We start from the raw sequence: 57,671 nt of genomic DNA on the forward strand, positions 1-57,671 counted from the left end.
TTCTCAGTAACTGAAACTGAATGAATTGGTTTAACCTTTAAAATATCTAAAAAGAAGGTAAAAATTGGGATGCCCACGATTAAGCCCCAAACCCCAAATAAACGTTCACTGATCAGTAAGATAACAAAGGTATAAAAAATCGGTAAATCTGTTTTACTAGACATAAATTTTGGGTTTAATACATAAGATTCAAACAAATGCACGACAATGATCACCACTAAGATATAAATCACATCATTAATGCCGCCTTCAGAATACGCAATAAAGCTTAATGGAATACAGGAAATGATCACACCCGCAACTGGTATCAAGCTTAAAATAAAAATCATGATCGCTAAGCTTGGTAGCTGATGGAACCCGATTAAAGCTAAGCAAATCGTTGTGATACCAGTATTAACGACTGCGATAAAAAATTGTGCTTCCATAACAACACCAAATGTATTGACAAATTTATCTGCAAAGAAGTAAATATCTTGGAAAAACCAGTCAAAATCACTTTTTAAAAATAACTTAGAAAAATCTGCCATTTGTTTTTTCTCGATCATAAAAAAGAAACTTAGGATGAACGAAAGGACAAATGAAAGGCCAATCGATCCAATATCTTGAACATAACGCAAAAGAATACTAGCCCCATTTTGAATTTGAGACATTAAGTTTGATTTCTCTAGATAATTATCAATGACGACTAAAAGTTGATTATGATCATCTGTCGGAGTTTGATAAAAATGAATCACAGAATTATACATTTGAACTGATTGATGAATCAGAACCGGCACATATTTTGTAATGGCTAGATAGACTAAAAAAACAATCAAAGAATAGGTCGCCAAAACAAGAATGAGGGAGGGGATTTTTAAATAGCGCTGAACAAATTTCACGAAATGGAGCGCTAAAAACGTAAAAATAAACGTTAATAAAATCATCGTGATCATACTTCTAGCTAAAAATAAAATAAAAATAACAATCGCTAAAACAAAAAATCGTCTTAAACGATCGTTTTGAATAAATTTTTCATAAACCGACACAGACTTCACTCCTTATAAAGTTTTACTTTATTTCATATTAAGATAACTATAATGCTTTTTCACATTTTAAGATAGCAGTTTTATCGATAAACCTAAAAAAATAACTAGATATTAAAAAGTTTTTTTTTAGAAGCGGTTTTGTATATGTGTCTAAGTGTTATTTTTATTCTGTTTAATTTGTATTAAACGTAGTATTTTTATATTTTTCGGGAATTTATTATTATCTTATTTTGTTATTCTATTGATATTAGCTCTTCTTTTTGTTAAGTTTAAAATACAATAAGGGGGTTAAAAAGTGAAAAGGATAAAAAAAATAACTTTATGCATTGTTTTTGCATCATTATTATTCTTTACGGGATGTAGTAGTAAAGCAAATGAAGGAGATCTAGATAAAAAAATCTATGATCTAGAAACAAGTTTCAAAGAAACATATCAATTGTGGGTAGATATGAAGAATATGGGAGAAATCAAGAATAAAGAATATCCCAAAGATCTAAGAAAAGTAGCGACTGAGTTTAAAATTATTGGGGATAAAGCAAAATTAAGTAGCTATCAAAAACTTCTTAGTGAAGAAGATAAAATGATTTATGAAACCTATCGACAATTATCATCAGAAATCAAGGAATTGGCAAAAACAATTGAAAAATCGAAATTTGAACAAGCAAATACACAATATGAACTAATTTTAGAAAAAGAAGAAGGCGTGAAGGAGTAGGGGAATGAGTAGAAAAGGGTGGAAAAGAAAAAGCCTGACATTGTTTGTGACAGGTATACAACTATTAGGGTTATTTCCTTGGGGAGCACTTCAAAGTTTTGCACAAGAAAATGAACAAGCAGAAACGGTTGGTTCAAGTGAAGCAATCGCTCCACAAGAAAAAGTGAAAAAAGAAGATCTCGATCAGCAGACACAACAAAAACTTAAAAAAGCGGATGCGAGTACTGAGAAAGAAAACGAAACAACTGAAAAAACAGAGGATAAAACGGAAACAACGTTAGACGTTGCACCACAATTAAAATCAGCGTTTGAAGCAGACGAAAACAGTATGCTAACGTCAGTTAAAGACGATATGGCGAAAAAAGGGCTGACAGAACTGGTAGCCGATCGTTCAGAAACAACAAAAACGTTTATTCATCCTGAAACGGGTGAAGGGGAAACCGTTGTTTTTACAGAACCAATACATTTTGAAAAAGAGAAAGACAATTGGCAAGAATTTGAAGGTACGTTTCAAGCAGAAAAAGATACGTTTATTGCAAAAGAGCAGATTGAAGTTCAAGTACCAAAAGAAGTGACTGAAAAAGAAGTACCGACAGTCAAGGTTGGTGATGCAACAGTCGGAATCGGGTTATCAGACGATAAATATGAAGTGCAGTCAGTTAAAGACGACAAAGTTTTATTAGCTGCTGAAAATAATTTAGAGCCTGTAGAAATTTCATATCAGCCAACTGGAGTGAAAGTCAGTCAATATATTTCAGAAGAAACGGATCTGACCACCGTTAAATTTACGTTAAAGCTACCTGATACCCTGCAAGCAAAAGATGAAAAAGAGCAGGGGATTATTGGTCTTTATGATGGTGAAAAGCTTGTGAGTGCTGTTCCTACACCAACGATTGAAACAATAGCTGGCGATTTTATTTCAACTGCAGAGGCTGATTTTGACAGTAAAACGAATACCTTGACACTAAAAGCCCTTGACACAGAAAAACGTCAAAACATAAAAGCAGCACGTGTCAATGTCCAATTTGTCCAAGCGAAAATCGAGCAAGGGATTGAAGCAACTAGTATTCGTCAGTATGATGACAAAATGAATTATTGGTTCCAAGATTATATGTATATTGGCTATGATGATGGCTATAACGGAACATTAGGCGCAGCACATTTTGTTACCTATGGGTTAATCAAGATCCCTGATGCAGAATTGAAAAAAATTGGTAAAGGTAGAGAAATCGAATCAGCAAATCTTTCATTATTTAGAACAGGAGCACCAGGTTTTTGGGGAGATCGTGCAAAAGATGGCAGCGGAAAAGTAGTCAACCGTCATTTTGAAGTTCATGGCTTGACTAAAGATATCGGAGCCTTTTCTAAAGCTACGTATAAAGGGTTTAGTGATGCAAAATTCCCTTATGGACCACCTGCTAATGAATCTGGCAAAGAAACCATGATTGGTGGTATCGATCCAAATAACCGTAGAGTTAATTTTGACATCACTAATTTGGCCAACGACTGGATCAATGGCGGCAGTAATTTCGGGATGATCGTTAAAACCAATAAAGTAACGTCACATGAATTACCTTATTCCACTGCCGAAGTTTTTGCTGCACCTAAAGGTGGCGTAACGACGACATCTCCTTATTTGGTGATTAAGCATCGTGAACGTCCGCCAATCGATAAAAATATGCCGCTCAAAGATACCTCCTTGAAACTAAGACCCTTTGTCAGCTCCGATAATGATGGTTTAGTTCAGTTTCAAGCATTAGGGATGGATGGCATCGGTCGACCAGATGCTAAGATAAATTATCGTGTGATTGATACAAGTGATAAAAATAAAGTAACCTTTTCAGGAACAGATCCATCGATTGGGAGAGATTATATTTTTCCTAATTACCCAAAACTATTTGAACATGCGAATCGTTACTTAGAACTTTCCAGCAATTGGCAAACCAATACATTACTGACCAGTTCTTTGAAGGAAAATCATCTTTATAAAGTAGAAGCCACGATCACGCATGGGAAGGAAGAATCAAAACAAACCTACGATCAGTTCCAACTCTATAAGGTCACGAGCCAAGATACATTACCACGTCTCTTAAAATTTTATGGATTAGAAAAACAGCGGGCTACATTTATGCGGGATAATAACATGAAAGATGAGTTATTGACCCAAGGAAATACTGTTTTTATCCGAAATCCCAAAAAAAATCAAGGAAAAGCGTATCAATCACAGACACTTTCTAAAGCGGATAAAATTCGTTTAGATGCCTTGTCTGTTGGCCGAGGGAAACATTGTAAATACGGGTTTGAACCAATCAACATTGGTAGCGGGAATCTAATTTACGAAATGACAGATAGTGTTTGGTACGATTTTGAAGAAGAGCAACTTTTTGCCAGAACCTATAATTCTAAAGGCGGCGGTATGGATAGCCCAGTCGGCAGAAACTGGACACTAAATCAATACTTGACCCTAAACCAATTAGAAGACAAATCAATGATGCTCACAAAAGAAGATGGTGGTAAAATCTTTTTTGACCGTGGGAAAGATGGGCGTTATCAAGTATCAGACGATTCGCCTTATACATTGATGAAAAAAATCAAAGATGAAAAACGCAGCTTCGAATTAACGAATACAGAACAAAAGTTGACCTATCTATTTGATGCAACAGGGCAAATAAGAAAAATCACGAATGCCTACGGTCAAACTAAAGAATACAGCTACGAAGAAGAAACTGGATTTTTAAAAGCAATCAAACAATTTAACGGCGGCAAAGTTTTATTTGATTGGGATGGTAATGGGCACATAAAAAAAGCCACTTTCCCAGATCAGACAACGAACACCTTCGAATACGATGCAAAAGGAAACTTAACAAAAGTGACCGATGCGTTAGGGAAAAAAATAGCGTATACGTACAATGATAATCACTTTATGACCTCGTATTCTGATGACGAAGGAACATTACTTTATCAAAATAAATTTGATAAAGAAGGCCGTGTTATCGAACAAACGGATGCCAAAGACAATACTGTTACGATCACATATGATAAAAATAAAACGACGACGATCGATGGCAACGGAAATCAAGAAATCACCACCTATAATGACCATTTCCAACCAACAAAGATTGAGTACGCTGATGGTAAAAGTGAAACCAAGCGCTATAATGATCGCTACCAACTGATTGAGGAAATCGATCGAGCAGGGAATAAAACAACCTATGAAAACGATGCAAACGGGAATGTGACAAAAACAATCTTTCCAGATGGAAGTACAGAAGTCAGTTTGTATAATGCTCATAACCAATTGACAGAGCAAACCGATCGTTTAGGAAAGAAAACTAGTTATCACTATAACGAACAAGGGAAGTTATTACAAACCACACGTCCAGATGGAAAAACAATCACCTATTCTTATGATGGACAAGGAAAAGTGACGAGTAAGACCGATGCAAATGGAGCCGCTGAAAATTATACGTATCAGGCGGGGAATTTAACGTCGATTAGTGATGCTTATGGAGCAAAAACAGGGTATGAATATGATGCAAAAGGCTTAATCACCAAAGAATTTGATGCAGCTGGAAATGCTAAAACATTTAAACGAAATAAGCGTGGTGAACTGATTGAAGAAACTGATTTCAATGGGCATAAAAAGACCTATTCTTATAGTCCAGAAGGATACTTGCTTTCAGAAACAGATTTCAACGGAAATCAGACAAGTTTCACCTATGATAAATTAGGCAGAAAAACGGCTGAGACCAACCCCGCTGGTGGGAAAAAAACGTTTGAATATGATGCAAATGGAAATATAACAAAGGAAACAGATTATCTGGGGAATGCGAAAACATTTACTTATAATGAAGTAAACCAAGTAATCGAAGAAAAAACGGCTACAGGCTCCATTACGCGTTATACCTTAAATGCCCTGGGGAATCCTCTAACTGAAACAGTTGATGACAAGAAAAAAACAACCTATGCTTACGATAAAAATCAAAATCTAATCAAAAAAGTTGATGCCTTAAAACAAGAAACAACCTATGAATATGACCAAAAAAATCAACGGATCAAAGAAACCTATCCAGATCAAACGACGATTCTTTATGAATATGATGAGTTGGGCAATGTGACAGCTAAAACGGATCGTAATGGACTGAAAACTACCTATTCTTACAATGAAAAAAGTCAATTATTAAAGGAACTGTCAGGTGATCGTGAAACCAATTATGCCTATGATATACGAGGCAACAAGACATCTGAAACTGATCCTGAAACTAATCAGCGTTCTTTTGGATTCAATCCGCTAGGTTATCTTTCAGAGCAAACGGATGCTGCAGGGAATAAAACAGTCTATGAAACTGACAATCAAGGAAATGTGACGAAAATTACAGATCCAGATAATAACGTGTTAACCTACACGTATGATGGAGAAAGAAACGTCTTGTCACAAACCGATGCACTAGGAAATAAAAAATTATTTACCTATAATTCATTGAATCAGCTAGCTACAACCGTTGAAGCAACGGGGGATATTACCCAATATCATTATGATGCCAACAGTAATTTAGTTGAAAAAATCGATGCATTAGGGAATAAGACAACCTATAGTTATACAAAAGAGAATCAGCTACAAGCAGCAACAGATCCATTGGGACAACTAAAGCAGCTCTCTTATGATCTTAGTGGGAATTTAGTTTCATTTGAAGATGCCATCGGCCGAAAAACAACGTATTCTTATGATTTGCTAAATCAATTAACAAAAGAAGTAACGCCAGGAAAAGTCACAATCAAGTATAGCTATGATGTTCTTGGTCAGCGTATTAAGCAATCTGACAGTAATGGTAAAAGTGAAAGCTACACCTATGATAAAAATGGTCAGATGCTTACAGCAACAGATGAACAAAAACGAAAAATTTCCTATGAATACAATCTTTTTGGTGAAAAAATTGCCGAAACGGATGCTGCAGGAAATAAAACAAGCTATGCATACAATAAGTTAGGGCAGCAAACGACAATCACTCATCCACAGGAAACAAATCAAACGCTAACCTACGATCAATTAGGACATGTTTTGGAAGAAGTGATGCCAAACGGCGGGAAATATGCCTACAGCTATGATAAACGTGGAAATTTGATCAAAGAAACGAATCCACTAGGCGAAATACAAAGCTATGCCTATAACAAAAACGGTCAGCTGATTCAATCAGCAACGGCTAAAAATGAGGTCACAACTTATAGCTATGACAAAAATAATCGCTTGGTTGAAACCAAAGATCCTTTAGGCAATAGTCAAAAAATCAAGTATGATGCTAATGGGAATGTTATAACGGAAATAGACGCTGAAGGAAATCAAACAGCCTATGCCTATGATGGCAATAATCAGCTGATTCAAACCATCAATGCTAAAAAATTCGAACAAACAGTTAGTTATGATCCAGTTGGACGAAAAATTGCTGAAACAGATTTCAATGGCAATAAAACAAGTTACGAGTATAATGTCAATGACCAACTATTGAAAAAAACAGAACCAAATAAACGCATCACAACCTATGAATATGATGCACATGGAAATCTTTCAAAAATCACGGATCCTAAAAAAGCTGTGACTGAAATGACCTATACTGCCGATGGTCAATTGGCATCTGAAACGAATGCTAAAGGCTATAAACGATCATATGAGTACGATTCGTATCGCAATTTACTTGCAGTAAAAGACAACGTCAGAAAAGAACCACTTGAACAATATAGCTACAATAATTACCAGCAACGCGTATCAGAAACGAATGCAGCAGGTAAACAAACGACTTACGACTACAATAAATTTGGACAACTAACGAAACTAACCTATCCAAATCAAACCAATGTCTCATATAGTTATGACCTACTAGATCGAGTATCTGAACTAACGGATATACGCGGCAACAAAACCAAGACAGAATATGATGCCAACGGACAAGTGACCCGCTTTATCGCACCTGGTGAACAAGTTTCAACCTATGAATATGACAGTAATGGAAATGTAACCAAAGAACAGGATCCAATGGCGTTTACTTCTAGTTACACGTACGATAAATTAAATCAAGTAGCAGAAGAAACCGATGAACTTGGACACAAAACAACGTATGCTTATGATCCATTACAACAAGTCGAAAAAATCACAGATCCTAGAAACCATCAACAGACAATGGAATATGATGGAAACGGAAATTTAGTGAAAGAAACAGATGCAAAAGGCCAAGAAAAACACTTTGGCTATGATGCAAATGATCAACTGACTAGCGTGAAAAATCGATTAGGAAAAACAACCAATTATACCTACGATCTTCAAAGTAATTTGACTAGTGTCAAAGATGCACTTGGCAATCAGACTACGTTCAACTATTCGCCAACGGGTGAGTTGGATAGTGTTCTTTCAGCGAATGGCAAAAAAGAAAGCTATGAGTACACATTAGATGGACAACTAGCGCAAACAACGACACCAAAAGAAGAGACGATTCAATACAAGTACGATGAAATGAATCAGCTTGTCGAAAAAGTCACCAAAAATGCTAACTTCACGTATACTTATACGGATGAAGAAAAAATGGCAAGTGCAGCCTATGAAACAACGGAGCCAACTGTAGAAATCGGCAATGAAGCTCTGAAACAAGCTGTCCCAACTAAAGGCGAAGTTGCATTTGAATACAATCAATATGGAGATGTAACAAAAGCAACGGATGAATTAGGTGAAAACTTAACATACGGCTATGATGCTTTAGGACGCAAGACTAGCGTAACCTACCCAAGTGAACGAAAAATCACGTATGAATATGACAAGAAAAACCAACTAACCGTTGTAGCAGATGGTGATCAAAAAACGGTATACGAACACGACGGAGCAGGTCAAATCAAAAAAATCAGTTACCCAAATGGTACAATCACACACTATGACTATTTAGCCACAGGCGAAATCAGCTCAGCTGAAACCTTAGAAGCAAATGGAAAATCATTGGCAAAAATGACCTACGCGTACGATGAAAATGACAATCTCCAAAAAGAAACGATTCATTACCCGAAATTAACCCTTGAAAAAAACTATGAGTATGATGCCGAAGATCAATTGACGAAAGTCACTGAAATCGAGGGCAAGAAAAAGACCGAAATCGAATACTATTACGATGATGCTGGTAATCGAATCACTTATTCAGAAAAGGTCAATGACAAAGAGAAAACCTTCTATGAGTATAAAGTCAATAACATGAATCAAGTGACTGAAATTACGAGTGAAAAAGGCGCTAAATTTGAGTATGATGCCAATGGCAATGTCGCCAAAAAAATCGCCATGACCGGTGAAGTAACGACCTATCTTTATGATGTAGAAGATCGTTTGATCCAAGAAACAAGTAGTTATGGTGTTTATACCCTTTACGGCTACGATGCACTAGGTAATCGTGTGATCAAAGGTACGGCAACCGAACATGGGCGTCGAATTAAAACCGATCTAAAAGCTTGGATGAAACAAACCGATTGTACCGCCCAATTAGCTTTAAATAACCAAGATGTCACCTTACATGAAATCTTAACAGCTGTAGCAAAACAACCAATCATGGCGGATCGCTTACGCTGTTTACCAAAAGATCGTCCGTGGCGCAAAGACCATGATAAACCAAGAAAAACCGTTGAAACGGAGAAGCTGAAAAAAGAACTGGATAAAAACCATTCAATCAAAATCGTTACGTCATTGAATGAATACAATCAAGAACACACGAGTCCAGCAAAACTAACCCAAGAAACCTATGATAAAAGAATTAAAACCACCCAAAGACAAGAATTTACCTTTGGGGAAGAAACGGATATTTTAGGAGACCAAGAAGATCAATACCATCGTGATGGTTATAGCAGTATCGGGACGATCACGAATCGACAAAGCGGTGAATTAATCACCAATACCTTGTATAATGAATATGGGGAAGCCGCCTTGCGTTTAGAAAACGAATACGGATACCGCAGTGAATACCATGATCAGTCGAATCGGATCCATTTACGTGCAAGAGAATACAGCACCACAATAGGACGTTTCTTACAAGAAGATAGTTGGTATGGAAAAATGGAACAACCCCAGAGTCAAAATCGCTATATTTACGTAGAAAACAATCCACAAAAATACCGTGACCGTAGTGGAAATGCCGGTTGGTGGTCTAAAGCATGGAATAATGTGAAGAAAACGGTCAGAAATGTTTGGAATGGCGTGAAGAGAGTCGTCAACACTGTATGGAATGCGATTGTCCCACCTGCTTATCGTTCACCAAGTTCTTGGAGTGGGGTTGCCTCAGGGATTAACTATATAGGAAACTATGTGGCAAGATCGTATACTCCACGGCGCAATTACGTAGGTGTCAATTATATCCGGGGAAGAAATGGTCAACCTGTAGGGTATCAGACGTACAATCAAGCGTTGTATTATCAAAGTGCGGCGTATCGCTATCAAGTACAAGTTCAACGAGCGAAAGCAACGCGTATGATGGCAACTGTTCGAATCAAGAAAGCTTGTGATACGGCAGATAAAAAATGGACGGGTGCGAAAAATTCTACCAAGAGCTCAGGAATATGGGCATGGACTGGACTACCTACTTTAGCAAGTGGTGGAAGTGCATTGACAGGAAAAGCTGTTGCTAGTGTGGCAGGGAAATCTGCTCTAGCTTTAGGAAGCGGAGCATTAGGTGGTTTATTTGTAGGGTTAGTTGGAATAGGACTTAACACACGAGCGAAGGATTTACAGACCGATGACGGAATAGATGCTAGAAACTATGGGGTGAACAGACTACCTAAAGGCTGGACATCGAATGATTATAATGTAAGTGGTCAACGAGGATCATTGGTTGTTGATAATTTAGGTCGTAGAAGGATTAGCGTTGATCGGACCAGTGGAAAAACGACTTATTATAGTGCGACTGGGGAAACTTTAGGTGAAAACGAGAGTGATGGTTTAGGAACTTTGTCAGATGGAAAGGCTATTCCTAAACCAAAAGAAAATCATAATGTAAAAACTAATGGCAGAGTTGGTGATTTACCAGTTAATGGTGAGCCTAATTCAAGTTCTGATTTGTATGATAAATCAGGAGATCTTTTACAAAGGAGATTTTATGACAAAAATGGTCAGGCTGAACTAGATATAGATTTTAAACATAGTGATGGACATAATAACCACACATTCCCGCATGAGCATAATTGGGATTGGAGTGGTAAAAAGCCAAGTAGAAAGTAGGTCAGATAATTTATGGATTACAAATTGATTAATAATGAGGATGATATACGAACATTTATGGAAAGTTTTTATTATTTCCATGATAGTTGTCTTAAAGAACTAAAATATGTAAGTGGCGGATATTTGAATCCTGATGGAAGTATGCATCCCATAAACTCAGTTAGAAGCACGAATATGATTTTTCAAAGTCAAAGAGCAGAGTATTCCACAATTGAGATTCAGTTTAATTATATTAATAAACTAAATCTAGAACCAAGAGATGAAACTTACGATAGTATTATTTATGATGCTTCTTTAAAGAAAATAGAAGATTTGTTTTATTGGAGTGACTGGGGAGGTTTTTCTTTACAAGACGTAAAAAAAATGAACGGAACGTGGATATCGGCTAAGGAAGTAAAGTGGCGTCCAATTGACCATAAACTTGGAGAGAGTATGTATTATTCATAAGCCACAAGTTGGATAATAGCTAATAAAGTGGACAGAAAATAAGGACTTCGCAACGCAATTACGTTGGGGTCAATTATACCCGAGGAAGAAATGGACAACCTGTAGGCTATCAGACATACAATCAAGCGTTATACTATCAAAGTGCGGCTTATCGCTATCAAGTACAAGTTCAACGTGCGCAAGCAACGCGTGCCATGGCAACTGTTCGAATCAAGAAAGCTTGTGATACGGCAGATAAGAAATGGGCGGGTGCGAAAAATTCTACCAAGAGCTCAGGAATATGGGCATGGACTGGACTACCTATTTTAGCAAGTGGCGGAAGTGCATTGACAGGAAAAGCTGCTGCTAGTGTAGCAGGGAAATCTGCACTAGCTTTAGGAACTGGAGCATTAGCTGGTTTATTTGTAGGGTTAGTTGGAATAGGACTTAATACACGAGCGAAGGATTTACAGACCGATGATGGAATAGATGCTAGAAATTATGGGGTGAATAGACTACCAAAAGGTTGGTCATCAAATGATTATAATGTAAGTGGTCAACGAGGTTCATTAGTTGTTGATAATTTAGGTCGTAGACGGATTAGTATTGATCGAACCAATGGAAAAACAACTTATTATAGTGCGAATGGGGAAACTTTAGATAGTAATTCAGATAATGTACCAGACAAAGTACGAGATGTGTTAGATCACATCAAAAAAAATAAAGGAACGCCTCCAGATGGCTATAAAGGCGGTAGGGAATATAAGAACAACCCTCAACCTGGAAAACAAAAATTACCAGATGGAAAATATAAAGAGTATGATGTTGATCCTAAAGTAAAAGGGCAAGATAGAAATGCAGAAAGACTTGTAGTTGATGAAGAGGGGAATGCTTGGTATACAGATGATCATTATGACACATTTAAGAAAGTAAAATAAAAAGTATAAATCTGAAGGGACAGACAATGAAATGGAAAAATGGTCAGAATTAATATCTGCTTTGAAATCAAAAGGAGTTGATTTTGAAATAGGAATGGATAATAAAGAGATTGAAAAAATAGAAAAGATATATAAGATTAGATTTCCTCTTGACTTAAAGAAATTTTATGGCTATGGATTACCAGTTTCATACAGTTTTGTTAATTGGAGAGATTTATCGAAAGAAAATATAGAGAAAAATAAACTCAGAATACAAGCGCCTATAAAAGGAATAAAAGAAAGTTTAAATGATGTTGATTGGGATGAAGTATACTGGGGGAAGGAACCAAAGGATGAAAAGGAAAGAAATAAAAAAATTTTGGACCATCTTAATCAGGCTCCGCGGTTAATCCCTATCTATTCTCATAGGTATATTTCAGAGTTAGAACTAACACCTAATCCAGTTATTTCTATAGTTGGATCTGATATTATTTACTATGGAGAAACATTATTTTCTTATCTACAGTATGAGTTCAAGTTGAAAGAAAAAAATATAGAGTACTATAAGAAAAAAAAGAATTTTATTCCTTTTTGGAGTGAAATTATGTAAAAAAAGTTCTTTTTTAAGAATTAAATTATTTAGCTGGGAAAATAATTAGCTAACATAAGTGTACACGGCTTATGTTAGCTATATACATATAGTAATCAAAAGAAATACCGTGACCGCAGCGGAAATGCTAGTTGGTGGTCTAAAGCATGGAACAATTTGAAGAAAACGGTCAGAAATGTTTGGAATGGTGTAAAGAGAGTCGTCAACACTTTCTGGAATGCGATTGTTCCACCAGCTTATCGTTCGCCAAGTTCTTGGAGTGGGGTTGCCTCAGGGATTAACTATATAGGAAGTTATGTGGCAAGATCGTATACTCCACGGCGCAATTACGTAGGTGTCAATTATATCCTGGGAAGAAATGGTCAACCTGTAGGGTATCAGACGTACAATCAAGCGTTGTATTATCAAAGTGCGGCGTATCGTTATCAAGTACAAGTTCAACGTGCGAAAGCAACGCGTATGATGGCAACTGTTCGAATCAAGAAAGCTTGTGATACGGCAGATAAGAGATGGACGGGTCAGAATAAAGGTCTGGTAGTAGGTATGGCATTTGTGATTCCAATACCAAGAGTACGTCCAGTCCCACCTATAACAATGATCCCTAAACCAGGCCTAGATATTGGAAACTTCTCATTTCCATCATTACCAAAAATCCCAAGTGCAAGAGACCTTGCGAATGGGATAGTAGGATGGTTTATTGGGAATTATATTCAGAAAATAGCGAAAGATGCTAATAAAAATACCTCAATAAAACCAGAAGCAAAATACAAAGGTAGTAAAAAGCATGGTGTGAACTGGAAAGAAGGACCTGCTACAGCTAAAAGCGAAGGAACACCTCAGGGACAGTGGAGTAATAAAGATTTGGATTATGCTTCTGAAATAGCAAAAAAATTAGGAGCAAGAGAGAGTGGGTACTTCGATTTACCGCCGGGTTCATCTTCAGTTGTTTATAAACCGGATGGGAGTACAGTTCCAGCTAAAAGGATATGGATAAGAAATAATGGAACAGGCACATTTCATGGATATCCATCAGAATAAGAAAGGAAAATTTTGTAATGTTTAGAATACAAGCAAGTAACCCAAAAATAAATAGTAATGGAGCAATGGAAATAGAAGATATTTCAGATTTGTCTGATTTAATAGAAAGTGCTTATATTTTGCATACTGAAGATATGATAATGTTTTGGAATTATATTCCAATAGTTGTTTCGTATAAATATAATTTAAGTGAACTGATAGATGATGTTTTAGAAATGCTATTTCAGCTTCGAACGAAAGAAGAAGGAACTCTGACTATTGAATGGCCTTCAAGTTCATTTCATGGTGTTTGGAATATGTCTTGGCAAAGTAATGATTGCTTAACAATTGATTCAGAGTGGACATCAGTTGTGGGAGGAACGAAAAAACTGTTAAATGATGATTCTAGAATAGAATTATCAAAAAAGGGTTTTGTCGCAGAATGGAAAAAAGTGTTGGAAAATATTATTAATGGTTTACGGGAGATAAATAAAAATAATCTTTTGAATTCTGCTATTCAAAAGATTGAAATAGAATATAAAAAAATTGAAAAGTATGGTGAATTATACCAAACTTAATCTAGTAATAAGTGCTATTTCTTATTGATTGTGAATTGAAAATAGAATTTAAAAATCCAGAGTAGCTTTATATTTTAGTTGCTCTGGATATATACATAGAGGTAGCCCCCCTGTAACAACGATACCTAAACAAGATCTAGATACTGGAAACTTCTCATTCCCATCATTACCAAAAGTTCTAAGTGCACAAGACCTTGCGAATGGGATAGTAGGCTGGTTTATTGGGGATTATATTCAGAAAGTGCAAGAAAAAAATATTGATGATATTGCTAGAGCGAATGATTGGGGTAGTCCTAAGACATTAGAGAGACATTTTGATGACCATGGTGTAGAAACAAATTCAAAAAATTTAGAAGATTATGCAAAAAAAGCGCGAGACTTATATAATAAAAGAGGTTCTATTAACAGTAAGACTGATAGTGATGGAATAACAAGAGTTTATGATGATACGACAGGTCTTTTTGGTGCATATAATAGAGATGGTAGTAGTAGAGCAATATTTAAACCAACAAAAGAAAAAGACTACTGGAATAGGCAACCAGGCAAATAACTTGAAAAGGAGTAGAGGTAGAAAATGTTTAAATGTTTAATTTGTGGCTTTAATAAACTGGAAATGGAACCATATGGAAAAGAATATCCTTCAGGTGAAGTTTGTTCTTGCTGTGGCTTTCAATTTGGTGAAGATGACGATAAAGGAATTTCTCATGAGGGGTGGAGAGAATCTTGGATAAAAAAAGGCTGTCCGTTTTGGTATATGCCTGATTTTCTAGAAAATTGGAATTTAGAAGAACAACTCAGAGGGATTGGAATTACACTCGAAAAGAACAATGAGATAAAAAATATATGTCCTGTTTGCGAGTTTGATGGATTAGATGAGCCAGCTTATAATATGCTGGGATATGGCTCATATGATATCTGCTCTTGTTGTGGCTTTCAGTTTGGATTAAATGATGATCCACAAAAAATAAAAGGGATAAAAAAATGGCGTGAGAATTGGATAATGGATGGTTTTGAATGGCACTATAAGCCAAATAAACCAGAGGATTGGTCACCATTTGAGCAGTTAAGCGCTTTAGTGAATCAGCAATACGAGAATCATCAGTAGAAAAGGTAATCAAAGTTGGAGTAAGCTAAGTATTTTTACAGCTTACTCCGACTATATACATAATTTATTCAGCATATTCTTAAATAGAGAATTAGGAACTGAATTAATGTTTGGAAGGGTACTATGCTATCTTCACCTCGTTCTTTAATTTCTTGAAGAGGAATTCAGTCAGGCGTTTACTACGTGAGAAATTATGGACTTAAGACCTATTATTTACAGTATCAATTATATCTGAGGTAGAAATGGACAACCCATAGGCTATCAGACCTACAGTCAGGCATTGTATTATCAAAGTGCGGCTTATCGCTACCAAGTACAAGTTCAACGTACACAAGCCACACATATACCAAGGTTTCTGTAGAATAGGAGACAATAGAAAAAATGGATGCAAAGAAGATTCAGCAAATTATAGATAGTAATCATTATCAGGATTCACGTATCTTAAAGCTAAATGCTAATTACATGTTTGATGAAGTGGAATTAGTTCACGAAGATACAAAAGAAGAGTCTGTCTTACTTTATTTTTCAGGCTGTTATAAAGTTCATTTTGATCATGATAATAATTATGATAAGTTAAAAAGCATGAAAGAAATGTCTACTTCTCAACATTTATATTTTATTCAAAATATAAAAATAGGGGAAATAATTGTAAACGGAAATCCATTTTATACATGTAAAATAGAAAGTTGGCCGTTAGACTTTGAGATTTGGTTCAAGGACATTTCAATATCTAAAATTAAAGCATCGGATTTAGTATAGCTGATTATTGCTTTAGAATTGGAGGGAAATACTTTGGATGTAAAAGAAATTCAGCAAACTATTGATAAGAGTGAGTACAAGGAGTCATATATTGTAAAATTAAATGGTAACTATATGTTTGATGAAGTTGAGCTAGCTTATCAAATTTCAAAAGAAGAGGCAATTTTGATTCATTTTTCAGGCTGTTATAAAGTTCATTTTAATCATGATTTTGATCAGAATAAGAGAAGTAATGTAAAAAACATGATTTCATCTCGAAAATATTTGTATGTTCTTAAATGGATAACACTGGGGGACATAATAGTGAATAAAAACTATTTTTATACTTGTCAAGTCGTGGGGAATTTATTGAATTTTGAAGTACAATTTAAAGAAATAAAAATTTCTAAAGTTAAAATAAGCGCTTTGTGATAGAAAATGATTTGTATTTACTGAAAGTAATCAAGACAGAATGAAATAATTTCGGAGTTGGGACAAGTTGTATTTATTTAACTTATCCCAACTAACTACATATTTTACAGAAATTAGCACATAAATAAGATGATTTATAACTAAATTATTACTTTGAACGAAAATGGATTAAAATTCTACATAGCTAGAATTTTATTTTATAAGATTAGTAGTAAGTCGAAATGAACAAATATAGGTCGGATAATATTTAATAAAGTAAATGGATAATGCGGTTGCTTGAGAATAAAGAGTAAAAAAACATCATAAGAAATATTAGTCCGGCGAAACTAACCCAAGAAACCTATGATAAGAAAGTCAAAACCACCCAAAGACAGGAATTTACTTTTGGGGAAGAAACGGATATCTTAGGAGACCAAGAAGATCAATACCATCGTGATGGTTATAGCAGTATTGGTACGATGACGAATCGACAAAGCGGTGAATTAATCACCAATACCTTGTATAATGAATATGGGGAAGCCGCCTTGCGTTTAGAAAACGAATACGGATACCGCAGTGAATACCATGATCAGTCGAATCGGATTCATTTACGTGCAAGAGAATACAGCACCACAACAGGACGTTTCCTACAAGAAGATACCTGGTATGGAAAAATGGAACAACCCCAGAGTCAAAATCGCTATATTTACGTAGAAAACAATCCGCAAAAATACCGTGACCGTAGTGGAAATGCTAGTTGGTGGTCTAAAGCATGGAATAATGTGAAGAAAACGGTCAGAAATGTTTGGAATGGCGTAAAGAGAGTTGTCAACACTGTCTGGAATGCGATTGTTCCACCAGCTTATCGTTCGCCAAGTTCTTGGAGTGGGGTAGCCTCAGGGATTAACTATATAGGGAACTATGTGGCAAGATCGTATACTCCACGGCGCAATTACGTAGGTGTTAATTATATCCGGGGAAGAAATGGTCAACCTGTAGGGTATCAGACGTACAATCAAGCGTTGTATTATCAAAGTGCGGCGTATCGTTATCAAGTACAAGTTCAACGTGCGAAAGCAACACGTGCCATGGCAACTGTTCGAATTAAGAAAGCTTGTGATACGGCAGATAAGAAGTGGGTGGGTAAGAATAAAGGGTTGGTTGTAGGAGCTGCATTTGTGATTCCGATACCAAGAGTACCAGTAATCCCACCTGTAACGATGATTCCTAAACCAGGTTTAGATATAGATAGTGGAAACTTCTCATTTCCGTCATTACCGAAAATCCCAAGTGCAAGAGACATTGCGAATGGGATAGTAGGATGGTTTATTGGGGATTATATTCAGAAAATAGAAAAAGATGAAAGTGATTTTAAAACCGAGAAACAATTAAAAGAACACTATAAGAAACATGTTGAAAAGCAAGGCGAGTTTGGTGATATTTCTCAAGATGAATACTTAGAAGGAGCAAGAGATCTAATTAAATCTAAAGGAAATAAAAAAGTTCACTCTAAAGTAAGGAAAAAGAATGGGGATACGCTTATTTATGATGAAACAACTAATGAGTTAGTCATAGTTGATAAAAATGGAAATATTAAAACTTATTTTAAACCAGAGAGAGGATTAGATTATTATAATGAACAATGAAAAATATATATGCCCAGTATGTGGATTTGAAGGACTAGAATTAGAAGCATATAATGATTTTGATGAACCATCATATGAAATATGCCCTTGTTGTGGCTTTCAATTTGGATTTGATGATGATAATGCAGAGCATGATAAAAATATAGAAATAGATCGATGGAGAAATAGGTGGATATCCGAAGGTTGTAATTGGTATTCTGAAGTATTTGAAAAACCAAAAGATTGGAATCCAAAAAAACAATTGGAAAAGTTAAAATTAGAAAAATAAAATTTGCCTTCTTGGTGTCCAGCAGAATTATTTGAAGTAGTAGATTATCAGGTTTATTTAGAGTGGTACTATTCTTATGAACCAAGCTCAGTTATCAGTGCGTTATGGAGATATAAAGAAATGGTGTTAACAGAGAATCATCATGATGATTTAATTGAAAGAACAGATGGCGCAATAGAAGTATTTTTTAAAAGGAAGAAGTAAATCGCAGATAAGAAGTGGGTAGATAAGAATAAAGGGTTGGTTGTAGGAGCTGCATTTGTGATTCCGATACCAAGAGTACCAGTAATCCCACCTGTAACGATGATTCCTAAACCAGGTTTAGATATAGATAGTGGAAACTTCTCATTTCCGTCATTACCGAAAATCCCAAGTGCACAAGACCTTGCGAATGGGATAGTAGGCTGGTTTATTGGGGATTATATTCAGAAGATAGCGGAAAATAGAGATTTAGATACTGGAAAATGGGCTAAAGGTTCATATAAAACTGAAAAAGATTCTTTACAAGATCATTTTGATAGACATGGGAAAGAAGTTGGGGCAGAGACTGTTGAAGAATATCTGAGAAAAGCAGAAGAATTTGCAAGAACAGCTAAGAAAGGTGTTCAAGGGAAAATAGTTAAAGGGGATACTCCAGGAGTTAAAAGGTATAGAAAAAATGGTAAGTATATAGATTTGGCACCAGATGGTTCCGTTATTTCTTTTGGAAAATAACGCTATATATTATTTGAGGGGTGACGTGCTATGAATGAAGAAACAAAAAAATATAGATTAACTGAAGAATATATACAGTATAAAGGGCGCATTTTATATAGAATCCAAGCAATTAAAAATTTTTCTGACGTAAACTGTGGGGAGTATGGTGGATTCGTAGAGTCCGAAGAAAATTTGAATCAATATGATAATAGTTGGGTATATGACGAAGCAAAAGTGTATGGTGATGCTAGGGTTGAGCATGCAGCGAATGTGAAAGAATCTGCAGTCGTTTTTGAGAATGCTATTATTTTCCAATATGCTGTAGTTAAAGGTAATGCAAAAATTTACGGCAATGCTTGGATACGTGAATCCGCACACATTTCTGGTCAGGCAAGAATTTGTGACGAAGCAAGAGTTGCTGGAACAGTTAAGGGGAACAGTGTTATAAGTGGGGACGTGACTATATATGGTAATGCATATATTAGAAGCAAAGGGAAAATCCACACGTCTAATGACTACGTTATAGTAGAGAATATGAATTTAGACAATCAAATACTGACTATCTATAAAGCTCGAAACAATGAAATTTATGTAACAAATCAAGAAGGTTATGAACAGAGTCTGGAAGCGTTCATGACAAATGAGAAGGATTGTGGTGTGGTTATTTATGAAGCGTTATTAATAAATGGATTTAATCTAAAATAAAAGTGAAGGATAGTTATCTAATGGAGAAAAAATATCAACTGACAAAAGAATTTATAGAAATTGATGGGCATAAATTGTATAGAATCCAAGCGGTCAGAGAGTTTAGTGTAGTAGAAAAAGGGGAGTACGGTGGGTTTATAGAATCAGAAAAAAATCTGAATCAATACGATGATAGTTGGATCAGTAGAGATGCAAAAGTCTATGAGCAGGCATATGTAAAAGATTATGGTGAGGTAAACCATGAAGCTGTGGTCAAAGGGCATGGAATTATAGAGAAATTTGGAAAAGTTTTCAATAATGCTGTAGTAGGTGAATTTGCGTGTATAACAGGAAATGCTCAAGTTATCCAAAATGCTTCAATAACTGGACGTGCAGTTATAACCGATGCTGCAGTTATAAGTGGTGACACACAAATTTTTGGTGATGTAAAAGTTACAGGCGTAATGCATATTGGTGGTACTGCTGTAATATCAAGTTTGAATGATTATTTTTCTATCTCCTCAATGGATGAAAGTATATTGATAATAGCTAAAGGAAGGGGAGAAGAAATATGGGCGTATAGAACAGGTCTATCAACTGTTCCTTTCAAAGAATATAAGAAGCAGGTTTCTTCTCAAGAGTTTGAATTGGTTCTAAAAATTCTTAGCTTAAAAGGATGGATTTGAATGATGTAATAAAGATCTTAAATTTTAGAGATGGTAGTAGTAAAACAATTTTTAAATCCAAAAAAGGAAAAGCTTATTGGGATAAGCAACCAGGAAAATAATTTGAAATAGGAGAATGATAAGTAATGTATATATGTATTATTTGCGGTTATAAGGGTTTGGAAATGGAATCATATGGAAAAGAGTATCCATCAGGAGAAGTATGTTCTTGTTGCGGCTTTCAATTTGGTGAAGATGATGATAAAGGGATTTCTCATGATAGGTGGAGAGAATCTTGGACAAAAAAAGATTGTCCTTTCTGGTATAGTCCTGATTATCCAGAAAATTGGGATATAGAAGAACAATTAAAAGGGATTGGAATCACATACAAAAAGAGTAATGTGATAAGAAATAGTTGTCCAGTTTGTGCATTTGATGGATTATTTGAATCAGCCTATGATGAAGAATATGGCTACCCTTCTGATGAAATTTGTCCATGTTGTGGTTTTCAATTTGGCTTGGATGATTATCCAAACAAAAATAAAGGAATACAAAAATGGCGAGAAAATTGGATAAGAAAAGGCTCCCTTTGGTATTCAAAAAGTCGTATTCAGCCGAATTGGACCGTAACAGAACAGCTAATTCTTTTGGCTAAAATTAGATAATACCTAATAAAATGGATAAGAAATATGTATAGGATGGTTTCCAAGGTTCTATCTCAATAGAATAAGGTTTTACGGTATAGGCCAAAATACGAACAATAGAAACATACTAAGATTAGAGGGTAAAATCATCGCCGAATGAGTTTACCCTCTATTTTTAGGTCTATAGTAAGGAGTGAAAGAAAGAGCGACCATGTGCTCATTGTCTGATTTTAAAAGTATGAAAGGTGGCAAATTTGAGTATGATGCCAATGGCAATGTCGCTAAAAAAATCGCTATGACTGGTGAAGTGACGACGTATCTTTATGATGTAGAAGACCGGTTGATCCAAGAAACGAGCAGTCACGGTGTTTATACCCTTTACGGCTACGATGCACTAGGTAATCGTGTGAACAAAGGTACGGCAACCGAACATGGGCGTCGAATTAAAACCGATCTAAAAGCTTGGATGAAACAAACCGATCGTACCGCCAATTAGCTTTAAATAACCAAGATGTCACCTTACATGAAATCTTAACAGCTGTAGCAAAACAACCAATCATGGCGGATCGCTTACGCTGTTTACCAAAAGATCGTCCGTGGCGCAAAGACCATGATAAACCAAGAAAAACCGTTGAAACGGAGAAACTAAAAAAAGAACTGGATAAAAACCATTCGATCAAAATCGTTACGTCATTGAATGAATATAATCAAGAACACACGAGTCCAGCGAAGCTCACACAAGAAACCTATGATAAGAAAGTCAAAACCACCCAAAGACAGGAATTTACTTTTGGGGAAGAAACGGATATCTTAGGAGACCAAGAAGATCAATACCATCGTGATGGTTATAGCAGTATTGGTACGATGACGAATCGACAAAGCGGTGAATTAATCACCAATACCTTGTATAATGAATATGGGGAAGCCGCCTTGCGTTTAGAAAACGAATACGGATACCGCAGTGAATACCATGATCAGTCGAATCGGATTCATTTACGTGCAAGAGAATACAGCACCACAACAGGACGTTTCCTACAAGAAGATACCTGGTATGGAAAAATGGAACAACCCCAGAGTCAGAATCGCTATATCTACGTAGAAAACAATCCGCAGAAATACCGCGACCGCAGCGGAAAAGCTGGTTGGTGGGCTAAAGCGTGGAATAATGTGAAGAAAACGGTCAGAAATGTTTGGAATGGCGTGAAGAGAGTCGTCAACACTGTGTGGAATGCGATTGTTCCACCAGCTTATCGTTCGCCAAGTTCTTGGAGCGGGGTTGCCTCAGGGATTAACTATATAGGAAACTATGTGGCAAGATCGTATACTCCACGGCGCAATTACGTAGGTGTCAATTATATCCGGGGAAGAAATGGTCAACCTGTAGGGTATCAGACGTACAATCAAGCGTTGTATTATCAAAGTGCGGCGTATCGTTATCAAGTACAAGTTCAACGTGCGAAAGCAACACGTGCCATGGCAACTGTTCGAATTAAGAAAGCTTGTGATACGGCAGATAAGAAGTGGGTGGGTAAGAATAAAGGGTTGGTTGTAGGAGCTGCATTTGTGATTCCGATACCAAGAGTACCAGTAATCCCACCTGTAACGATGATTCCTAAACCAGGTTTAGATATAGATAGTGGAAACTTCTCATTTCCGTCATTACCGAAAATCCCAAGTGCAAGAGACATTGCGAATGGGATAGTTGGCTGGTTTATTGGGGATTATATTCAGAAAGTGCAAGAAAAAAATATTGATGATATTTCTAGAGCGAATGATTGGGGGAATTCTAAGACATTAGAGAGACATTTTGATGATCACGGTGTAGAAACAAATTCAAAAAATATAGAAGATTATGCGAAGAAAGCACGTGATTTATATAATAGAAGAGGTAGTATCAATAGTAAAACGGACGATAAGGGAGTAACAAGGGTTTATGATGAAACGACAGGTCTTTTTGGCTCGTATAATAGAGATGGTAGTAGTAGAACTATATTTAAACCTGGAAAAGGAAAAGCCTATTGGGATAAGCAACCAGGAAAATAAATTGAAATAGGAGGATGATAAGTAATGTATACATGTGCTATTTGTGGTTATAAGGGTTTGGAAATGGAATCATATGGAAAAGACTATCCATCAGGAGAAGTTTGTTCTTGCTGTGGCTTTCAATTTGGTGAAGATGATGATAAAGGAATTTCCCATGATGGGTGGAGAGAATCTTGGATAAAAAAAGATTGTCCTTTTTGGTATAGTCCTGATTGTCCAGAAAATTGGGATGTAGAAAAACAATTAAAAGAGATTGGAGTCGTTTATAAAAAGAGTGTTGTGATAAAAAATAGTTGTCCAGTCTGTGAGTTTGATGGATTATTTGAACCAGCTTATGATGAAGAATATGGATACCCTTCAGATGATATTTGTCCATGTTGTGGTTTTCAATTTGGTCTGCATGATTATCCAGAAAAAATTAAAGGTATAAAAAAATGGCGTGAAAATTGGATATTAGGAGGTTGTCAATGGCACTTTAAACCAGACAAACCTGCAGAGTGGTCACCTCGACCACAGTTGACGAATTTGGTGAATCAGCAATACGAGAATCATCAGTAGAAAAGGTAATCAAAGTTGGAGTAAGCTAAGTATTTTTACAGCTTACTCCGACTATATACATAATTTATTCAGCATATTCTTAAATAGAGAATTAGGAACTGAATTAATGTTTGGAAGGGCATTATGCTATCTTCACCTCGTTCTTCAATTTCTTGGGGCGTAATACCATCAGGCGTTCGTTACGTGGGGAATTATGGTAGAAGAACGTATTACCACAACGAAATTACGTCGGTGTCAATTATATCCGAGGAAGAAATGGACAGCCTGTAGGTTATCAGGCCTACAGTCAGGCATTGTATTACCAAAGTGCAGCCTATCTCTACTAAGTACAGGTTCAACGTGCGCAAGCAACGCGTACTATGGCAACTGTTCGAATTAAGAAAATCTGTGATACGGCAGATAAGAAATGGGGAGGAAGTAATAAAGGGTTGGTTGTAGGAGCCGCATTTGTGATTCCAATACCAATAGTCCCAGTAGTCCCACCTGTAACAACGATACCTAAACCAGATCTAGATACTGGAAACTTCTCATTCCCATCTTTACCGAAAGTCCCAAGTGCACAAGACCTTGCTAATGGGATAGTGGGCTGGTTTATTGGGGATTATATTCAAAAAATAACTGAGAAAAATGAAGCTGTTTTTAATCCTAAAAATGGGACGACAATAAGAAAAGGTAATAGTAAAGCAAAAAAAGATACTGGATATTTACAAAAAGATGGTTCAGTTTGGTCACAAGATGATGGAGCCAGTCATGGAGGAAGTTCTTGGAAAAAATACAAAAATAAAAGAGATTTTGAAAAAGGAAAGCGAGAGGGAACTTACGATGAAAAAGGAAACAAACTTAGAGATTAGAACTGAAGATGGTATCATTCCTCAAATACAGCCAATTAATAGTAGCATGGTGAATAATGATAGTGAGTTATGGGAGCTATATATTCAAGCTGATGATTATGATGAATTACTTATTGAGTCTGAAAAAAAATACGAAAAGGTTGCATTAGATGTTTTTAATAAACCGATGGCTAAAGAAGATCCTCGATTAGATTTGCTTTCAAACAACTATTTTAAATTAAGTCAAGAAGCTAAATTTCTTTACTTTGTAAAAAAAGTTTTTGAATTAAATAGAGAAAAATGTTATATCGATCTTGGAACTTTTGAAAATAATCAAGATTTAATCGAGTTTCTGATTAGTCAAGAGAAGTACGTTGATCAAATAGATAAATATATCATATTAAATCAGATTGAAATTCTAAAAAATAGTAAAGAACCAATTTATTTAATAGATGACATTAATGTATTGAACATGTTTTTTAAATGTTTTTTACGAGAAAGTTTATGGAGTAGCTTGTACTTCAATACAGTACCTTTAATTATAAAAACGAATTATGATATCAGTATACCTTTGATTTTTCAAAATGAAGAAGACAAAAAAGTATATGAAAAAATTGCAAATGAAAGTGAATTGTTTTTTTTATAATTTTTTATTTGGATAATACCTAATAAATAAGTTAGATTTGGAATGAGCAAGTCATTGAAGGTTAGAGTAGCTATATAGTTATAGTCTACTCTAACTATATACATAAGATATCTATAAAGAATATCAACTAATAAAGTTAAATATACAAGAGTAAAAGAATAATATATTATGACCACAACACAATGATGTTGGTGTCAATTATATCCGAGGAAGAAATGGACAGCCCGTAGGCTATCAGACCTGCAGTCAGGCATTGTATTACCAAAGTGCAGCCTATCTCTACTAAGTACAGGTTCAACGTGCGCAAGCAACGCGTACTATGGCAACTGTTCGAATTAAGAAAATCTGTGATACGGTAGATAAGAAATGGGGAGGAAGTAATAAAGGGTTGGTTGTAGGAGCCGCATTTGTGATTCCAATACCAAGAGTCCCAGTAGTCCCACCTGTAACGACGATACCTAAACCAGATCCAGATACTGGAAACTTCTCATCCCCATCTTTACCGAAAGTCCCAAGTGCACAAGACCTTGCTAATGGGGTAGTTGGTTGGTTTATTGGGGATTATATTCAGAAAATAGCAAAGGAAACCATTTAGAAGTATATGATAAACATGGCAAACATATAGGTGAAGCTGATCCAAAAACAGGTGAGTTAAAACCAGGAACTGCAGATTTAAATAAAAAGCTACCCAAATAGGAGGAGAACATGTTGGGAGAAATAACAGTACCAATAATTAATAATGATATTTATGTACTTGCTGTGACTCAAAAATTTGTGATTGTAAATAATTCCTATGAAGGAATTTTAATTTTCAATAAAAATTTGGAAAAAATAGATGTGTATGAGATATGTTCAGATTTGATGATTTATCAAGTTTATTCAGGTTATAATACTGATACAATCGTAATACACGATGCAGAAAGTGGAACGATGTATATTATCTGCTTACGAGATAAAAAACAAATAGTGATAAAAGACCAGTTTTTACCATATACAGAGTTTTGTTATTTTGAAGAAAATAGTTTTTTATTAAGACGTTTGGTTTATATGTATAAATTTTCTTTATTGACAGGGGAGGTAATTGAAAAAAAGTTTCAAAAGGAAAAGATTATTGGATAAATATCAATAAAGTAGACACAAAAAGAGCAGATACTTAGTGAGAATCAAAGTATTTATCTTCCATTTCATTTGGTGTAAGCATACCTAAAGTTCCATGAGGGCGCTGCGAGTTGTAGAATCCCTTGATATACTCAAAGCAAGCAAGTTGGACTTCTTGAAGAGAAGAAAAGGTTCTCCTGTTGAGTTCTTCTTTCTTCATATATTTGAAGAAAGCTTCTGTTACGGCGTTGTTCCAGGGATATCCAGGTTTCGATAGGGATTGAATAATAGAATGATTTTCTAAAAACTTTTGAATTCAACTGAAGTATACTGGGAACCTTGATCTGTGTGAAAAAGAACGGAAGCCGTAGGCTTTCTGACTTTAATTGCTTTTTTTAGTGTTGTAATAGCTAAAGTAGTGTTAATATTTTTGCTGACAGTCCAAGCAATGACTTTTCTAGAAAATAAATCTAAAATCACACAAAGATAAACAAATGATTTTTTTCCAACAGGAATATAAGAAAAATCACTAGTCCATACTTGATTTGGTACAGGAGGGTTAAACGCTTGCTTCAAATGATTAGGGCGTTTCAAAGAAACCTGACCTGCGGTCGGTTTAAAGACAGGTTTTACAGTAGACATTTTAGTTACGTTCATAGTGTTCATTAGGCGATAAAGGCTCCTATACTAGAAATATGGACAATTGGTTTCTTATAATTTATCAATAGAATTTTTTATTATGTAGAAAAAATATAACTACAAGATATTCAAAAGGATTTAGAAAATCTATGATTTAATTAAACTAGACTCGTGGGTCTGCGAGCTCACTGTCTAAAAAGTATAATATGAGTGTATCGATGATTTATTATCCGATGGACAACCAAAGAATTTTTATATGAATGACAATACAAGGAGTGAATAGAATGAGTGAAAAAGAAATTTATGAAGTTAGATTGTTTCCTGGCGAAGAGGATAGGTATGAAGATTGTATTAAAAATAATATAATAGTTATTGGTTGGACAGTTGTAGATGATTTAACTGATATGAATATTGAGAGAATAAAAGAAAAATTAAAATATCATTTTGATAAATATCCAAAAATCAGAATAACTCAAACTGCAAATATGCTTGATCGTTTTAGAAAAATAAAAAAAGATGATATAATTCTTATCCCTTATAAAGATAAAACTGTTACGATTGCCTCTGTCATAAAACCCTATATTTATAATAAAAATTTTGAAAATAAAGATATGGCTCATCAGATTGGTATTAAAATTGAGAAAAAAGTAAACTTAAGTTCATTATCAGAAAGTCTTCAAAATACTTTAAAAGCGAGATTAACATTAACAAAAATATCAAGAGATAAACATGCTGAAGTATTCGGAATAATAGAAGAAAAAAAATATGGTAAAACTACCTTGGCTTATAGAGAAAACATGAAATTTATACACAATACATTTATTAATACGGAGAATGAACTTATTAAAAAGAGTTTGTTATTCAGTGCCTTTTCACTTTATGAAAGCTACTTAACAGATCTTCTTAAGCGTAAAATAAGCCTTTCATACAAGGGTGGTTGTTTATGGGATTCAACTAATAATAATATTGTAGAAATATTGGGAAAAGATGCAATATTAAGTTCTTTAGAAAAAGATAATGGCAGAAGAAGGATATTCAATCTTATTTTTAATGAAAAATTACAGTTTCCTACTAATGAACAACAAAATTTAAGAAATTCTCTAGCTCATGATATCACTTCTCCAAGTATACAGGATGATATAATATATTTTTCTAATAAAAAAAAGGACACCCCTGCTGAGGAAATTATTCCTAATATCTTTAAAGAATTCATATCATATCCTGATAAGTTATTAAAAATGAATAAAGATTTAAAGAATTACTAAATTTCTGAAGTTTAACTATATAAAAATGTTAATTATTACTAAATTTTTAGATGCAAAAGAACTTAAATTGTTACAAATTAAGTTTTCAGACTATAGACACTATGAATTAATTCATGGTGTCTTTTTGGTGATGAAATATAGCTAGTTAATTTGTTCAAAAGGGTATAGTCAATTGATCATTTTTTGAACACTGCTGTTACAAGATTTTAGAATGTTCAATAGAGTTGCTCAAATATAAATTAAGGATAGAGAAATTCTCTATCCTTTTTGTTCAATTAAGTACCTATCCCAAAAACATTACTATTAAAGAAGAACGAAATTTGAAACATGCAATTGAATATATTCTTGATCCGGAAAAAAACAAAAAATCAAACGTTGACTATTGGCTATAAAATCAATGCAGTGAACAACGCTTTTTTTGAAATGAATTTAACGAGACAACTAGCTGAAAATGTCTTGGGACAAGCAAACAAAAAATCCAATGAGGAAGTTATTGCTAGACACATTGTTCAATCATTTGATCCCAATGATAATTTAACATCTGAAGAAGTTCATGAGATTGGCCGACAAACAGCACTTGAATTTTTAGGCGGCGATTATGAATTTGTGATTGCCACACATGTAGATAAAGATCACCTGCATAACCACATTATCTTCAATACCACGTCAAGTGTTGACTTAAAAAAATTCCGATGGCAAAGAGGGACAGCTGCACACTTAAGAAATTATTCCGATAAAGTGGCCGACTATCACGGGGCAATGATCCTAGAATCAGCAAAGCAAAACTCGCATACAAAATATCAAGAGTATCGAAGAAAGTACGCTTTTCGATTTGAATTAAAAGAACGTCTGAACTTTTTATTGAAGCACAGTACAAGTTGGGACGACTTCTTGCTCAAAGCAAAAGCATTGAGTATTGAGGTGGATCCAAACCATAAATCAAAAGAATATGGTCAAGTGATTAATTACAAATTATTGGATATGCCACAACAACGTCCCGCTCGTGATTATACATTGAACAAAAAACAACGAATCTATAATGAAAAAAATATTCTGGAACGTACTGGGAAAAATGATCCTGATGCTATTTTTCATGTCGGAGAAATTGCTCAAAGGTATGCGGAACAAAAAGCAGAAAAAGAAGAATTGCCGGATCTTACATTTATTATTGAGCCGTGGCAAATACAAAAAGATACAGTGACAGGTATCTATGTAGAGATTGCTTATGGTCGTTTTGAACAAGGTGTGGTGAAGATTCCAGATTACAAATTAGATCAACGTGAAGATGGCCGATATGAAGCACACTTCAATTATAAAGATACCTTCTATTTTTTGAGTGAAGTGCCAGGCAAAAATAATAAATTTGCAAAAGGTGCTTCGTTGGCAAATTACTTATCCGGTGAAAGTGGTCTGATTCCTAAAAGAAAGAATTCAGCTATTCAGCAGGTGAGGGAAATGGTCTCAGCGTTGAATATCCTCACTGCCCGACAAGTAAGTAGTCAAAATGCACCCAAAGTATTGGGCCAAGATTTCCATGACAACTTTGAAGCAGTACAAGAAGCAAGAGCAGCGTTAAAAGACAAGCTGCTTAAAGCAAACGAAAAATTAAAATTTAATTCGAAAAATACAGAGCTGTTAGCCAAAGTGCAATCACTACGAGAAGAAAAAAATGAGCTAGAAAAGCAGGTTAAAATATTCGAGAAGCAACTGAAAACATATGATGCTGAAATGGGCATTTCAACAAATAAAGGAATGAGCGAACCAGGTGATTTTGAAAAATAAAAACTGAAGGAGTGGAAAAATGAAGAAAACAAAAGCGAAATGGTACTTACTATTTTTATTGTGGCCTCTTTTGATTGTTGGGGCATGTGATCAAGTGTCACTTGATCCACAGTCAATAACTGAAGCTATAAATATACGGAATGAAGGAACGGAACAATCCACTACGCAAGCAGCTGCTATAGATATGCTGATAAAATATGATGGTGTGAATCAAGAAGCTGTCCTCAACGATAATCGGCCAACGTTTACTGAAGCTGATTTAAATTTGTCAAAAGGTGTGTGGCAAACTTTTTCAGATTTAGATCAGTTGAATCGTGTAGGGATTGCAAATGCACTGATAGGAAAAGAATCCTTTCCAACCGAAGCAAGAGAGCCGTTAACTACAGCCTGGAGACAAAAGAAACTTTCAGACGGTCAATGGCTCTACAATAGATGCCACCTGATTGGCTTTCAGCTTACCGGAGAAAACGACAATATGAAAAATCTTATGACAGGTATCAGGCAATTTAACACGCCGCACATGTTGAACTATGAAAATCAGATCATGGATTATATTCGCCTTACTGGGAATCATGTTCGTTATCGAGTCACGCCTTATTTCATTAACGATGAGTTAGTAGCTCGTGGTGTACAAATGGAAGCAGCAAGTATTGAATCAACTGATTTTGCCTACAATGTTTATATTTTCAATATTCAGGATGGGTACACGATTGATTATACAACGGGCAAAGCAACAAAGAATTAGGAAGAAAATTATGCTATAATAGCAAAGTAGAAAAGTTATGACGGTGGCTATCTTTGAAAGGTGGTGGTGCTTATGAATGTAAGTGCTAAAATCTTTAGAAAGGAAATGCCTTTTTGTCAGCATATGAAACAATTCAGACGATTTTTGCCTTTGGTATGTTTACCATTGCTTTAATCAGTTTAATTGTGAAGTTGCTAAAAAACGACAAAAAAAAGTAACCAGTCATTAACTTTGGCGAGTTAACTGGTTACAACTTGTAATTAAAACTTGCTACCGTCTTAAACGGTTCTACATAAGAGGGATATGTTGAAGCATATCTCTCTTTTCTTTTATATTGTATCATTTTTTCTAGATAATTTCCACTAATGAAAAATAGTTTGAATAAATGTCTCGTTTGTAAAAATAGAGTATAGTCAAAAGTGACCTTGTGCAGCTGCTGTCATATTTTAATTTAAAGGAAACAATTTCTTTTGAGCTATTTGGCAAAATAACTGAAAACACCTAACTAAATAACAGTTATACTCGAATAATATAAACTTATGCCAGTTATCTGTATAAAATCTATGCCATTTAAAAAGAAAAATGACAGGGCTGATACTAGTAGTTTTTCCGATGATAATTTTGAATGTAAATTAAATGAGAAATTGAAGCCATTCAAGTAACTAGAGGTATTTTTTACTGAATTATCGATCAATATGAAAAAAAAAATTGACTATAAAATAGTTTGATGATACAATCATTAAAAATAAATTAAAAAAAGGAGTGTTTTGTTTGAAAAAATTATTCTTAGGTATTGTTTGTAGTGGATTTTTATTTGGGATTTTGGGCAATGGAGTTATCTCAGAGGCTGCTGAAGTAGAAAATGTTAATGAAACAGCAGCAAATTTACTTCCAGAGGATGACGAATTTTATTATGTTATTGATGACAATTCTGGTATTCAAACGAGAACGTGGGCAAAAACACAGAGTTATAAAATTACAAAAGGTAGTAGAACGTACTTAGGTACATATACTACAAATAGAAAATCTACAATAAGCGTTACAGTTAAAGCTGGTCCAGCAGTTGTGAACTTGAAAAATGAGTACTCTGAAAGTGGAAAGTTTAAAAAGTATAAACAAAATTGTACTATTACAGTAACGTATAAGAGATATAGAAAAGTTGATAACAAATATGTTGATACTAAGACAGTGACTTCAAATACTTCGTACACTGATTATGAAAGAATTTAAGAAAAGTTGATGAGTACAAAAATTTACAAGATAATTTATATTGTAATATATCTTTTTATTAAAAAAATTATCCCAGCTGTAGGAGCAAGCTGGGATATTTTTGATAGTAATATTATCCTATTTCAGAATCTATTTTTAGTAGTATTGGGATGTTTACTTTTTAAACAAGATTTAATTAATACTTTAAAAAATGCTCTTACTAAAAAAACGTTTGGATTTGTAATTATAATAACCTTTACAATGTATCTAATAGATATTTCATATGCGATGATGCTTTCTAAGCCAGTTGCAATTCAATACTATTCTTACGGATTCTTAGCAATTTTACAATCAAGTATAATCATTCCTTTCATAGAAGAGCTTGTATATAGGTATTGCTTCATAAATTTGAAAGGAAAGACAAGCGTTCAATTTTTATGGATTATTTTTTCAAGTATTTTATTTTCAAGTGGTCATTTAGCAAGTGTAAATTACAATTTGATTTCACTTATTCCAGTATTTGTTTCAAGCTTATTCGTAAGCTATGTCTATGTCTATAAAAAGAATATATGGTACAACATATTTTCTCATTCATTATATAACTTTTTAATTTTTGGTTATGCTTATATTTTGGCATTAAACTGATAACTGTAGCTTTCTATCGTTAATTTTGAATGTAAATCAATTTTAGAATATATTGGATATAAGGCTATATTCCAATTTAAAGAACACTAAGTATCATGATGAAAATCATGATACCTTTTTTAAAGGAAAAAGTTCAATAGAGTACAGGCAATTGATCATTTTTTGAACGCGGGTGTTACCAGATTGTCAATTTCCTTTTTAAATGGCGGTATTTTTGCCTCGATAAATGGCGGTAAGGAAAAGCATTAATTGTTTAGTCTAAATTAAGTGTGCAGAAAATGATGACACTTTATTGAACAGATAGGGAATGCTGAAAATCAAGATTTCTACCTGTTCAACAGAAATCACTGGTTAAATGAATATACTATTTTCAAAAAAACTTGGATTATAGAAGTGTAATATAACAATTCTTATTTTTCTTCTTCCTTTGTTTACGGATAAATGATATATTGAAAATAATGTTAGAAATTATAATTTTATTCTTACTTAATGTAAGAAATAAAGTTATTAAATGAAGAAAAAGAAAAAAATATTATTGGTGATTTTAGTTATGATGCTTTTAAACATAGGCAGCGTTTGGCAGCCAAAGGCTGTCAGTGCAGCAGATACCATCATTGGAGATGATTATCCAGCAAAATGGAAAAAATATCCTGTGAATTCTGAGATACCAGATTCTTTTGGGATGTATGTTAGACAATGTACTCCTTTTGTTGCAAACCGGTTAAGTGTAGCAAACAAATTTAATATTCCGAGACCACCTGGTAATTGGAACGCAAATGTCTGGGGAGCAAATGCACGTAGTTTGGGTTATAAAGTTGATATGAACCCGAAACGTGGTTCTGTAGCTTATTGGAGTGCCAAATTTCACGTTGCTTGGGTAGCAGCTGTGGATGGGAATAGAGTTCTTATTGAAGAATATAACTATGATTATAATGGTAATTATAACTCACGTTGGATTAATAAAAATGCTGTAGATGGATATACATTTTAAAGATATAAAAACAGAAAATTTTCCTCTTATTCCTAATGAAACAAGTATTATGATAAAAGATAAAGCTGCTGTGTTTTATGATGGAACAGCTATAACAAGTGCCGATAAAATGAATGGGTATATTATAACTGGTTATAAAGATATCCCAGAAAAATATGGTAGTTTAAGAGCATATACTATTAAAGGATCAAATAAGTTACTTTATGAAGGTGATGTAGCGATACAAACTAGTCCTTATCCTTACTTAAAAAATGGAACAAGTGTTGTCTTAAAACAAAATGCTGCACTTGATTCAGATGGAAAGGCTATTAGTTCAGAGGATAAAAATAAAGGGTATGTGATCGAAAATGTTAGAGATATTAGAAAAAAATGGGATAGTATCAGAATATATAAAGTTCAAGGATTAAATAGATGGTTTTATGAGGGAGATTTAGAAGTACAAACGAGCCCGTATAAAATTATATCTACAGATACTTCTGTGCAAATTAAAGAATCTGCTTATTTCTATTACGGTAGTAAAGACATCAGTAAAGAAGATCGAGAAAGAGAATTAATGATTGAAGATATGAGATATATTAAAAAAGAATGGAATAGTATCAGAATATATAAGGTTCAAGAATCAGATCAATGGTTCTACGAAAGTGATTTACTGTCCACTCCGCAGTAATTATTACAATTAATATCATTATGTACAAGTTCAAAATTAATTAAATTAGAAGATGGATTTGCAATTAAAGTTATACTGAAGTAAAAACTAAGTGTCCAGAAAATGACCATTTTCTGGACACTTCTTTTTTTCACGTATTTTGTTCTAATTTTTGACTATATAGTGTTCAAAAAGCCGTAACAAAATCTATGTTCAATTAATTGTATTAATTGAAGATATGGTACAATCAAGTGGAAAGGAGTTGGTCATTTTGAATATTGGCTATGCACGAGTATCAACTGGATTACAAAATTTGGATCTTCAGGAAGACAGCCTAAAAAAATATGGTTGTGAAAAAATCTTTACAGATCATTTGAGCGGTTCGAAAAGCAAACGTCCTGGTTTAGAAGCTGCGATCGAGTATGCACGTGCCGGAGATAAAATTGTTGTTTGGCGATTAGATCGATTAGGGAGAAATATGGAGGATTTAATTTCTTTAGTTAATCGATTGAATGATCAAGGTGTGAGTTTTCATAGTACACAAGAAAATATCACCATGGATAAATCCAGTTCTACTGGTCAATTGATCTTTCATTTGTTTGCAGCCTTTGCCGAATTTGAACGAAACTTAATCTTGGAACGATCAGCAGCTGGAAGAGCAGCTGCCAGAGCAAGGGGACGTTTTGGTGGCAGACCTGAAAAACTTACACAACAAGATTTAAAATTACTGAAGACTTTAGTAGATAACGGTACACCAATTAAAACCATTGCGGACAAATGGAACATTTCTCGGACAACAGTTTATCGCTATTTAGAAAAAATGGAGAAGAATCATGAAACGAAGTGACTATGAACCATTAAGCTATTTTAATGATGAACAACGAGCTGCTGCTGTAGATATCTATAAAATCATTAAACCCAATATTATAGGGGAGGTATCTTTATCACGTATCTCTAATGAAACAACTATTCCGCTAAGAACACTGCAACGCTGGAAAAACGGATATCAAAAGTATGGTTTATCTGGTTTGATTCGAAGTCCTCGATCAGATTCTGGATCTACGAAAGTCGATACTACTGTACAATCGTTGATTGAGAATACGCGATTAAATTATCGACGAATTAGTATTGCTACTATTCATCGGAAAGTCAGTGCGCAATGTAATCAACAAAGCTTACCTGTTTCAAGTTATAAGCAAGTCTATAGAATTGTTAAAAGTATGCCTAATTCAATTATTGAACTAGCTCACCATGGAGTAAAGTCTTATTCAGAAAAATACGACTTGATTTATATTAGAGAAGCAGAGAAACCAAATGAATTTTGGCAAGCAGATCATACATTGCTGGACATTGAAGTATTGGATGGAAAAATGCAACGGCGACGTCCTTGGTTATCGGTGATCATGGATGATTATAGCCGAGCAATAGCTGGGTACTTTATTTCTTTTGATGCACCTTCAGCTATTTATACCGCGTTAATGTTGCACCAAGCAATATGGAGGAAAGAAAATTCTGAATGGCCCATTTGTGGGATACCTGAAATATTTTATACAGATCACGGAAGTGATTTTACTTCCAGGCATTTAGAACAGGTTGCAATGGATTTAAAAATTCGATTAGTATTTTCTAAAAAAGGAGTTCCCAGAGGTAGAGGGAAAATCGAACGTTTTTTCTTAAGTATAAATCAACTATTGTTAGAAAGTTTACCAGGATACACAAAGAATCGAACCACAGAAAAACTGTTAACTATTCAGGAATTAGAGAAGAAAATTGAGTATTTTTTGATTTATGACTATAACCATAGGATTCATTCGAGTACTCAAAAAACACCAGTTAATAATTGGAATAGATCCGGATTCTTACCACAAATGCCTGAAAGTTTAGAAGATTTAGACTTACTACTGTTGCATGTCTCTAAATCTCGAAAAGTTCATTCTGATGGTATCCGATTTCAAGGCTTTTGTTACATAAACACTAATTTGTCAGCCTATGTAGGTGAATTTGTCCAAATTCGTTATAATCCTCAAGATTTGGCTGAAGTAAGAGTATTTTTTCAAAATAAATACCCATCTACAGCCATTTCCCCAGAGCTATCAGATGTGACAGTGGATATTAAAGATATTGTTGCTGCTAGAAGTAAAAGAAAACAACAGCTTAAAAATCAAGTATCAGAAATCAAATCTGTTGCAGATACTCTATTAGAAGAAAAAGCGAAAGAACCTGCCAAAAAGAACAGGAAAGACAAAAAATCCAAATTGAAGAGATATTTTAATGACTAATACGAATCAGTTTATCGAAACAAAAGAATATAAACGCTTTGCTGAATTTTGTGATGCATGTATTAAATATAAATACATTGGTGTTTGTTATGGCTCTCCTGGCGTTGGAAAAACGTTATCCTCTCGTCACTATACAAACTGGAATACATTTGGAAAACTGTTAGATTATAGACTACTTTCACAAATAGAAGAGTCTGTAACAGACGAAATCCTAGTAGCAAATAAACTTTTTTGCACAACGCCAGCTGAGAAAGCAACTAAAATAAGTGGAGATATTAGAGAACTAGGATACAAATTATCTTATGGAAAAGCAATCTATCAAGCTAAAATAACAAACAGTGATATTAATTCTAGCAGTATTGGAGATCTTGAAGGGGTAGAATTAATCATTGTCGATGAAATAGATCGCTTAAAGGTGCAGCATTTAGAACAATTGAGAGATATTTATGATCAAAATGATTTAGCAATGACCTTTGTAGGCATGCCTGGGATAGAAAAAAGATTATCACGTCACCCGCAACTCTATTCTAGAATTGGTTTTTCCCATGAATTCGACAAATTAAGTAAAGACGAAACACACCATATTTTAGAGTATAAATGGTCTGAATTAGGTATTCCAATAAAATTAGAAGACTTTTCTGATTACGAAGCAATTACTAGTATTATAAAGATTACTGGTGGTAATTTTCGTTTAATTCACCGGCTTTTTGCTCAAATCGATCGAATTTTAGAGATTAATCAATTACAATCCATTACAGTTGAAGTCGTCGAAGCTGCAAGAGACAGCCTTGTACTAGGATTAAGATAGAAATGAGGGAGACAAAATGAAACTAGGTTATTTGGCGCTATACATGAACAAATCCCAACTTCCAGAGTTAAAGAATCAATTAGAAAAATTAACGGTTGAAAAAATATTTATCGATTCGACCTCTAATAAAGACGTAGAAATAACTGAATTTCAACATATGTTAGAACTAATTCAGCCTGGAGACGAGGTTATTTTTTTAACTCTGGATCATTTAGGCAAGAATAATAAAGAAATTCGTGATCGAGTCATTGCCATTCATTCAAAAAAGGCTCGGTTGAAAGTTATTGATGCAGAATTTTTGAACTTTCATACTGAAAACCAGCAGTTTAATGAACTAGGGTTTCAATTATTCGTTGATCTTTTAGAGGAAATTCCGAGAATAAAAAAAGTTTGGAATAAAGAGCGGCAACTAGAAGGAATTCAGCGAGCAAAAGAAAAGAAAGTCTATAAAGGAAGGCAAGCAAAGTATTCCAAAACAACTTCAAATCCAGAAAATCGAACAGTTTATTTTCAGATCAAGGATTTAATCTTAAAGGGGGTTCCAACCACGTCCATTCAAAATATGACTGGGGCAAACCGTATGACTATTTATAGAATAAAGAAAGAACTGGAAAGTTAAATTCCAGTTCTTTTTCCAGCTTAAACTATTTGAATAAATAAACTTAAACTATAAACCGCCATTTATCGAGGCAAAAACATCGCCATTTAAAAAGGAAATTGACAAGCTGTTTTTAGTGTACATTTTACATGTGCTTTACTTAAATTTTAAATCAGGTAAAAAATGGCAAAAATAGGATATATTCGAGTTTCTTCTGTAGACTAAAATCTGGATCGGCAAATTGTCGAAATGGAGAAACTTAATTTAGATATTTTTTTTCAGGATAAAATGTCCGGAAAAAATATGAATCGTCCGGAACTTCAAAAAATGCTAAATTATGTTCGTAAAGACGATACAATATATTTTGAATCATTAGGAGGTTTAGGGAGAGATTATGACGAAATCAAGGAAACGTTAGTATCTCTAAAAAGTAAAGGGGTCAAAGTTCAATTTTTAGACGCTCCTTTTTTAAATTTTAATACAGGGAATGAATTAATTGATAAAGCAATGTTTGATATTTTTTTGTCTTTGCTAAGTTATATCGCTCAAAACGAAAAGGAGAAAATACGATTAAGGCAAAAGTGCAAAAGAAAAAGGAATATACAAAGGACGAAAAACATAATACACACAGGATTCTCAAAATATTCAAAAGCGAGTAATCTATTTTAAAATATTAGATTTACTTAAAAAAGGTTACTCAAAAACAGAGATAGTAAAAAAGACTGGTGTTAGCAGAAGGACTATATATAATAAAATGGAATATTTTACCTTATTAGTATTAAAACTCATATCAAAATATATCTATCATAATGGACATAGGTCAATATCTCTACAAAAATGTGTTCAAGATATTGACCTAGATCCAATATTCTACTTTTCGGAAAAATTTGTAATAGAAGTTTATATGGTACTAGATAACCAAAGAAGTAATTAAAAATTGAGTAATGCTCTTTATTAACAATAATCAAGTTGTAAAAAATATGTGAATTCACATTTTATCTTATATATTACATTTGATATAATAAAAAAAAGTCTTTGTGTTCTAAAATTATGAATAAAAGTATTAAAGAAATCGTTGACAGGTATAAAAAATAAGAAAAATAATGTGGATTTTAATGTTGAGGGATAATTGAATCTCTTGGTTTATAAATTATTCATTAAAAAGTATGCTTAAATAACATTATCAATACCTACTTTTATAGTATTGTATTGAAAAGTATATTTTCTAAGGATTAATATTACAAGAGATTTCAATTTTATTGTAACAACGAATTTTGTACTCAGTTAAAAAATCGCTTCGTCAAGTATTTGAAATGATTGAAAATTTACAATTTTATTTTTGGATGCCTTTATATTAAGGGATACAGCTAAGACCTTAGCACTTTTTATTTCTACCTTCATCGCTGCATAAATTGCTTGAAATCCAGTCCAAGTATTCATAAGAAGTGGTTCTTTAAACTCTATTATATGAATAAAATTCTTATTATGAGGTACTTTGACTCTAAAGAAAAACAAAATACTTGTAAGATAGTTGCTTATCATTTTGTGACTAATGCTTTGACAAAAAGCACATCCTCACTTTTTAAGATTTCTATTTTCGCATTTAATTACTTATTTTCTATCATTGATACTCGTTCTTTCGATAATGAGTTAGCAGACCAGCCAATCTGATGAAGAGATATTACTGAATCTTTAATTTTTTTGTATAATAAAAATTATTTTATCATGTTATATCGAATATATTATCCGTACTGCTGTTATAGTAGCCTAATACTACAAATATAAAGAAAAAAGATGAATTAAATGGATGAGATATTTAATTTTTTATTTCGAGTGTTCCACAAATGATAAAGAATTTTCATTAACACAACAGATATATTTTCAAAATTAATTAGAGTTAGATACGAATCAGCGCTTTCATAAATTATAGTAAATTAATTTACCAGTTTAGTGCTGACAGTTTCTATAAATTTGGGTGACAAATACTTAAATTTTAAGGAGGTGAACTTTATGCGTAATGAAGAAAACAAAGAAACTTTGCTTAGTAATGAACAAGTTACTTGGTTCGAAGAAGTAGCCGATCAGTCATTCGATGATGACGTTTTTGGTGCTTGTACTACTAATACGTTCTCATTAAGTGATTACTGGGGAAACAAAGGGAATTGGTGTACAGCTACACACGAATGTATGGGTTGGTGTAAATAATTTTATTGAAAGGAGATTTTATAATGAATAATGACAAACAAAGTGAATCAAATGTTAATTTAGAGTTGGGGAAATACTTAGAGGAAGATTTAATTTCTTTGACAGACGATGAAGTTACAGGAGGAGGAACACCAACAATTACTATCCCTATTTCTATCGCCATTTCTGGTTGGGTTTCTGATAAAACATGTCCTACAAGCGTTTGTACGAGAGCTTGTTAATAAAATGAATGTGAGGTGTGAATAGATGGTTGTCTACAATAAAAAAGTTTATCCCGAATTGGAGATAAAAGATTATAATGAACATATCTTACCCATAATTCATTATATTGAAAAATTAAATTTAAAAAAAATAGTTGAGCTACCAACTATAGTAAGTTATAAAACAGAAGAAAAGTATCCATATTACAATATATGTATGTCCATTACTAGCGAAATTTGGGATAAAGTTTGGAATAACAAATTAGACGCCTATATTCACAATTCATTATCTTTCAAAGAAGCTATTTGCGATGATTTATCGCAAGTAGCTTTCTCTTATATGATAAGAGGATTTTCTGAAGGTATAAAATTGTTACAAAATGTCGATTTAGAAAATTCGTATTTATTTTATAATGACATACTAAAAACAAATAAGATGAAAGAATTTTCTGAGACTTATTTTGTTACTTGGAATAGGTGTACTAACTTAATAACAAACAGAATAAACTCTATTGTTGATACTGTCAATAGAATACAGCAAAACAGAATCGATATTGAGAAAAAATTTAATATTAATAGAGATTTAAAAATAGTGTATGTGGAAGCAGATGGTGATACGCATAATGACGGATCATCGGTATCAATTGTTTATTTTGAAGACAAACAAAAAATTATCTATAAACCACGTTCTGTTTCTGGAGAAGATGGATACACCAAATTAATTATGGCTATTAATCATAAACTCGATTTGAATCTACCTATGTTAAACGTGATTAATTGCGGATATTATGGTTTTACCTCCTTTGAAACTAGTGACGAAACTCAGATTGATATGTATAAAGCTGGTCAACTTGCGTGTCTGATGTACTTATTAAATGCGTCGGATATGCATTATAGTAATATCTTATGGACACATAAAGGGCCTTTACCAATAGATCTTGAAACGCTATTCCACCCGTCACGAAACAGAACAGGTATACCGGAATCTAGCAATAGTGCTTATAACTCTTTAGAAAAGTCTGTTTATGGTACTGGAGTACTTCCAATTTCTATTAGCGGTAAAAACAAAAATGATTCAGTTGATGTTGGTTTCACTGGAATTAGAGATAAAAATAGTGTTAGCCCTTTTAAAACTTTTGAATTAATCAACGGATTTAATTCTAAAATTAAAGTTGTATGGCATAAATCAGACCCAGTTTCTGAAGACCTCATAAATGACTCAGAATATGAAAAAAAAATATATCAAAATTGTGCTAAAGTTGTCGATGGTTTTACTAATCTATACTTATTAATACTAAAAAATAAAGATTCTTTTATTAAAGAAGTAATAACCTCTTTTAAAGATTCAAAACTTCGTTATATTCATAACATGACCTATAGATATGAGCAAATATTACGAGTTTTGACAGCAACAGAACCTTCAAAAAATATAGATACAGCCCATTCCTTATTATCTAGAATTGGAATTTTAAGTATGACCAGTGATAAAAATATTATTAAATCAGAATGTAATCAATTGTGGAAGGGAGATATTCCTTATTTTACAATAAATTTTGATAGTGTAGAAATTTATTGTAATAATGAGATTATATCAACAGTTAAAAATAGTCCACAATCTGAGTTCATGCGCAAGATGGAAAAAATATCACAAAAGGATTTGATTAATCAACAAAAAATTATACAATTAGCGTTTGTTGCTAAATTAGCAGATCCTCATGCCGAAGGAAAAATAAAGTTAGAAGAGCTAGAAAATGTCAATCAAAAAGTTATAGAGAAAAAAAGTAATGAAATAAAAAAAATTGCAGAAACTAGTAAAATAATTAAATGGTTTTCTAGAGATTTATTAAATTCAGTATTTGATGATAGATATGAACATTTACCAAAAACTTGGGTAGGTGCGGTAGCTAAGAACGGAAATAATGGATGGACTCCCGGAGTTTTAGGATATGATTTATATAGTGGAAGAATAGGTCCTGCACTAGTGTTATCTATTTTAGGTGATCAGTTTTCTGATGCTGATGCTAAAAATATTTCAAATGATATATTTGAAAAATCTGCTCAAATCCTCGAAAATAAAAGTTTTGAACTAAGGAACGTTTTATTATCAGGTACTGGAGCTTTTTCAGGCATTTCTGGATTACTTTGGGCAATGTATCAAGCAGGTGTTATCACAAAAAATGCACGTTGGAAAAACGTTGCTATTAACTCTTGGGAACTTTTAAGTATAGACTTAGAAACTGTTGAAAATAACTTTTTTGATATGATTAATGGAAAAAGTGGCGCAATTATAATGCGATTACAGATTCAAGACACTTTCCAACCAAAACAAGAATTTATAGATAAATGTGTTGATTTAGCCTATAAAAAAATGAACACATTTGATGATAATATGACTTCTGGAGTTGCACACGGACTAGGACACTTACTATGGTTTTTTTCTATAATTAATCAAAGAATGAAAGATGATAAAATAAAAAAATTAATTACTGATTTGGATAATACTATTAGAGAGAATTACACAAATAAAGAAGGTTTAATTGAAACTTACTTAACCGAACAAAATGAGCATGTGTCCTCTTCATGGTGCAACGGATTATCAGGGTTGCTAATTGCCTACTATGAAGCCTATAAAGCGGATGCATTACCCAAAAAATCAGTAATATCTATTATAAATCAGTTAAAATCTATACCAATTTCATGTGTTCCTGTACTTTGCCATGGTAGTTTGGGTGTTCTCACTTCTTTAGAATATGTTAACGAATCTTTTTCAGAAGAAACAAAAATATTAATAAGCACTTTAAAAGAAACATTCTGTTCCCCGACATATATATATGAATATTTTAAAGAAGGGAAAGGACGATATACACTAAGCCCAGGCTTAATGTCAGGAAAATCAGGGGCATTATTACATTTATGTAAACTAGTAAATAGTGACTTGAAAATATCGCCTTTAATATTAGGTCTATAAAATGAAAAGTTTTGTTTTTAAAAATAAAAGAAAATTAAAGCCTACTATTCAGGTAGCTCAAACTGAATGTGGCTTATGCTGTGTACGAACTATTTTAGAAGCTTATGGATGTCAAAAAAAACTTACTGATCTTAGACAAATAAAAGAACCTGGAAGAGATGGACTAGGATTAGCTCAATTGAAAGAGTTATTAATTCATATGGGAATGGATGTTCAAACTTATAAAGTCAAAGACTTGAGAGCTTTTGAAGTTGTAGATTTTCCAGTAATTGCTTTTTGGAAAGGATATCATTTTGTATGTATAGAATTTTTCAGTGAAAAATATGTCATTATTATGGACCCGTCAGTTGGAAGAATAAAAATATCTATTAATGAATTTCAAAAAGATTTTTCTCAGTATATTTTAGTAGCTAAACCCAATAAAGATTTTGAAAAAGTACAAAAAAATAAACTAGACACTTGGAAAAAAGGTTACATTTGGCCGTCTAATATGATTAATCTCTATATAGGTTTACTAATGACTAGTATTATTTTAGTAATTATGACTTTATCTATTCCTATATTTACACAATCATTGATAGATAAGAGCAGTTATTTAAATTCTATATCATTTGGAAATATAATAAAATTGCTACTATTAGTAATGATAATAGTGATTGGTATAAATTCTTTCAGAAGTTATCTGTCGATTAAAATTAGTTACAAATTCAATTGGCATTTACTAGTTGGAGCTTTTGCACATACCTTATCATTACCTGCAAAATTTTTTACAGTACGATCTCCTGGGGAAGTTATTTTTAGATTGAATTCATTAACTAGAATTCAAGATGTATTAGGAATTACTTTGGTACAAACTTTTCTGGATATAATTAGTAGTATTGTAATACTTGGATATATTTTTTGGAGTTCTTGGAATCTGGGAATTATTATCATCATATTAATAATTTCAATGTTTTTATTTTTGATTATAACTCAAAAATACGTAGACTCTGCAACAGATAAAGAATTGCGTGAAGGGTCTAATGTTCAGAGCATCCAATTAGATGCTCTAGCTTCTATAAATAGTGTGAAGTTAGGCGGCTATGTACAGTCTTATTTTTCTGATTGGAAGGATAAGTTTACGAAACTTTTATCCGCTTCTTCAAAAAGGATGTATATTCAACAAGGTGTTGTCGGATCCGTCTTATATGGAATGCAAACTATTTTCCCTTTAATCATCCTTGTTATTAGTTTACACCAAGAAACATTAGGCACATTATCATTAGGTCAAGTAATAGCTATTCAATCGACTGTTGGAATGTTATTTAATTATTCAAATACAATATTCAGTACTCTTTCAAACATTATGGTAGTGGAAAGATATATTGAGTTATCTGAGGATATATTTGACTATCCTAAAGAATCGAGTGTTAAAAGTAACCATATTATGACGACTGGAAGTCTTTCGATAAATAATTTGTATTTTCAATATACTTCTGATACGAAACCAGCTTTGAAAAATATTAATTTAAAAATATTGAATGGAGAAACAGTTGCTTTTGTAGGTGTCTCGGGGTCAGGAAAAACAACACTAGCTAAAATCTGTAGTAGTTTATTTGAACCTACTAAAGGAAATATATATTTTTCGGATATTAATTTCGAACGATATAATCTTGATCAGTTAAGAAAATCGATCAGTTATATTCCTCAAGAGGCTCATTTGCATAATCGTACAATAATAGAAAATTTAAAATTAGGAAGTCAATTAAGTGAAGAAAAAATAATTGAATTATGTAGTAATTTAGAATTTTTATCTTTTATTTCTGATCTGCCGATGGGATACAATACTGTGATTTCTGAGATGGGAGCAAATTTATCTGGTGGACAAAGACAAAGAATTCACATAGCACGGGCAATTCTTCAAAATCCTAAAATATTAATCATGGATGAGGCCACATCATCACTAGACAATATTTCTCAAAATTCAGTATATACAGAATTATCTAAGCTAGAGTGTACCAAAATAGTAATTGCTCATCGACTTGAAACAATTCTAAATGCTGACAAAATAATCGTTCTTAGAAACGGAGAAATTGTACAAACTGGTCACCATAATGATTTAGTACACCAGCTTGGGGACTATAAGGACTTATTTAATACGGTAATTGAAAAGGGGAAATAATTGTGCATAAAGATAATAAAATAGTTGAAATTATAGAAAATATCTATAAAGATGTAGTTGAAAATACACATAATACCTTAAAAAAAAATACTGAAACGTTTCAAGAAAAAGAAACTGACGTTTTTATAAGATGCTTTCATTCTTTGTTAGATTACCATATAAGTAGAGTCGTTCAAAAAACATTTATTTATGAATTTCACGAATTTCGTAAAGAATTAAATATGCCTGCTAATCCAAATTCTTCTATTGTATTTGATCTATTCTTACAGAAAATAGATAAACAAATGATTCAATTATGGTTAAACAAATACGATTTTTTGAGAAAAATTATTAACACAGTTATTGATAATACTAGCTCATATATTATAACGGTATGCGAAAATTTCAAGGAAGATAGAGCTCAATTAAATGCTAGTGGAATGATTAGTGGGAACTCTTTTTTAACTGCTATAAATTCACTAGATTCTGATCCACATAATGGTTCAAAAATCGTTTTATGTTTTGAATTTTCAAATGATGAAAAAATTTTATATAAGCCACGTTCTCTAGAAATAGATCAATTTATTGACTTATTATTTTCTAATATTTTAAGATTTCAAGGGCTCAAAAATAACACGCCAATTGCTAAAACAATATGTCGAAATAGTTATGGTTGGCAAAAATTCATTTCTCATACGTTTATAGATGAAGCAGATTTATCAGAAGCTTATTATAATTTGGGGCTTTGTGCAGCTGTATTTAGAAGTATTGGTTCCACCGATTTACATGATGAAAATGTTATTTTTAACGGCACTACACCATATTTCATTGATTTAGAAACTAGTTTAAAACCATCTCATGAAGTAATTAATGAAAACTCTATATGGGACGTATTAAATAATGAACTTTCTAATTCTATTGCTAACACTTGTATAATTCCAGCTAAGTTAATGGTAGCACCACATAATATTTTAATTGGTGCTATTAATACATCTTACCCGCAAAAAACAGAAGAATTATGTTTCATTCTGACCAATCCAGGAACCGATGCAGTAGATATATCTAAACAAAATATTATAGTTTCTAGAGATCTAGCTCCTATAATGTTAGGAAAAAATAAATTCCCTAGTCCCCTACCATATCAGCAAGATTTTGTTAACGGTTATGAAGAAGGCATCAAATCCGTAATAGAAAATCGGGAAAAAATTGCTGGTTTATTAAATAGTTTTTCTTGTATCAGCAGAATAATTGTAAGACCAACTGCTCAATATTTTTTCTTGCTTGATGCCTGTTTGTATCCCGAAAATTTAATTGATGATTCTGCTATAGATAAAATTTTATCATATATAAAACCATCTAAAATGTTTACAGAATCTGAAAATGCAAGTAAAGTACTTGAAGAAGAAAAAAAAGCCTTAAAAAATGGGGATATTCCTTATTTTTCAATTAAGTCGGATAAACGTACAATTAACTTGATGGACATAGACACCAATACATTTGAATTGTCTCCAATAGAAAATGCCTTACATTCTTTAAATAATCTTTCTGATCGGACACTTTTAATTGATAAACGCTTAATTGCAGAAGGATTTTCTGAAATTAGGATTCATGAAGCAAAATTTGAAAATAATCTAACTAAAAAATCACAAGCTAAAATGTTCACTGATGCTTTAGCAGAAGTAACAATAGAAAATCCAGACGCATTATTTAAGTTAATAATAAATCAATCTATTACTACAAAATCTAAAAATGCTGAAATTGGTTGGTTAAGTGGTGTTTATGGGGATATGAACATTGCTTACAATTCTATATCTTGTATTTCATCACATGACTCTGGGGGTATTTTATTTCTGCTTAATCATTTAAAAGAGTATAAAAAATGCATTGAAGATATAGAAACAAATGAATTATATATTCGTGCTTTAAAAGGTATCAACTCTCTTAAAAATACTATTTATGGTTCTACTGAAGTTTCAAACGCCCCAATATCAATTATTTCAGGAGAAAATTCTATTGAATTTCTTTTCAACTACGAAAAAGAAGAACTAAAATATCTTGATAAGACTATATCTAAAATTAAATTAGAAAACATTGAAAATGGAGATGTTTTTTTAGGTCCAATAGGTATTGCATTAGTGAGTTCTACTTTCCCTAATACCTCTATCGATAATATAATTTATTTTACAGAAAAATTCTATAACTTTAAATTACCAAGTGAAGGTATAGCTCACGGAAATCTAGGTGTTTTATGGACCAATTTTAGATTAAATTATGCGTTAGATAGATTAGATATATGCAAAAATCTATTTTATAAAACAACTGAAATTATGTTTGACGAATCTATCGAAAATGCAGGTTGGTGCAACGGGAACTCGGGATTATTAATGGTACTGATAGAAATGGCCACTTTATTAAAAATTAACATAAATTTACTTGATTTGGCAAAAAAAACTACAATTCTTCCACTAGAAAGTCCTTTAGATTTATCACTTTGTCATGGAGTATCAGGTGTTCTTCAATCTTTACTTTTTGCCTATAAAGTTTCAAAAAAATCTGAATATATAATTTTAGCTAACGAGTATTGGTTATCTGTTCTTAAACTAATAGACCAAAATGGTTACTATACAGGTGAAAAACACAGAGATTACTTGCTTGGATATTTTTTAGGTTGGAGTGGTATGGCTGATTCTGCTTTATTATTAAAAATGTACAATGAAGGGAGCTCCCCTTTGATTCCTCTAAATTTGAGTTCTTTAGATTATCAGAAAAAACTGATGGAGGTATAAAATATGGAATCTTTAGTTGCAATAAATCCTAAATGTAAAAATAATTTAGAGTTTAAAAAAATGGGATCAGTTAAATTTGGATCTACTGATGTTTGGTTTGGATTAGTAGAGTTAAGCCAACCCAATTTTGATATAAATAATCCGAAAAATGATAATTATGTTTTAATAAAAGTAAAATATTTTTCTTGTAACTATAGAGATAAATCTATCCTATTAGAATCTTATACTTCTGAAAAAAATGAAAATAGATTATTCTTTCCATTTGGTTCAGAATTTAGTGCTGAAATTATTAAGACTGGAAAAAATGTTAAAAATTTAAATGTTGGGGACTTTGTCATGCCAAACTGCGAATATCCTAATGGTTTAAAACCAGGAATACCTAGTAATTATGCATCTTTAGGATGGTTAAAAATTCACAAAAGTAAAATTATTAAAATCCCAGCATATCTAAGTCTTGAAGAAGCTGCTTGTTTCTCTTTAGGGTCACAAACTGCCTCCAGTATGATTAGACGCTCAGGTATTTTGAAAGAGGGTGGTAATCCAGTAGTTTTCAGCGCACGCTCTGCAACTTCTATTTTTATTATTCGCCAGCTACTTATACAAGGAATAAAACCTATATGTATATCTACTACTTCATGGAAAGATTATGAAAAAGAATACATATACCCTTGCGAGGTGGAACGATTAGAAGATGTATCTTTACAAGCTATGAAGCGAAATATTACTCACGTTTTTGATCCTTTTTTTGATATTAATATAGAAAATGCTGTAAACTTGTTGCAAATTGGAGGTACTTATATAACGTGTGGCCTCTTAAATCAGCATCCTCTTTTAACTGAGAAAACACCTGTAGAAAATGAGCCGATTTTAAGAAGGGCACTAACTATGGGAGTCATGAAAAATATCTCATTCATAGGTAACTGTTTAGGAACAGATGCGGATTTGCAAAATGCAATAAATTTGGTGGAAAAATCCTCTGTGCGACCTATAATTGATAAGTCTTATGATGTGACCCAATACCTTGATTTTATAAATCGTTCATTTTTTAACACTAATAAAATTGGTAAGGTTCCTTTAATCTACCATTAATTTCAGAAATCCAACACATTTAACTTTACTTTTATTAAACTTTACTTTAATATTTGAATAGAGATATGAAAAATTATTTAAACTTGGTTCAAATGTTATGGACATTGTGTTAAAACCGTTCTTCTCATAGTTAACTAATTATAAATAGGGTGATTATATGAAAAAAAAAATGAACGAAGAATCTATATACAATAAAGTTTACGAATATAGAGTTTTGGCTAGACTATCACAACAAGAATTAGCTGATAAAGTCGGTGTATCTAAGCAAACAATTTTTGTAATGGAAAAAGGAAACTATGTACCTTCTTTACTATTGGCATTTCGAATATCAAATTTTTTTAATACGCCGCTTACAGAGATTTTTGAATATGATTTAGGAGGACAAATTAATGATGAATAAATTTATTGGATTTTCATTTAAGGCCTTAAATGAATGGTCAGAAAAAAGTATTGGTAATTATAATTTACTTATTGGTATTGGGTTCATACTGGTAATGATTAGTTCTATTACTCTAGTATATTTATTAATAAAATTGGGACAAACAGATGAGCGCACAACAAAAATTCATTTGAATGTATGTTGTATTATGTTGGTAACCATTGTCTTGTGTGATTTATTCTTCCCTAAAGAATATATGCAGAATATACTATTCTTATTCAAATATGCATTAGCATTTTGTATATCTTTAATTTACTTGTTTAAAAAATACAAACAAGATTTACGTTAATTACTTATAAAAATTCTAGGATGAATATGTTGATTAGCGGTAAGGAGAAAAAATATGAATATTAATGAAGTATCTAAATTTTATAAAAACACAAATGCATTAGATAATATATCTTTTGATTTTGAAAAAGGTGAAATTATTGGATTAGTTGGGAGAAACGGCGCTGGTAAAAGTACGTTAATGAAAATCATAACTAAAAATATTCTTAGCTTTAATGGATCTATTACGATAAATAGTTCAGTAGGATATTTAATTGAAGATCCAAAATTAATAGCAAATATGTCTGGGTTAGAACATCTAGTTTATTTCTCTACAATTTATGGAAATAAATTTGATATAAATGATTTCAAAGACTTATTAGTAAGTCTAGATTTATATCAAATATTGAATCAAAAAGTTAAAGAATATTCTTTAGGAATGAAGCAAAAATTAGCAGTGGTTATTTCTATCTTAAATTCTCCGGATTATGTTGTACTAGATGAACCTACTAATGGAATGGACGTTGAATCATCATATGAAATATTAAACGTTCTGAAAAAACTTGCCATGGAAACGAATTTAGGTATATTAATTTCCAGCCACAAATTAGAAGATATAGAAGTAATTTGTGATAGGATTCTATTTTTAGAGAACGGTATTCTTATTGGAGAAGAAAAAATTAGCCAGAGTTCACAAAACTTAATACAAATTATCTTTTCCAATAACGATGATTTAAATATGTTTATCAACAAACAAGAATTAGGAAATGTTTTTAATGTAACTCAAGATACGTTGACATTACAGACAAATTTAAATAGTAGTGAAGTTTTTCGTTTATTAAACGAGTTGAATATTTTTATAATTGATTGTCATACAGAAAAAAATACTCTTCGTAATATTTATTTAGATAAATTTGGTGGTGAAAAGAATGAAATTTAACATAACAAGTTATGTCTCTTATAACTTAAAAAGATTAATAACTCGTGGATATTTACCATTAGGATTGTTTGTAAGTATAATCCCAGCATCCATTATGTGCTATTTTATTTTAGTTAATTCTGCACCATTTACAATTAAACATATTTCAAATTTTTATTGTATGTTAGGGATAACAGCAATGGTTCTACAATCTATTTATTTAATAAATAATGATTTTTCTTACAACACTATTAGCTTAATATATAACTCTAAAAAAATAGACTAAGTTATATTCTTGGTAACATATTTATTTCTATTTTTGTTGGCGTAATATTTTCTATTATTGGTATAATTTTATTTATTATATCTAAATACTTAGGTGTACCAGGAGAATTAAAATTAATATTTTTATTAGGATTCATACTTGACGTAATTTTAGTAATAGTAATTTATTTTCTATTTGGATATTATTTATTTTTATCAGGATTTCGTAGTGGTGCAGTGTATGGTGTATTAGTACTTTTCTTACTTTTTATTCCTAATCTACTTTCTAATATAGTTTATGGATATCCAAATACTTTTTTATCAAAGTTATTAGAAAATTTTCCTGGCTATTATTTACCAATTACCGTAGGATCAAATGTATTTACACCACTGCAATATATTATTAGTTTAATAACAATATTTGTGTTATTTGCGGCTGTCTTTAAGAAAAGTTTAAGAGTAGAACCTTGATTAATTATATAAATGAAAGTTGTGTTTTATATGGACTATAAAGAAATCATTAAATGGTTAATACTCATATATATATCCTCTAAATCAGCATCATATATTTATAAAATATTAGAATCAACAATAATTAATATATGGATTTCTAGATTAATATGTTGTGCTGTAGCAGGAATCGTAAGTGTCATTTTATACAAGTATTGGATTATAATTGTTTAGATAGGATAGAGTGTTAAAATTAAGATATCGAAAATACCAAAATATAACGTGAAGAAATCTAAAATAGTAACTTTAAGTTCTTTGATTTCGTCTCAATATTTAATTAAATGAAGAAAGCTAACCTTACTCACTATAAGGTTGGCTTTTGTTCTATTCAAGTTACTTACCATTGGGATAACAGGTATTCTTAGTTTAGGAGAATTAAACGTTTCTGCAGAATATATGGATGAATCTGATTTAGTTACGGTAGTACAAGAAGAGTCAAAAGTAGAATTTGATTTAAACCAAACATTACAACAAGTATAAGTCAATCTTGCAAGTAAGATTAAGGATAAACTTAGGCTAAAGTTCTAAAACAAACTGGATAGTGAATATTTGAAATTGCTACAAGAATTAGATACGGGAACATTATCGGTTGGAGATTCTGATTCAGAAAATATAACCTAAAGTGAGTTTGCTGGGTTATATTTAAGAAAGAAAGGACCAAATTTACCAGATAAGGCTACTGTAAATCAATTATCCTCCAACAATGAGGTTAAAGATGCATTGCTTTCTAGAACTTTTAATAGTATCAGAACAGAAAATATTAATCTGATCTTGGAAACAGAAGAAATAGCTCCTTTAAGAATGTCGATAAATGTAAGCGGATGGCATGGATACATACAGCAGATGGGGTTGCTATTCGTCATTATATTTCAATATCTGAAGCACAATCCTATACACAATCAGGAGTATTTGTTGAATATTGGAAAAAAATTTCAAATAACCCATATGTCATATGTAAGTAAAAAATCTGGTTATACAGCATATATTACTCAGCATAATACAGATAGAGTGGATGAATCAAGGGATAGTATTGATGCAAATGCGTATTCTTCTTTTGTTATAATTAGAATGTGATAACAAAATCAAAGGATAACAGGAATTATCATGATTGTCCTTTTCTATGCAAAAAATTATCATTCATGTTTAATCTAACCCCATGGTTGAATAATTTTTTCTCATTCCATTTCAAAGTTAACTATCAAAACTTAAAAGTATTGATAGCGTTTGTGTGATGTGATAAAATAAGGTTTGTAAGACTGTCATATCTTACTATCATAAATAAGGTAAGAAATGGGGCAAAAATTGTGATTTTTGGTTATGCAAGAGTGAGTACCTGGGGACAAGATTTAGAATCTCAGATTGTTGTTTTAAAAAAAGCCGGTTGCGAAAAAATCTACACTGAAAAATTCACAGGAACAAAAATCGATCGAAAAGAATTTCAAATGCTGCTTAAAGAATTATCTGAAGGTGATACGTTAGTCGTCACAAAATTAGATCGTTTTGCTCTATCAACTGTTCAAGGATTGGAGACTGTTCAAAATCTTTTCAAAAGAGGAATCAAAGTGCATATTTTGAATATGGGTATAATCGAGAACACACCAACTGGAAGACTGACATTTACAATTTTTTCGGCATTTGCAGAATTTGAACGAGATATGATTGTAGAACGTACACAAGAAGGTAAGGCGATTGCTAAATTAAATCCTGATTTTCGAGAAGGACGGCCAAAAAAATTCAGCAAGGATCAATTGGATCTAGCAATGGAATTGCTTAAGAAAGATACCACGAAAAATGTCTCACGTAAAACTGGAATAAGTGAAGCGTCTCTTTACAGAGAAAAAAGACGAAGAAAGTACCAAAACTTATAACTAAATCTATATTCGGTAAAACTACGTTAATGGTAGAGAGATTCTAAGCTCTCTTCAATTTTTAAACTGAGGGATTATCTTGAACAAGTAATCTAGTGATTACCTAAAACGACGTTTTAGGTAAAATAAAAAATCTATCCCAAAACTAGGACAACTTCCAGTAATACCAGTATTTCATATTCATTGAATCATTAATTATGCAAATTATCGAAAACACTCGTTTTTGGTATAAGAGCTTGTTTCCTTATATTTAATGTTAAATGAATGCAGTAGTATTGTCTATTTGAAAAAGGATTTACAGTAGCGTATGTGAAATCAAAAAAATATGAGAAGGGGAAGACAATGGATGAACTCTTAAAAAAAATGGCAGCCTTTGGGGTTCCAGGGATAGTTTTAGTAGTTGCGATCAGTGTCAGTGGGTATGCTGGAGGTGTAGCTTTAGCTTCGCTGGGACCTTTCGGAATGATTGGCGGAATTGCAACATTGGGAGTTATCGGGTTAATCAGCCATACTATTGCTGATTACGGTACAGAGAAAGTTATACAGGCTGTAGTAAAAGAGCAACTGAAGAAAAAAGACCAGGATCAGATAATTAAGGAAATTGAGAATTATCCAATCACAAAAGGCTTAAAACTAAAAGTAATTAATTATGTAGAAAACACCAAAAAGGATTAGTAAAGGAGAGATTTGAATGGAAAAAGATATTTGGGGAAGAGAACCAATGAAGTTATACGAAAAAGTTGGAAAGGAGATTTCTAGGAGTTCTTCAAATCCTATGTTATCTGAAGAAGGCCAAATGATTCAAGATTTGTTTGTCTTGTTTTACAAAGGAAAACCTGATATTAGAGGGAAAGGGGAACTACTTTATGAAGGTGAATGGATAAATTATGGATCTAAACTATATAGAGTAAACACCTTGCTAACACTTAACAAACTCAAAGAATTAGTAATTAAAGAATTGAATATAAGAGAAAAAGATTTTTTAGTAAGTGGTGTAAAAGTAGATCCAAGAATTTTGTGAGTATATATTTTTAGTAAATTATTCAACCTGTCAAAAAGGATCAATAGCTGAAGGAGTAAATAATGAATAATGAGAAAGAAATAATTGTGAAGCAGAATCTAATTACGATTATAGTTCCGTGCATGTTACTATTTCCAGCAATTTTAACTGGTTTGGTATTAATATTTGGATTGATAACAGATGAATTGCCAATCTTTGGCTACTGGGTTTTGTTTATGTTAATACTTTTTATGTTTATTCCAGGAATGTTAGCATTGAATAAATTAATTAAGTTCGGAAATAAGAAATTGATAATAGATTCAAAAGGGATTAGCTGGTGTGAATGGAAAATTCATTCATTGAATTGGTCAGATATCGGGGACATAAATATGAGAAACATTGTACATTTAGAGTTTCTTGTGATAATCCCTAAAGAAGGAAAGAAGATGGAAATTAATTTTAATGATATACAACTTAATAAATCAAATGAGGATATATATAATACTATTATTGAAAAATGGTATCATGCTAATTAATTATTACTGGCTGAGACTTTTAGTGACAAAAAGGATAGAAAGGTAGATAGAGAGGGTGTACAAAAAAGCAAAAGTTTTAATGAAAGGAAAGTTTAACTATTCTAATTCAAAATTTAAAAAAATGTCAGTAAGAATTTTGTTAGTTCTTACATTTATCTTTGTATTTCTATTTGGAATAGAGATCATTAGTAACACTAGCATTAATCTTGATGGTGAAGTGTCACTAATTCTATTTGGAACAATTTATTCTGTAGGAGCAATATATTTGTCTGAGATAATTTATGAAAAGTTATTCTTGAAAGAAGTTGTAATAACTAAATGCACAAAGGGTGTAAGGATTTTGGTTGGTAGTGACGAAATTATAATTCAGATGAATAAAATACGTAGAGTTAAGGCAGAATTGAGTTATGGTGTAGGTTCAAGAGGAAGCTCACGATCAAGCGCTAAACTAGTAATTTACACAAATACTGAAGTATTTCATTTTACTACCTTGGGAATAAACGAAGGTGTTAAAAAAGTTGAGAGCTATATCAACAAAGGTATAGAGATAAATAGCTAGAAGAGTTCTAAATGAACTGGATACGTTTTTTCAAAAACGATCGTTCTATAAAAAAAGAAAGCAATTAAAATAGATAAATTAATCAAGCAGTAATAAGCTGTTACTGAAAAGATGATACCTAAGAAGTAAAAAGCAATTACTTCAAGGCTACTTTGCGTTCCTTTTTTTGCTTCATATGTGGAATACCCACTTTGAAATGGGATAGGACTTCCATTTTGAGAAGGGTCAGATTTCATTGTATTTCTAACTAAATCAGCATTATCTATTTTAGTAGCATTTTTAAAGTCTTTTTCTGTCATAGTTCTCTCCTTATTTTTAATAGAACATGGTGATATATTGATATCTAGTGCCTTTTCCAGCACCTGAAGCTACCTTATCAGCATGAACATATGGCACCTATGTCAAGAATCCGAACAAAAAAATGTGAAAGAATTGTTGTGAGAGCAATAAAAACAGTTAGGCAAAGTAAATGATGCACTATTCAATCTAAATCATCCTTCATATTTTTAAACGGAACACCAAAAGGCGCACTTAAATAACACTTTCAACATTCGTTTTTTTTTGAAAGTAGCACATTTTTTCGCTAGGCAACGAGAGAAATTCGATCACTATTGTACCAACGAATATAGCTATCAATGCCAACAATCGCTTCATCAAGTGTTTGAAAGGACTGAAAATTGACATATTCTCGTTTCAAAATCGAGTGAAAACTTTCTATTCTTGCATTATCTCCTGGGCAACCCTTTCGAGAGTAGGAGTGCTTTATTTGTCTATTTTGTAGCGTCTGATTAAATAAATCGCTTGTGTATTGGCTTCCCATGTCGCTGTGTACAATCTTTACTCCAAGTCTGCGCAAATCTACTTTCTCCAGCACACTCGTTGCCAGCTCTTTTGTCATATCGGCTCCGACCTTATGAGCGATAACCCTTCGGGTTTCTGGATTGTATAGACTAGCTAAATAAACCCACTTCCCTTTCACTCGGATATACGTGATATCTGTTAAAAGTACTTTAGACCAGTCTTTCATTTTTCTTATTAGGTTTGGTAATTTGGCAACGTCTGTATAGGTGCTAGGTTTCTTCATTTTTTTAATCATCCGTGAATGAATCCCTAGCTCACGCATAAGGCGATAGATAAGGTAGCGACTAACTGGGTAGTTGAGATTTTCATTAAAATACTTGGTCATCCTCGGATACCCATACATTGGATACGATAACCAGGACGCTAATACTTTCTCTTTTATCTGTTGTCGTCTAATCATTCGCTTACTGGGGTGCCAATTTAAATAATCATAATACGTCGTTCTAGGAATCTTAAGAACGCTTAAAATACGAGTAATGCGGTGCTTTGCTTCTAAGTTAACACGAACCACTCGTAGTACAGTAGCACGTCCCTTATTGATTAATTCTTTGCCAAAAGCACCGCCGCTCGCTTTAAAATGTCGATTTCTTCTTTTAATCGTTTATTTTCTTTTAATAGTGCACGTTCATTTAGTGAGAGAATATTCCGGTCATTTGGATCTGCTTGACGAATCCACTTACTAAGTGTAGAGACACTTACGTTGTATTCTTTTGATAATGAATTAGCAGACCGACCGGTCTGACTTAGTGACACCATTGATTCTCTAAATTCTTTTGAATATCTTGTAGCTGATGTTTTTGTCTGCATAATAAAAACTCCTTTAATAGATTATAGCGAACAACTTGTCCGTATTTCTAGTATAGGAGCCATTTAAGGTAAGAGGCGAATGAGCCTCTTACAC

56 protein-coding genes and 2 pseudogenes are annotated in these 57,671 nt (G+C 32.8%); 53 read left to right on the forward strand and 5 right to left on the reverse strand.

From position 1 onward, the window contains the following. Positions 1-14: 14 nt before the first annotated feature. Positions 15-1,025 (reverse strand): annotated as a pseudogene (locus A5866_RS00005) (AI-2E family transporter); the annotation flags it as partial. A gap of 295 nt (positions 1,026-1,320) precedes the next feature. Between A5866_RS00005 and A5866_RS00010 the strand changes: the two are divergent. From A5866_RS00010 to A5866_RS00130, 26 genes are all read left to right on the forward strand, one after another. Beyond that, positions 1,321-1,740, forward strand: a complete 420-nt coding sequence (locus A5866_RS00010; RefSeq protein WP_339099710.1) for a hypothetical protein — start codon at positions 1,321-1,323, stop codon at positions 1,738-1,740. A 4-nt stretch (positions 1,741-1,744) separates the two neighbouring features. Next, the gene (locus tag A5866_RS00015) at positions 1,745-10,972 is read left to right on the forward strand and encodes an RHS repeat-associated core domain-containing protein (RefSeq protein WP_254907568.1); all 9,228 of its coding nucleotides are present in this window, start codon (positions 1,745-1,747) and stop codon (positions 10,970-10,972) included. Positions 10,973-10,984: 12 nt separating this feature from the next. After that, on the forward strand, positions 10,985-11,419 hold the full coding sequence (locus A5866_RS00020) for a hypothetical protein (RefSeq protein WP_086444740.1): 435 nt from the start codon (positions 10,985-10,987) through the stop codon (positions 11,417-11,419). Between the two features lie 194 nt (positions 11,420-11,613). Further along, a complete protein-coding gene (locus A5866_RS00025; RefSeq protein WP_086444735.1) occupies positions 11,614-12,336 on the forward strand; it encodes a ribonuclease domain-containing protein in 723 nt (240 codons plus the stop codon). A 31-nt stretch (positions 12,337-12,367) separates the two neighbouring features. Further along, positions 12,368-12,925: a hypothetical protein gene (locus tag A5866_RS00030; RefSeq protein WP_339099711.1), complete on the forward strand. Its 558-nt coding sequence runs from the start codon at positions 12,368-12,370 to the stop codon at positions 12,923-12,925. Between the two features lie 156 nt (positions 12,926-13,081). Next, positions 13,082-13,963: a hypothetical protein gene (locus A5866_RS00035; protein ID WP_339099712.1), complete on the forward strand. Its 882-nt coding sequence runs from the start codon at positions 13,082-13,084 to the stop codon at positions 13,961-13,963. A 17-nt stretch (positions 13,964-13,980) separates the two neighbouring features. Next, positions 13,981-14,520 (forward strand): hypothetical protein, encoded by a 540-nt coding sequence (locus tag A5866_RS00040; protein WP_086281251.1) that lies wholly within the window; start codon positions 13,981-13,983, stop codon positions 14,518-14,520. Between the two features lie 241 nt (positions 14,521-14,761). Next, a complete protein-coding gene (locus A5866_RS00045; RefSeq protein WP_086444730.1) occupies positions 14,762-15,070 on the forward strand; it encodes a hypothetical protein in 309 nt (102 codons plus the stop codon). A gap of 24 nt (positions 15,071-15,094) precedes the next feature. Further along, complete coding sequence (locus tag A5866_RS00050; RefSeq protein ID WP_254907565.1) at positions 15,095-15,625, forward strand: hypothetical protein; 531 nt, start codon at positions 15,095-15,097, stop codon at positions 15,623-15,625. 381 nt (positions 15,626-16,006) lie between these two features. After that, positions 16,007-16,384 carry a hypothetical protein gene (locus tag A5866_RS00055; RefSeq protein ID WP_086444728.1) on the forward strand — a complete coding sequence of 126 codons (378 nt, stop codon included), beginning with the start codon at positions 16,007-16,009 and terminating at the stop codon, positions 16,382-16,384. A gap of 33 nt (positions 16,385-16,417) precedes the next feature. Continuing rightward, positions 16,418-16,795 carry a hypothetical protein gene (locus A5866_RS00060; protein ID WP_339099713.1) on the forward strand — a complete coding sequence of 126 codons (378 nt, stop codon included), beginning with the start codon at positions 16,418-16,420 and terminating at the stop codon, positions 16,793-16,795. A 458-nt stretch (positions 16,796-17,253) separates the two neighbouring features. Further along, positions 17,254-18,420, forward strand: coding sequence for an RHS repeat-associated core domain-containing protein (locus A5866_RS00065; protein WP_339099714.1), 1,167 nt, complete (start codon positions 17,254-17,256; stop codon positions 18,418-18,420). Next, positions 18,410-18,688, forward strand: a complete 279-nt coding sequence (locus tag A5866_RS00070; RefSeq protein ID WP_086444738.1) for a hypothetical protein — start codon at positions 18,410-18,412, stop codon at positions 18,686-18,688. The genes A5866_RS00065 and A5866_RS00070 overlap by 11 nt, the downstream gene beginning before the upstream one ends. Before the next feature lie 3 nt (positions 18,689-18,691). After that, positions 18,692-18,892 carry a hypothetical protein gene (locus A5866_RS00075; RefSeq protein WP_254907567.1) on the forward strand — a complete coding sequence of 67 codons (201 nt, stop codon included), beginning with the start codon at positions 18,692-18,694 and terminating at the stop codon, positions 18,890-18,892. A 57-nt stretch (positions 18,893-18,949) separates the two neighbouring features. Beyond that, positions 18,950-19,402: a hypothetical protein gene (locus A5866_RS00080; RefSeq protein ID WP_140335133.1), complete on the forward strand. Its 453-nt coding sequence runs from the start codon at positions 18,950-18,952 to the stop codon at positions 19,400-19,402. A 30-nt stretch (positions 19,403-19,432) separates the two neighbouring features. Beyond that, positions 19,433-20,089, forward strand: a complete 657-nt coding sequence (locus A5866_RS00085; protein ID WP_086444734.1) for a hypothetical protein — start codon at positions 19,433-19,435, stop codon at positions 20,087-20,089. A gap of 20 nt (positions 20,090-20,109) precedes the next feature. Beyond that, positions 20,110-20,754 (forward strand): hypothetical protein, encoded by a 645-nt coding sequence (locus A5866_RS00090; RefSeq protein ID WP_086444733.1) that lies wholly within the window; start codon positions 20,110-20,112, stop codon positions 20,752-20,754. Positions 20,755-20,879: 125 nt separating this feature from the next. Beyond that, a complete protein-coding gene (locus tag A5866_RS00095; RefSeq protein ID WP_176332578.1) occupies positions 20,880-21,398 on the forward strand; it encodes a hypothetical protein in 519 nt (172 codons plus the stop codon). A gap of 172 nt (positions 21,399-21,570) precedes the next feature. Continuing rightward, positions 21,571-21,873 carry an RHS repeat domain-containing protein gene (locus tag A5866_RS00100; RefSeq protein ID WP_254907566.1) on the forward strand — a complete coding sequence of 101 codons (303 nt, stop codon included), beginning with the start codon at positions 21,571-21,573 and terminating at the stop codon, positions 21,871-21,873. Continuing rightward, positions 21,840-23,420: an RHS repeat-associated core domain-containing protein gene (locus A5866_RS00105; RefSeq protein WP_339099715.1), complete on the forward strand. Its 1,581-nt coding sequence runs from the start codon at positions 21,840-21,842 to the stop codon at positions 23,418-23,420. The genes A5866_RS00100 and A5866_RS00105 overlap by 34 nt, the downstream gene beginning before the upstream one ends. Before the next feature lie 24 nt (positions 23,421-23,444). Beyond that, positions 23,445-23,978, forward strand: a complete 534-nt coding sequence (locus A5866_RS00110) for a hypothetical protein (protein ID WP_086444729.1) — start codon at positions 23,445-23,447, stop codon at positions 23,976-23,978. A 359-nt stretch (positions 23,979-24,337) separates the two neighbouring features. Beyond that, positions 24,338-24,829 (forward strand): hypothetical protein, encoded by a 492-nt coding sequence (locus A5866_RS00115; protein ID WP_339099716.1) that lies wholly within the window; start codon positions 24,338-24,340, stop codon positions 24,827-24,829. Continuing rightward, complete coding sequence (locus A5866_RS00120; protein WP_339099717.1) at positions 24,801-25,454, forward strand: hypothetical protein; 654 nt, start codon at positions 24,801-24,803, stop codon at positions 25,452-25,454. The genes A5866_RS00115 and A5866_RS00120 overlap by 29 nt, the downstream gene beginning before the upstream one ends. A gap of 319 nt (positions 25,455-25,773) precedes the next feature. Beyond that, positions 25,774-26,049, forward strand: a complete 276-nt coding sequence (locus A5866_RS00125; RefSeq protein WP_339099718.1) for a hypothetical protein — start codon at positions 25,774-25,776, stop codon at positions 26,047-26,049. Beyond that, positions 26,001-26,150, forward strand: coding sequence for a colicin E3/pyocin S6 family cytotoxin (locus tag A5866_RS17025; RefSeq protein WP_422389665.1), 150 nt, complete (start codon positions 26,001-26,003; stop codon positions 26,148-26,150). The genes A5866_RS00125 and A5866_RS17025 overlap by 49 nt, the downstream gene beginning before the upstream one ends. A gap of 12 nt (positions 26,151-26,162) precedes the next feature. Then, entirely contained in the window at positions 26,163-26,573 is a 411-nt protein-coding gene (locus A5866_RS00130; protein ID WP_339099719.1) for a hypothetical protein, read from the forward strand. Positions 26,574-26,607: 34 nt separating this feature from the next. Here the strand turns inward: A5866_RS00130 and A5866_RS17030 are convergent, their stop codons facing one another. Together A5866_RS17030 and A5866_RS00135 are read right to left on the reverse strand one after the other, a co-directional pair. Continuing rightward, positions 26,608-26,868 (reverse strand): integrase core domain-containing protein, encoded by a 261-nt coding sequence (locus tag A5866_RS17030; RefSeq protein WP_086444726.1) that lies wholly within the window; start codon positions 26,866-26,868, stop codon positions 26,608-26,610. Then, the gene (locus tag A5866_RS00135; RefSeq protein ID WP_086444725.1) at positions 26,853-27,218 is read right to left on the reverse strand and encodes a DDE-type integrase/transposase/recombinase; all 366 of its coding nucleotides are present in this window, start codon (positions 27,216-27,218) and stop codon (positions 26,853-26,855) included. Before A5866_RS00135 ends, A5866_RS17030 begins: the two co-directional genes overlap by 16 nt. Before the next feature lie 257 nt (positions 27,219-27,475). On the opposite strand from A5866_RS00135, the gene A5866_RS00140 reads away from it, so the two are divergent. The 27 genes and pseudogenes from A5866_RS00140 to A5866_RS00270 all read left to right on the forward strand — a co-directional run bounded on the left by A5866_RS00140 (position 27,476) and on the right by A5866_RS00270 (position 55,909). Beyond that, complete coding sequence (locus A5866_RS00140) at positions 27,476-28,456, forward strand: hypothetical protein (RefSeq protein WP_339099720.1); 981 nt, start codon at positions 27,476-27,478, stop codon at positions 28,454-28,456. A 327-nt stretch (positions 28,457-28,783) separates the two neighbouring features. Beyond that, positions 28,784-30,238 carry a relaxase/mobilization nuclease domain-containing protein gene (locus A5866_RS00145; RefSeq protein ID WP_254907564.1) on the forward strand — a complete coding sequence of 485 codons (1,455 nt, stop codon included), beginning with the start codon at positions 28,784-28,786 and terminating at the stop codon, positions 30,236-30,238. 19 nt (positions 30,239-30,257) lie between these two features. Next, on the forward strand, positions 30,258-30,983 hold the full coding sequence (locus tag A5866_RS00150; protein ID WP_086444724.1) for a DNA/RNA non-specific endonuclease: 726 nt from the start codon (positions 30,258-30,260) through the stop codon (positions 30,981-30,983). A gap of 113 nt (positions 30,984-31,096) precedes the next feature. Then, positions 31,097-31,201, forward strand: a complete 105-nt coding sequence (locus A5866_RS00155) for a putative holin-like toxin (RefSeq protein WP_086282031.1) — start codon at positions 31,097-31,099, stop codon at positions 31,199-31,201. A 544-nt stretch (positions 31,202-31,745) separates the two neighbouring features. Beyond that, positions 31,746-32,213, forward strand: a complete 468-nt coding sequence (locus A5866_RS00160; RefSeq protein WP_422389666.1) for an LMxysn_1693 family intestinal colonization protein — start codon at positions 31,746-31,748, stop codon at positions 32,211-32,213. A 9-nt stretch (positions 32,214-32,222) separates the two neighbouring features. Beyond that, the gene (locus A5866_RS00165) at positions 32,223-32,837 is read left to right on the forward strand and encodes a CPBP family intramembrane glutamic endopeptidase (protein WP_339099721.1); all 615 of its coding nucleotides are present in this window, start codon (positions 32,223-32,225) and stop codon (positions 32,835-32,837) included. Between the two features lie 550 nt (positions 32,838-33,387). Beyond that, positions 33,388-33,828, forward strand: a complete 441-nt coding sequence (locus A5866_RS00170; RefSeq protein ID WP_339099722.1) for a CHAP domain-containing protein — start codon at positions 33,388-33,390, stop codon at positions 33,826-33,828. Next, positions 33,812-34,495: a hypothetical protein gene (locus A5866_RS00175; protein WP_339099723.1), complete on the forward strand. Its 684-nt coding sequence runs from the start codon at positions 33,812-33,814 to the stop codon at positions 34,493-34,495. The genes A5866_RS00170 and A5866_RS00175 overlap by 17 nt, the downstream gene beginning before the upstream one ends. A gap of 241 nt (positions 34,496-34,736) precedes the next feature. Further along, a complete protein-coding gene (locus tag A5866_RS00180) occupies positions 34,737-35,321 on the forward strand; it encodes a recombinase family protein (RefSeq protein WP_176332574.1) in 585 nt (194 codons plus the stop codon). Continuing rightward, positions 35,308-36,753 (forward strand): Mu transposase C-terminal domain-containing protein, encoded by a 1,446-nt coding sequence (locus tag A5866_RS00185; RefSeq protein ID WP_086444721.1) that lies wholly within the window; start codon positions 35,308-35,310, stop codon positions 36,751-36,753. The genes A5866_RS00180 and A5866_RS00185 overlap by 14 nt, the downstream gene beginning before the upstream one ends. Beyond that, complete coding sequence (locus A5866_RS00190) at positions 36,746-37,561, forward strand: AAA family ATPase (protein WP_086444720.1); 816 nt, start codon at positions 36,746-36,748, stop codon at positions 37,559-37,561. Before A5866_RS00185 ends, A5866_RS00190 begins: the two co-directional genes overlap by 8 nt. 16 nt (positions 37,562-37,577) lie before the next feature. After that, a complete protein-coding gene (locus A5866_RS00195) occupies positions 37,578-38,180 on the forward strand; it encodes a recombinase family protein (protein WP_339099724.1) in 603 nt (200 codons plus the stop codon). Between the two features lie 207 nt (positions 38,181-38,387). Beyond that, positions 38,388-38,907: pseudogene (locus A5866_RS00200) on the forward strand (recombinase family protein); the annotation flags it as partial. A gap of 1,262 nt (positions 38,908-40,169) precedes the next feature. Then, positions 40,170-40,364 (forward strand): plantaricin C family lantibiotic, encoded by a 195-nt coding sequence (locus A5866_RS00205; RefSeq protein ID WP_086444718.1) that lies wholly within the window; start codon positions 40,170-40,172, stop codon positions 40,362-40,364. 23 nt (positions 40,365-40,387) lie between these two features. Then, complete coding sequence (locus A5866_RS00210; RefSeq protein ID WP_086444717.1) at positions 40,388-40,585, forward strand: class II lanthipeptide, LchA2/BrtA2 family; 198 nt, start codon at positions 40,388-40,390, stop codon at positions 40,583-40,585. Between the two features lie 25 nt (positions 40,586-40,610). Then, positions 40,611-43,532, forward strand: a complete 2,922-nt coding sequence (gene lanM, locus A5866_RS00215) for a type 2 lanthipeptide synthetase LanM (protein ID WP_339099725.1) — start codon at positions 40,611-40,613, stop codon at positions 43,530-43,532. 1 nt (position 43,533) lies between these two features. Further along, positions 43,534-45,693 carry a peptidase domain-containing ABC transporter gene (locus A5866_RS00220; protein WP_339099726.1) on the forward strand — a complete coding sequence of 720 codons (2,160 nt, stop codon included), beginning with the start codon at positions 43,534-43,536 and terminating at the stop codon, positions 45,691-45,693. Positions 45,694-45,695: 2 nt separating this feature from the next. Further along, positions 45,696-48,458 carry a type 2 lanthipeptide synthetase LanM gene (lanM, locus tag A5866_RS00225; protein WP_339099727.1) on the forward strand — a complete coding sequence of 921 codons (2,763 nt, stop codon included), beginning with the start codon at positions 45,696-45,698 and terminating at the stop codon, positions 48,456-48,458. A gap of 3 nt (positions 48,459-48,461) precedes the next feature. Continuing rightward, on the forward strand, positions 48,462-49,547 hold the full coding sequence (locus A5866_RS00230) for an alcohol dehydrogenase catalytic domain-containing protein (RefSeq protein WP_086444714.1): 1,086 nt from the start codon (positions 48,462-48,464) through the stop codon (positions 49,545-49,547). A 157-nt stretch (positions 49,548-49,704) separates the two neighbouring features. After that, a complete protein-coding gene (locus A5866_RS00235) occupies positions 49,705-49,947 on the forward strand; it encodes a helix-turn-helix transcriptional regulator (RefSeq protein ID WP_339099728.1) in 243 nt (80 codons plus the stop codon). After that, positions 49,937-50,275: a DUF2178 domain-containing protein gene (locus A5866_RS00240; RefSeq protein WP_339099729.1), complete on the forward strand. Its 339-nt coding sequence runs from the start codon at positions 49,937-49,939 to the stop codon at positions 50,273-50,275. Before A5866_RS00235 ends, A5866_RS00240 begins: the two co-directional genes overlap by 11 nt. Positions 50,276-50,329: 54 nt before the next feature. After that, on the forward strand, positions 50,330-51,193 hold the full coding sequence (locus tag A5866_RS00245) for an ABC transporter ATP-binding protein (RefSeq protein ID WP_339099730.1): 864 nt from the start codon (positions 50,330-50,332) through the stop codon (positions 51,191-51,193). Between the two features lie 2,057 nt (positions 51,194-53,250). Then, entirely contained in the window at positions 53,251-53,814 is a 564-nt protein-coding gene (locus tag A5866_RS00250) for a recombinase family protein (RefSeq protein ID WP_176332572.1), read from the forward strand. A 342-nt stretch (positions 53,815-54,156) separates the two neighbouring features. Then, positions 54,157-54,489, forward strand: a complete 333-nt coding sequence (locus A5866_RS00255; RefSeq protein WP_086444712.1) for a hypothetical protein — start codon at positions 54,157-54,159, stop codon at positions 54,487-54,489. A 16-nt stretch (positions 54,490-54,505) separates the two neighbouring features. Continuing rightward, entirely contained in the window at positions 54,506-54,835 is a 330-nt protein-coding gene (locus tag A5866_RS00260) for a hypothetical protein (protein ID WP_339099731.1), read from the forward strand. 62 nt (positions 54,836-54,897) lie between these two features. Continuing rightward, complete coding sequence (locus A5866_RS00265; protein WP_339099732.1) at positions 54,898-55,350, forward strand: hypothetical protein; 453 nt, start codon at positions 54,898-54,900, stop codon at positions 55,348-55,350. A gap of 55 nt (positions 55,351-55,405) precedes the next feature. Next, complete coding sequence (locus tag A5866_RS00270) at positions 55,406-55,909, forward strand: hypothetical protein (RefSeq protein ID WP_339099733.1); 504 nt, start codon at positions 55,406-55,408, stop codon at positions 55,907-55,909. Here A5866_RS00270 and A5866_RS00275 read toward each other — a convergent pair. Both A5866_RS00275 and A5866_RS00280 read right to left on the reverse strand, forming a co-directional pair. Continuing rightward, positions 55,906-56,208, reverse strand: a complete 303-nt coding sequence (locus A5866_RS00275) for a hypothetical protein (RefSeq protein WP_339099734.1) — start codon at positions 56,206-56,208, stop codon at positions 55,906-55,908. The two genes, A5866_RS00270 and A5866_RS00275, sit on opposite strands and share 4 nt — an antisense overlap. A gap of 284 nt (positions 56,209-56,492) precedes the next feature. Continuing rightward, positions 56,493-57,577, reverse strand: a protein-coding gene (locus A5866_RS00280; RefSeq protein WP_140335131.1) for an IS3 family transposase whose coding sequence is annotated in 2 segments (ribosomal slippage) — positions 56,493-57,340 and positions 57,340-57,577 — 1,086 coding nt in all. Because the reading frame shifts where the segments join, the coding sequence is not laid out codon by codon here. Positions 57,578-57,671: the final 94 nt, after the last annotated feature.

The sequence above is a fragment of the Enterococcus sp. 12C11_DIV0727 genome (genome assembly GCF_002148425.2).
Taxonomy (GTDB): Bacteria; Bacillota; Bacilli; order Lactobacillales; family Enterococcaceae; genus Enterococcus_L; species Enterococcus_L lemimoniae.

Excerpts from the sequence above, each read along its gene's own strand:
- A5866_RS00235 (WP_339099728.1), top strand. The coding sequence starts at position 49,705 with ATGAAAAAAAAAATGAACGAAGAATCTATATACAATAAAGTTTACGAA.
- A5866_RS00275 (WP_339099734.1), bottom strand. The coding sequence starts at position 56,208 with ATGACAGAAAAAGACTTTAAAAATGCTACTAAAATAGATAATGCTGAT.
- A5866_RS00265 (WP_339099732.1), top strand. The coding sequence starts at position 54,898 with ATGAATAATGAGAAAGAAATAATTGTGAAGCAGAATCTAATTACGATT.
- A5866_RS00085 (WP_086444734.1), top strand. The coding sequence starts at position 19,433 with ATGAATGAAGAAACAAAAAAATATAGATTAACTGAAGAATATATACAG.
- A5866_RS00145 (WP_254907564.1), top strand. The coding sequence starts at position 28,784 with ATGCAATTGAATATATTCTTGATCCGGAAAAAAACAAAAAATCAAACG.
- A5866_RS00175 (WP_339099723.1), top strand. The coding sequence starts at position 33,812 with ATGGATATACATTTTAAAGATATAAAAACAGAAAATTTTCCTCTTATT.
- A5866_RS00220 (WP_339099726.1), top strand. The coding sequence starts at position 43,534 with ATGAAAAGTTTTGTTTTTAAAAATAAAAGAAAATTAAAGCCTACTATT.
- A5866_RS00230 (WP_086444714.1), top strand. The coding sequence starts at position 48,462 with ATGGAATCTTTAGTTGCAATAAATCCTAAATGTAAAAATAATTTAGAG.
- A5866_RS00015 (WP_254907568.1), top strand. The coding sequence starts at position 1,745 with ATGAGTAGAAAAGGGTGGAAAAGAAAAAGCCTGACATTGTTTGTGACA.
- A5866_RS00205 (WP_086444718.1), top strand. The coding sequence starts at position 40,170 with ATGCGTAATGAAGAAAACAAAGAAACTTTGCTTAGTAATGAACAAGTT.
- A5866_RS00110 (WP_086444729.1), top strand. The coding sequence starts at position 23,445 with ATGTATACATGTGCTATTTGTGGTTATAAGGGTTTGGAAATGGAATCA.
- A5866_RS00055 (WP_086444728.1), top strand. The coding sequence starts at position 16,007 with ATGGATGCAAAGAAGATTCAGCAAATTATAGATAGTAATCATTATCAG.
- A5866_RS00255 (WP_086444712.1), top strand. The coding sequence starts at position 54,157 with ATGGATGAACTCTTAAAAAAAATGGCAGCCTTTGGGGTTCCAGGGATA.
- A5866_RS00090 (WP_086444733.1), top strand. The coding sequence starts at position 20,110 with ATGGAGAAAAAATATCAACTGACAAAAGAATTTATAGAAATTGATGGG.
- A5866_RS00135 (WP_086444725.1), bottom strand. The coding sequence starts at position 27,218 with ATGAACACTATGAACGTAACTAAAATGTCTACTGTAAAACCTGTCTTT.
- A5866_RS00240 (WP_339099729.1), top strand. The coding sequence starts at position 49,937 with ATGATGAATAAATTTATTGGATTTTCATTTAAGGCCTTAAATGAATGG.
- A5866_RS00095 (WP_176332578.1), top strand. The coding sequence starts at position 20,880 with ATGTATATATGTATTATTTGCGGTTATAAGGGTTTGGAAATGGAATCA.
- A5866_RS00030 (WP_339099711.1), top strand. The coding sequence starts at position 12,368 with ATGGAAAAATGGTCAGAATTAATATCTGCTTTGAAATCAAAAGGAGTT.
- A5866_RS00185 (WP_086444721.1), top strand. The coding sequence starts at position 35,308 with ATGAAACGAAGTGACTATGAACCATTAAGCTATTTTAATGATGAACAA.
- A5866_RS00125 (WP_339099718.1), top strand. The coding sequence starts at position 25,774 with ATGGCAACTGTTCGAATTAAGAAAATCTGTGATACGGTAGATAAGAAA.
- A5866_RS00210 (WP_086444717.1), top strand. The coding sequence starts at position 40,388 with ATGAATAATGACAAACAAAGTGAATCAAATGTTAATTTAGAGTTGGGG.
- A5866_RS00195 (WP_339099724.1), top strand. The coding sequence starts at position 37,578 with ATGAAACTAGGTTATTTGGCGCTATACATGAACAAATCCCAACTTCCA.
- A5866_RS00245 (WP_339099730.1), top strand. The coding sequence starts at position 50,330 with ATGAATATTAATGAAGTATCTAAATTTTATAAAAACACAAATGCATTA.
- A5866_RS00190 (WP_086444720.1), top strand. The coding sequence starts at position 36,746 with ATGACTAATACGAATCAGTTTATCGAAACAAAAGAATATAAACGCTTT.
- A5866_RS00260 (WP_339099731.1), top strand. The coding sequence starts at position 54,506 with ATGGAAAAAGATATTTGGGGAAGAGAACCAATGAAGTTATACGAAAAA.
- A5866_RS00050 (WP_254907565.1), top strand. The coding sequence starts at position 15,095 with ATGTTTAAATGTTTAATTTGTGGCTTTAATAAACTGGAAATGGAACCA.
- A5866_RS00065 (WP_339099714.1), top strand. The coding sequence starts at position 17,254 with ATGACGAATCGACAAAGCGGTGAATTAATCACCAATACCTTGTATAAT.
- lanM (WP_339099725.1), top strand. The coding sequence starts at position 40,611 with ATGGTTGTCTACAATAAAAAAGTTTATCCCGAATTGGAGATAAAAGAT.
- A5866_RS00120 (WP_339099717.1), top strand. The coding sequence starts at position 24,801 with ATGAAAAAGGAAACAAACTTAGAGATTAGAACTGAAGATGGTATCATT.
- A5866_RS00040 (WP_086281251.1), top strand. The coding sequence starts at position 13,981 with ATGTTTAGAATACAAGCAAGTAACCCAAAAATAAATAGTAATGGAGCA.
- A5866_RS00170 (WP_339099722.1), top strand. The coding sequence starts at position 33,388 with ATGATGCTTTTAAACATAGGCAGCGTTTGGCAGCCAAAGGCTGTCAGT.
- A5866_RS00070 (WP_086444738.1), top strand. The coding sequence starts at position 18,410 with ATGAACAATGAAAAATATATATGCCCAGTATGTGGATTTGAAGGACTA.
- A5866_RS00165 (WP_339099721.1), top strand. The coding sequence starts at position 32,223 with ATGAGTACAAAAATTTACAAGATAATTTATATTGTAATATATCTTTTT.
- A5866_RS00025 (WP_086444735.1), top strand. The coding sequence starts at position 11,614 with ATGGCAACTGTTCGAATCAAGAAAGCTTGTGATACGGCAGATAAGAAA.
- A5866_RS00115 (WP_339099716.1), top strand. The coding sequence starts at position 24,338 with ATGGCAACTGTTCGAATTAAGAAAATCTGTGATACGGCAGATAAGAAA.
- A5866_RS00020 (WP_086444740.1), top strand. The coding sequence starts at position 10,985 with ATGGATTACAAATTGATTAATAATGAGGATGATATACGAACATTTATG.
- A5866_RS00150 (WP_086444724.1), top strand. The coding sequence starts at position 30,258 with ATGAAGAAAACAAAAGCGAAATGGTACTTACTATTTTTATTGTGGCCT.
- A5866_RS00140 (WP_339099720.1), top strand. The coding sequence starts at position 27,476 with ATGAGTGAAAAAGAAATTTATGAAGTTAGATTGTTTCCTGGCGAAGAG.